Below are 55,788 nucleotides of genomic sequence, written 5' to 3' on the forward strand. Positions count from 1 at the left end.
GTCTGCAGCAGAGAAACGAAATTATGCAGAGCTTTCTTCGTTTCGTCAACCGTTTCAGCAATCTTTTTTTGCTGCAGCCAGCGCGCCAACTTCGCCGCGCCAACCTCCCGGTCGACCCCGCAACCCTTGTCAGTGCTGCCTTGCAGCGCCGCGTTGTGTTGCGAGGGGGCGAATATTAGGCCGGTTTGGCTGACCTTGCAACACCTTTGTCACAGCGCGCAGTTAGGGGATTGCGTGATTATGTCCTAACCCCTTGAGTGATAAAGAAAAACCTCCTAATAGCCAACGCGGTGATCCTTTAATACCCCCGCGCGGCCGTCGGGTATTCCCCTATCAAGTTCTCAGCGATGCTGGAAATTGGGCGGGCGCTTCTCTACGAAAGCGGCCATACCTTCCTTTTGGTCTTCACTGGCAAAGGTGGAATGGAACAGCCTGCGCTCGAAGTGCACGCCTTCGGCCAGCGTGGTCTCGTAGGCGGCGTTGACCGACTCCTTGATCATCATGACCACCGGCAACGAGAACCCGGCGATGGTTTCGGCGGCGGCCAGGACTTCATCCAGCAGCTTGTCCGCCGGCACCACGCGCGACACCAGGCCGGAGCGCTCGGCTTCGGCGGCATCCATCATGCGCGAGGTCAGGCACAGGTCCATCGCCTTGGCCTTTGACACCGCGCGCGGCAGGCGCTGGGTGCCGCCGGCACCGGGCATGGTGCCGAGCTTGACTTCCGGCTGGCCGAACCTGGCCGAGTCCGCCGCGATGATGATGTCGCACATCATCGCCAGCTCGCAGCCTCCGCCCAGCGCATAGCCCGCCACGCCAGCGATCACCGGCTTGCGGATCTTGCGGATGGTTTCCCAGTTGCGGGTGATGTAGTCGCCCTTGTAGACATCCATGAAGGAATACTTGGCCATCATGCCGATATCGGCGCCGGCGGCAAAAGCGCGGTCGCTGCCCGTAATGACGATGGCGCCGATGCCCTCATCCTGGTCGAACGCCGTCAGTGCGGCACTCAGTTCATCCATCAGCGCGTCGTTGAGCGCGTTCAGCGCCTTGGGACGGTTCAGCGTAACCAGACCAACGCGGCCGCGCGTCTCGACCAGGATGTTTTCGTACGGCATGTCTTCTCCTATGTATTGGCAAACAGATGGCAGTGTCGCCACCGGCTGCGGGCTATTCTGCCATCTGTCGTGGCATGGCGGCGTTAGTCCCGGCGTTAGAGCATGTGCGCAAGGAATTCGCGGGTGCGAGCATGGGCAGGCGCGCCAAACACGTCGGCGGGCGTGCCTTCCTCGAGGATCCTGCCTTCGTCCATAAAGACGACGTGGTTGGCCACTTCGCGCGCAAACCCCATCTCGTGCGTGACGACGAGCATGGTCATATGCTCGTCCGCCAGTTGCCGCATGGTGCGCAACACTTCCCCCGTCAGCTCCGGATCGAGCGCCGAGGTCGGTTCGTCGAACAGCATGATGTCGGGCTCCATCGCCAGCGCGCGCGCAATCGCCACGCGCTGCTTCTGGCCACCTGACAAGCGCGCCGGATAGTTGTCCCGTTTGGCCAGCAGGCCGACCTTGCGCAACAGTTCCTCGGCCTTGGGCACCGCCGCGTCGCGCGACAGCCCCTTGACGGTCATGGGCGCCTCGATGATGTTCTGCAGCACCGTCATGTGCGGGAACAGGTTGAACGACTGGAACACCATGCCCATCTTGCGGCAGATGCGGCGAACCTCCGCCTCCGGCACATATTTGGAGGCACCGCCGGCGCCAGCGGCCGCCAGCGACTCCCCTTCGATCTCGATGGTGCCGCGGTCGATCACCTCGAGATGGTTCAGGCAGCGCAGCAAGGTACTCTTGCCGGAGCCCGAGGGCCCGATCACCGCGGTGACATCGCCCTTGCGCAGCGTCAGCGAGACGCCGCGCAGGACATGCAGCGATCCGAACGACTTGAAGATGTCCCGCGCCGAGATCATGGTGCCGGGCGTGCGATCAGAGGTGGCGCCGTTCGGGCTAATCATCATGTTTGGCATTGCGTTTTTCGAGATTCTGGAAGAACCAGGTCAGAATCAGGGTCATCACCAGATAGAAGAGCGCGGCAACCAGGAAAGGCGTAGTTGTGAAATCGCGCTGCACGATGCCGCGCGCGGTACGGAGGATATCGTTGAGGGCCAGCACGTAGATCAGCGACGTGTCCTTGATCAGCGTAATGGTTTCGTTGCTGACCGGCGGCAGCACGCGGCTGACCATCTGCGGCAGCACCACGCGCCGCATGGTCTGGAAGTACGTCATGCCCAGCGCCTTGCTGGCTTCATACTGCCCACGGTCGACGGACTTGATCCCGGCGCGGAAGATTTCCGCGAAGTACGCGGCGTAGTTGAGCGCAAATGCCACCACGGCCGCGGGAAAATCGGGCAGCCTTACGCCGATGACTGGCACGAACGGCAACGCAAAATAGATAAACAGCATCTGCAGCATCAGCGGCGTGCCGCGCATCAGCCAGATGTAGCCATTGACGGCACCGCTCAGCAGCGGCCATGACGAGATGCGCGCCAGCGCCAGCGCAAGCCCCAGCGGCACTGACAGGGCGAGCGTGATGACGAACAGGGTGAGCGTGACTTTCGCACCCTGCGCCAATGGCCCCAGTAGAGATAAGACGTAATCCATGTCGCGCGAACGGAAGGAGAAAGGATTGCAGGCAGCGGGCCGTCGCGCGGCCAGCGCCCGAGTCCGGAAGGAAGCCGGCGCCCTGCCTGAACCGCGCAGGGCGCCGTGTAGCGCCTGGATTACTTGGTGATATCGGTGCCGAACCACTGGGTGGCGATGCGGGCAGCCGTGCCGTCCTGCTTCATCGATGCCAGGGTCTTGTCCAGCTTGCCGAGCAGTTCGGCGTCATCCTTGCGGACGCCAACGCCGTAATCCTCGGTGCCGAAGTTCTCTTCCAGCACGCGGTATTCTCCGGCTCGCTTGCTGATCAGGTAGCGGCCCACCACTTCATCGACCACGATTGCGTCGAGGCGCCCGGCGGACAGGTCCATCAGCGCCGTCACGTTATCGCCGAAGGTCTTGAGCTCCTTCAGGCTGGCGGCGATCTGGCTTTCCTTCTTGATGGCATCCACCGCGCTGCTGCCGTCCTGCGCGCCGACGATGCGGCCGGCCAGGTCCGCCTTGGCCTTCACCGGCGAATTGGTGCCGACGATGACGATCTGGTGGTTGGTCATGTAGGGCGCGGTAAAGCTGATGTTCTTTTTGCGCTCGTCGGTGATGGTCAGGCCGTTCCACAGCACGTCCACGCGCTTGCCATTCAGCTCGGCTTCCTTGGCACTCCAGTCGATCGGCTTGAATTCGACCGCCATGCCCAGGCGGCGGCTGGCCTCTTTCGCCATATCGATATCGAAGCCGACGATCTCGTTATTGGTATCGCGGAAACCCATGGGCGGGAAATTGTCATCCAGGCCGACGATGATCCTGTTGGTGGCGGCGCTGTCCGTGCTGCCGGCGGCCGGCGCCGGTTCGTTCTTGCCGCACGCGGCGAACAACGCCACGGACGAAACCAAAAGGAATGCTGCGAACTTCTTCATAGGGAGATCCAGTGCGGAAAAGGCAAAAAGGAAGGAATCAGTGAAACAGTCTTGCGCGCCGGCGCACGCACGGGCACCAACGATGCTGCAATTGTTGTTGGCAGCGCGATTATAGAGCGACACCGGTTGCAGGCATTGCGTCCGTCATCGCATTTGCGGAGCGGGAGCGCGGGTTAGTACTGATAAAGCACCCCGGCCGGACGCCCTTACGCTGAGCGGGATGGCTCACGCATCCGGCATTTAGTGCTACTATTTTCCGACCGACTGGTCGGTTTATTTTAGTGGCGTCAGCCCCGCGCCCATCCCGAAGAACCAGGCAGGAGACCAACATGCCCCCAATGCCCACGCCCGCTGGCCAGCCGGTCAGTATCGATACCGGCCCCATCCTGCTCCAATGGCAGGGGCCCGTCGCGGTGATCACGCTGAACCGCCCCGACAAGCTCAACAGCTTTACCCGCGAAATGCACAAGGCGCTGCAGCAGGCACTCGACCACGTCGAGGCCGGCGGCGCGCGGGCGCTGCTGCTGACCGGCGCCGGCCGCGGCTTCTGCGCCGGGCAGGACCTGGCCGACCTGGATTTCACGCCCGGCCAGATGACCGACCTGGGCGAACTGATCGACACCTGGTTCAACCCGCTGATCCGCCGGCTGCAGGCGCTGCCGCTGCCGGTGGTGGCGGCGGTCAACGGCACCGCCGCGGGTGCCGGCGCCAACCTGGCGCTGGCCTGCGACATGGTACTGGCCGCCCGCTCGGCCAACTTTATCCAGGCCTTCGTCAAGATCGGGCTGGTGCCGGATTCCGGCGGCACCTGGCTGCTGCCGAAGCGCATCGGCATGGCGCGCGCGCTGGGGCTGGCGATGACCGGCGAGCGCCTGTCCGCCGAAGAGGCCGAGAAGTGGGGCCTGATCTGGGAAGCGATGGACGACCCGCTGCTGCCCGAGCAGGCGCTGGCGCTGGCCACGCACCTCGCCGCGCAGCCCACCCGGGCGCTGGCCGCGATCAAGCGCGCCATGTACGCCAGCGGCACTGCCAGCCTCGATGCCCAGCTCGACCTGGAACGCGACCTGCAGCGCGACCTCGGCGAGTCCGCGGACTATGCAGAGGGCGTCAACGCCTTCCTGGAAAAGCGCGCCGCCCGCTTCACCGGCAAGTAAGCGCCCCTGCGCGCCTGCACGGCGCCGCCCTTCCTCAAGGAGAGAATATTGCACAAGGACCCACAGGCCCTCGCCGAAGCGGCCGCTGCCGCCATGTATGAAGCCGACACCTGCAGCCGCTGGCTCGGGATCACCGTCGAAGCGGTCCGCCCCGGGTACGCCCGGCTGACCATGCCGGTACGCAACGAATTTCTGAACGGGCATGGCATCTGCCATGGCGGCCTGATGTTCACGCTGGCCGATTCGACCTTCGCGTTCGCCTGCAACAGCCATAACATCAATACCGTGGCAGCCGGCTGCAGCATCGAGTTCCTCAAACCCGTGCATGGCGGCGACGTGCTGACCGCCGAAGGGATCGAGCAGACCCTGTCGGGCCGCCACGGTATCTACGACATCCGCGTGACCAATGCCGCCGGCGAGGTGGTGGCGATGTTCCGCGGCAAGTCAGCGCATATCAAGGGCCATGTCGTGCCGCCGGATGCCATCGCCTGAACGCCGCAGTCACCAAGATAACCGCCCCCCGTGCAGGAGACGACATGAGCACGCGCCTGACCGATCTGCCCCTGGACCCGATCGAAACCGCCAGCCGCGCCGAGCTGCAGGCCCTGCAGCTGGAGCGGCTGAAATGGTCGCTCCACCACGCCTACGCCAATTCGCCGGTGTACCGTCGCAAGTTCGACGAGGCCGGCGTCCATCCTGACCAGCTGCAATCGCTGGCCGACCTGGCGCGCTTTCCGTTCACCAGCAAGCAGGACCTGCGCGATCACTACCCCTTCGGCATGTTCGCCGTGCCGCAAGACCGGGTGGCGCGCGTGCATGCCTCGTCCGGCACCACTGGCAAGCCGACGGTGGTCGGCTACACGCTGCAGGACATCGACAACTGGGCCACGGTGATGGCGCGCTCGATCCGCGCTTCGGGCGCAAGGCGCGGCGACAAGGTACATATCAGCTACGGCTACGGCCTCTTCACCGGCGGCCTGGGCGCGCACTACGGTGTCGAGAAAGCCGGCCTGACGGCGATCCCGTTCGGCGGCGGCCAGACCGAGCGCCAGGTCCAGCTGATCCTGGACTTCAAGCCCGAAATCATCATGGTCACGCCCAGCTACATGCTGGCGATCGCCGATGAGTTCGAGCGCCAGGGCATCGATCCGGCCAGCAGCTCGCTGCGCGTGGGCATCTTCGGCGCCGAGCCGTGGACGCCGGAAATGCGGCTGGCGATCGAGAAGCGCATGGGCATTTCCGCGGTCGATATCTATGGGCTGTCCGAGGTGATGGGCCCGGGCGTGGCCAACGAATGCGCGGAGACCAAGGACGGACCGACCATCTGGGAGGACCACTTCTACCCCGAGATCATCGACCCGGATACCGGCGAGGTGCTGCCCGACGGCGAATTCGGCGAGCTGGTCTTTACCTCGCTGACCAAGGAAGCGATGCCGGTTGTGCGCTACCGGACCCGCGACCTGACCCGCTTGCTGCCTGGCACGGCGCGGCCGGCCTTCCGCCGCATGGAGAAGGTTACCGGCCGGACCGACGACATGATGATCGTGCGCGGCGTCAACGTGTTCCCGTCGCAGATCGAGGAACTGATCCTGAAACAGGCGGAACTGGCGCCGCACTACCAGTGCGTGCTGGGCAAGGACGGCCATATGGATACGCTGACGGTACGCGTGGAATGCGCCCATGGCAGCGAGCCGGCGCGCGCGCAGGCCGCGCGCGAGCGGCTGGCGCACGAGATCAAGTCTTATATCGGGGTGACCGCCGCGATCGAGGTGCTGCCGGAGGGCGGCATCGAGCGCTCGGTGGGCAAGGCGAAGCGGATCGTGGACCAGCGGCCGCGCTGAAATCCACCGGTTTGCTCCCCTCGCCCGCTTGCGGGAGAGGGGAGACAACATTCGCAGTCTTAGCTCTGTCGACGGTCAGCTGCGCGGCATCAGCACCCACATCCTGCCGCCCTGCTTCATCCGCCCTGCAGTTTCACCGGCCGCATCGCCAGCGCCCCAGAAGAAGTCCGCGCGTACCCCGCCCTTGATGGCGCTGCCCGTATCCTGCGCGAACATCAGCCGCTGGATCGGCTCGGTCGACAGCGGGCGCGTGGTCGACAGGAACACCGGCACGCCCAGCGGGATGGTGGCGGGATCGACCGCGATCGAGCGCTCGGCGGTCAGCGGCACGCCCAGCGCGCCCACCGGGCCGTCATTGTTCGGCGGCAGCTCGCGGAAGAACACGAAGCGCGGGTTGACGTTGAGCATTTCTTCGACGCGCCCCGGGTTGGCGCGGGCCCACGCCTTGATGCCCTGCATGGTCGCCTGCGCCGGCGTGATCTCGCCGCGATCCAGCAGCCATTTGCCGAACGAGCGGAACGGCTGGTCGTTGGTGCCGCCGAAGCCGACCCGCATCACGGTGCCGTCCGCCATGCGGATCCGGCCCGAGCCCTGGATCTGCAGGAAGGCGGCCTCGACCGCGTCATCCACCCACACCAGCTCGTTGCCGCGCATGGCCGGGTTCTGCAGCAGCTCGGCGCGCCCCGGCAGCGGGCGGTTGCCGAACTGCGCGGGCTTGCGGTACAGCGGCACCTGGTAGCGCCCCTGGCGCGTGCGCGAGCCGTGCAGGATGGGCTCGTAGTAGCCGGTGATCAGGCCACTGTCGGTGCCGTCGCCGTTGACCACCCGGAACGGCTGGAAGTTGGTCTCGAAGTAGGCACGCATGGCGCTGAGGTCGCCGGCGTCGACCATCATGCCGGCAGCGCAGGCGCGGCTCCATTCGGCGCGCTTCTTCAGCGCCTGGCAGCTGGCCTGCAGCGCGGGCCAGGCGGCGCGCACGTCATCCTGGCCCCAGCCGCCGATCTCGTTCCAGCTGGCGGCCTGCAACTGGCCCTTCTGGGTCGATGAAACGGGCGGCGTGGTGCCGGACGGGCCGGTCTCGATGCGCGGCGGCGGACCGCTCATGCAGCCGGCCAGCAGCACGCCGGCGCCGGCCAGTGCCAGCCAGGCCCGGACGCCCGGGCGCGAAGTGAAGCGAGGAAGAGAAATCGAAAGGGAGTCCGCGTATGCCATCTTGCTTGTTGTTCAGTGTCCCGCGACCGGTGCCGGCCCGGCAGGGATCGCGCGGCGCAGTTGCCCTACAATCCCACCGTCATCTGTCTTTGCCACCGCCGCATCCGCCATGAGCAAGTTCTTCGAAGCCCATCCAATGCTGCTGTTCGCCCTCGAGGCCGGCGTGGCATTGTTCCTGCTGATCTTTATCGTGGTCTGGACCATGGGCACGGCCAAGAAGAACCCGCGCCCGAGCCGCGCGCCCGACGACCACCCCTCGCGCCAGCCGCAGCAGTCAACGCAAGGCCAGCAAACGCCGGTGCAGGAACAGGACAGCGCGAAGCGCCCGTAGGTTCCCGGCTGTCCGGCTGTCCGGCTGTCCGGCTGTCCGGTTTGCCGGCCGGACGCGCCGCGCTCAGTGCAGCATGCGCGGCAGCACCAGCGCGAATTCGGGGATGGGCACCTCGAAGCGGTGGCCGTCCTCGGCCACGCAGAAATACTCGCCCTTCATCGACCCGACCGGCGTCGAGATGGTGGCCCAGCTGGTGTACTCGAAATGCTCGCCCGGCTTCAGCAGCGGCTGGTGGCCCACCACGCCCAGGCCGGCGACTTCCTGCGTGCCGTTGTCGCTGTCGGTGATGATCCAGTGGCGCGAGATCAGCTGCGCCGCGACCTCGCCGGTGTTGTGGATGGTGATGGTGTAGGCGAAGGCATGGCGCCCGCGCTCGGGGTCGGACTGGTCCGGCAGGTACTGGGTGCGCACCGACACGGAGAAGGCGTACTCGCTCATCTTGGGCAGGGCCGGCGGCGGGACGGCCGGCAGGGAAATGGGTAGCCGCATTGTGCGGGATGGGCGCGGGACGGGCAAGAGCGCGGGCCGGGCGCCGCCCGGATGCGATCTCGCCGGGCGGGCGTAGAATATCGGTCTTTCGACGCCGCGCCGCCCGCCGTGCGCCCCGGCCGCCCCTGCGGCGCCCCCGGCTCCGGCCTGCCGTAGCGGCGATAACAGCATTCCCTGCATTCACCGCGCGCCATCATGACCCAGCCCACCTTCCGCATCGCCCCGTCCATCCTGTCCGCCGACTTCGCCCGCCTGGGCGAGGAAGTCCGCCGCGTGACCGAGGCCGGCGCCGACTGGATCCACTTCGACGTGATGGACAACCATTACGTGCCCAACCTGACCGTGGGCCCGCTGGTGTGCGAGGCGATCCGCCCCCACGTGACCGCGCCGATCGACGTGCACCTGATGGTGCGCCCGGTGGACCGGATCATCCCGGACTTTGCCAAGGCCGGGGCCAATATCATCACCTTCCACCCGGAAGCCAGCGAACACGTCGACCGCTCGCTCGCGCTGATCCGCGATAACGGCTGCCAGGCCGGCCTGGTGTTCAACCCGGCCACCCCGCTGCACCACCTGGACCACGTGATGGACCGCCTGGACGTAATCCTGCTGATGTCGGTCAACCCGGGCTTCGGCGGCCAGTCGTTCATCCCCGAGACGCTGAACAAGCTGCGCGCCGTGCGCCAGCGCATCGACGCATACACCGCCCGCACCGGCCGCACCATCCTGCTGGAAGTGGACGGCGGCGTGAAGGTCGACAACATCGCCGAGATCGCCGCGGCCGGCGCCGACACCTTTGTGGCGGGCTCGGCCGTATTCGGCAAGCCGGACGCCGACGGCGGCTACCGCGGCATCATCTCGGCGCTGCGCGGCGAACTGGCCAAGGTCGGCCAATGACCGCGGGCGTGGCACTGCGCCGCACCGACTGGAGCGGCATCGAAGGGGTGATCGTTGACCTGGACGGCACCATGGTCGATACGGCGGGCGACTTCCACGCGTCGATCAACGCCATGCTGCTGGCGCTGGGCCGCCAGCACCCCAACCTCGGGCCGGTGGCACCGATGTCCGAGCAGGAGATCGTCAGCTACGTCGGCAAGGGCTCGGAAAACCTGATCCGGCGCGTGCTCGACGCGCGCTTCTCGCCGCTGCACGCCAACAGCCTCTTTGCCGATGCCTACGCGCTGTATGACCGCGAGTACATCCGCATCAATGGCCAGTTCTCGCAGGTCTACCCGGGCGTGCGCGAAGGCCTGGCGGCAATGAAGGCGGCCGGGCTGCGGCTCGCCTGCGTGACCAACAAGCCCTACAGCTTCACCGAGCCGCTGCTGGCCAAGACCGGGCTGGCACAGTATTTCGAGCTGGTCTACGGCGGCGACGCGTTCCAGCTGCGCAAGCCCGACCCGTTCCCGCTGCTCAAGGTGGCGGAGGTGTTCAGGCTGGATCCGTCGGCGATGGCCGCCCTTGGCGACTCGGAAAACGACGCCCAGGCGGCCCGCGCGGCAGGCATGGGCGTGCTGCTGGTGCCCTACGGCTACAACCATGGCAATCCTGTACAAGCCGTCGAAGCCGATGGTATAGTCGACACCATTGCCCACGCCGCAGCGCTGTTCGCGGCACACCGGGCAGGTCATCGCTAGGATCGGTCTCAGGATCGATCGCGACTGAAATCCCTGAACATTCAATGTTTCTCAACCGCAAACGCATCTCTTCTGGCAGTGATCGGCAGGCTTGGCCCTGGCGTCGCTGGCGCGCCTCCCAACAGGCGTAAAGTGCGTTCGCGAGTCTGCTGACGCGCCCTCTACCCGAGGGCGTCGTTACAACCGGCTGAGGGGTCAACCCCGTGCCGGGCATCCCACCCAAACCCGCCAAAAGCCAGCGTAGCTGCGATTCTCTGCTACGTTTAGCTCAAGAACGCGCCGCACGCCCTTCCCCGGCCGTGTGCAGCCTTGTCCGCAACTTGCCTGCACCACGGCCCGCCAGACGGGGCGGGTATCGATTCGCTCCAGCCTGATTGCCGAAATGCGGCGCCGCGCCCAAACTCATCGCGCAGCGACGCCGTACAAAAGGACCGCAAGAGGACCGACATGACCGAACTGGAATTCAAATCGCTGGCCGACCAGGGCTACAACCGCATCCCGCTGATCGCCGAGGCCTTTGCCGACCTGGAAACGCCGCTGTCGCTGTACCTGAAGCTGGCGCAGTCGCAGACGCGCGGGGTCAACACCTTCCTGCTGGAATCGGTGGTCGGCGGCGAGCGCTTCGGGCGCTATTCCTTCATCGGCCTGCATGCCCGCACGCTGCTGCGCGCCTTCGGCAACCGCACCGAGGTGGTGACCGACGGCAAGGTGGTGGAAACCCACGAAGGCAATCCGCTGGACTTCATCGCCGAGTTCGAGAGCCGCTTCAAGGTGGCGCTGCGCCCGGGCCTGCCCCGCTTCTGCGGCGGCCTGGCGGGCTACTTCGGCTACGACGCGGTGCGCTATATCGAGAAGAAGCTCGCCAGCACGCAGAAGCCCGACGACCTGAACCTGCCCGATATCCAGCTGCTGCTGTGTGAAGAGCTGGCCGTGATCGACAACCTGTCGGGCAAGCTCTACCTGATCGTCTACGCCGACCCGACCACGCCGGAAGCCTATCCCCGCGCCCGCCAGCGCCTGCGCGAACTGCGCATGAAGCTGCGCCAGCCGGTGGACGTGCCGGTGACCAGCCCGTCGGTGCAGACCGAGGTCTACCGCGAGTTCGCCAAGGCGGACTACCTGAACGCGGTGCACAAGGCCAAGGAATACATCATGGCCGGCGACATGATGCAGGTGCAGATCGGCCAGCGCCTGATGAAGCCCTACCGCGACTCGCCGCTGTCGCTGTACCGCGCGCTGCGCTCCCTGAATCCGTCGCCGTACATGTATTTCTATAACTTCGGCGATTTCCAGGTGGTGGGCGCGTCGCCGGAAATCCTGGTGCGCCAGGAGGAACGCAAGGTCGGCACAAATGGAGAAAACGGCGGCGACACGCGCAGCGAGCACATCGTCACCATCCGCCCGCTGGCCGGCACCCGCCCGCGCGGCAATACGCCGGACAAGGATGCCCAGCTTGCCACCGAGCTGCTGAACGATCCCAAGGAGATCGCCGAGCACGTGATGCTGATCGACCTGGCGCGCAACGATATCGGCCGCATCGCCGAGACCGGCTCGGTCAAGGTCACCGACAAGATGGTGATCGAGAAGTACTCGCACGTGCAGCATATCGTCAGCTCGGTCGAAGGCACGCTGCGTGAAGGCATGAGCAACCTCGACGTGCTGCGCGCGACCTTCCCGGCCGGCACGCTGTCGGGCGCGCCCAAGGTGCATGCGATGGAAATCATCGACGAGCTGGAGCCGCGCAAGCGCGGCATCTATGGCGGCGCGGTGGGCTACCTGTCGTTCGGCGGCGAGATGGACCTGGCCATTGCCATCCGCACCGGCATCATCAAGGACGGCAATCTCTATGTGCAGGCCGCCGCCGGCATTGTTGCCGATTCGGACCCCGAAGCCGAATGGAGGGAAACCGAAGCCAAGGCGCGCGCCGTGATCCGCGCCGCCGAGCAGGTCCAGGATGGCCTGGACTCCGACATCTGAGAGAACAGGAGACAGACGCCATGCTGCTGATGATCGACAACTATGATTCGTTCACCTACAACCTGGTCCAATATTTTGGCGAACTGGGCGTGGAGGTGCGCACCTACCGCAACGACGAGATCACCATCGAAGAGATCGAGGCGATGAAGCCCGACCATATCTGCGTCTCGCCCGGCCCGTGCAGCCCCAGGGAAGCCGGCATCTCGGTGGCGACGCTGCAGCACTTTGCCGGCAAGGTGCCGATGCTGGGCGTGTGCCTGGGCCACCAGGCCATCGGCGAGGCGTTCGGGGGCAAGGTGATCCGCGCCAAGCAGGTGATGCACGGCAAGGTCAGCACCATCGAGACCACGCAGCAAGGCGTGTTCAGCGGCCTGCCCAGGCATTTCGATGTGACGCGCTATCATTCCCTGGCGATCGAGCGCGAGACCCTGCCCGATTGCCTGGAGATCACCGCCTGGACCCCGGACGGCGAGATCATGGGCGTGCGCCACAAGACGCTCGCCATCGAAGGCGTGCAGTTCCATCCCGAGTCGATCCTGTCCGAGCATGGCCATGCGATGCTGGCCAACTTCGTCAAGGCGCCGCGATGAGACTGCTCGACTCCGCGCCTGCCAGCACCCATCACGCCATCCAGACTGTCAACGAGAACGCCATGATCACGCCGCAAGAAGCCCTGACGCGCTGCATCGAGCACCGCGAAATCTTCCATGACGAGATGCTGCACCTGATGCGGCAGATCATGCAGGGGCAGATCTCGCCGGTGATGGCCGCCGCGATCCTGACCGGCCTGCGCGTCAAGAAGGAAACCATCGGCGAGATCTCCGCCGCCGCGCAGGTGATGCGCGAGTTCGCCAACAAGGTCGCGGTGAAGGATCGCGAGAACTTTGTCGATATCGTCGGCACCGGCGGCGATGGTTCGCATACGTTCAATATCTCGACCGCTTCGATGTTCGTCGCGGCCGCTGCCGGCGCGAAGATTGCCAAGCACGGCAACCGTGGCGTCAGTTCCAAGTCGGGCAGCGCCGACGTGCTGGAGGCGCTGGGCGTCAATATCATGCTGACGCCCGAGCAGGTCGGCCAGTGCATCGAGCAGACGGGTATCGGCTTCATGTTCGCGCCGACGCACCACCCGGCGATGAAGAACGTCGCGCCGATCCGCAAGGAAATGGGCGTGCGCACCATCTTCAATATCCTGGGCCCGCTGACCAACCCGGCCGATGCGCCCAATATCCTGATGGGCGTGTTCCATCCTGATCTGGTCGGCATCCAGGTGCGCGTGATGCAGCGCCTGGGGGCCAAGCACGCCATTGTCGTCTACGGCAAGGACGGCATGGACGAAGTCTCGCTGGGCGCGGCGACGCTGGTCGGCGAGTTGAAGGACGGCGAAGTGCGCGAGTACGAGATCCACCCCGAGGACTTCGGCCTGTCGATGGTCTCCAACCGCGGCCTGAAGGTGGCCGATGCCGCCGAATCGAAGGAGATGCTGCTGGAAGCGCTGTCCAACGTGCCGGGCACGCCGCGCGAGATCGTGTCGCTGAACGCCGGCACCGCGCTGTATGCCGCCAACGTGGCCGACTCGGTCGAGGACGGCATCCGCCGCGCGCGCGAAGCCATCGCCAGCGGCGCGGCGCGCGAGAAGCTCGACCAGTTCGTGCGCGCCACGCAGCAGTTCAAATAAGAGGCGCTGATATGTCCGATATCCTGGAAAAAATCCTGGCCGTGAAGGCCGACGAAGTGGCCGCCGCGCGCAAGAAGCGCGACCTGCCCAGCCTGCGTGCCGAGGCCGAGAGCCTGCGCACCGAGCCCGGCCTGGCGCCGCGCGGTTTCGAGCGCGCGCTGCGCGACAAGATCGCCGCGGGCCATGCCGGCGTGATCGCGGAGGTGAAGAAGGCCTCGCCGTCCAAGGGCGTGCTGCGCGAAAACTTCGTGCCCGAGGCCATCGCCGAGAGCTACGCCACGCACGGCGCGGCCTGCCTGTCGGTGCTGACCGACGTGAACTTCTTCCAGGGCCATGCCGATTTCCTCAAGCGCGCGCGCGGCGCCTGCCCGCTGCCGGCGCTGCGCAAGGACTTCATGGTCGACCTGTACCAGGTCTACGAGGCTCGCACCTGGGGCGCCGACTGCATCCTGCTGATCGTCGCCGCGCTGGACCACGGCCTGATGGCCGAGCTCGAAGCCTGCGCGCTGGAACTCGGCATGGACGTGCTGGTGGAAGTCCATGGCGACGATGAGCTGGATGCCGCGCTGCGGCTGAAGACGCCGCTGCTGGGCGTGAACAACCGCAACCTGCGTACGTTCGAGGTGTCGCTGGACAACACGCTGGACCTGCTGCCGCATATTTCGGCTGACAAGCTGGTGGTGACGGAATCGGGCATCCTCGGGCCGGCGGACGTGAAGCGCATGCGAGATGGCAACGTGCATGCGTTCCTGGTGGGCGAGGCGTTCATGCGGGCGAAGGATCCGGGCCTGGAGCTGGCGCGGTTGTTTGCCTGAGGGTAAAAGCGGATTAAGGCCTACCGCTTGTTTGCTCCCCTCTCCCGCGCGCGGGAGAGGGGACCGGCTTGTGGTGATGGAACCGTGTCGCCATTGCTGACTGCTTAAGCCCATATCGAAATGCCTCAGGAAATCGAACTCAAACTCGCCGTCCCCGACGCCGCCCTTGCCCCGCTGGCCGCCTGGCTCGACGCCAACGGCCAGCCGCGAGGCGAAGCCACGCTGCTCAACGTCTACCTCGACACGCCCGAACACGACCTGGCCCAGATCCGCGCCGCGCTGCGCCTGCGCCGCAAGGGGGCGCAATGGCTGCAGACCCTGAAGACCGCCGGCAGCAGCCAGGGCGGGCTGGCCACGCGCCATGAATGGGAAACCGGCATCGCTGGCGAGGCCATCGAGCTGCAGACCTTCCCCGCTGAGGCGCAAGCCGTGCTCGCGCCACTGGTCGGCAAGCTGGCACCGGTGTTCCGTACCGACTTTATCCGCCGCACCTGGATCGTCACGCAGGACGGCGCGCGTATTGAAGCCGCCCTCGATACCGGCACCATTACCGCACCGGCCAGCGCCGCGCAGGAACGTATCCAGGAACTCGAACTGGAATGGCTCGACGGCGACGCCGCGCACGCGGCCGATGCCCTGCGCGCCTTTGCCGCACGGCTTGCTGCCGTGGCCACGCTGGCGCCGTCCGACCTCAGTAAAGCCGCGCGCGGCTACCGCCTGGCGGGAATCGCCGAAGGCAAGGCGTCATAATCGCGGTTTTTCCCGCCCAGGCATTCCTCACGCATGCAAGCCGATCTCTTCGCCGCCGAAGCGCCCCGCGCGCCCGGCGAGCCTTCCCCCACCGCCAGCCTGCAGGCCCAGGCCGGTGCCCTCCCCGCCGCCTGGCGCGCGCTGCTGGCGCCCTGCATCACCGTGCCGGCATGGCAGGAACTGGCCGCCTTTGTCGATGGCGAACGCGCCGCCGGCAAGCCAGTGTTTCCGCACCACGTCTTCCACGCGCTGCACCTGACGCCGCCGGATGCGGTCAAGGTCGTGATCCTGGGCCAGGATCCATATCACGGCACCGGCACGGTCGGCGGCGTGGAGCTGCCGCAGGCGCACGGCCTGGCCTTTTCGGTACCGGAAGGCATCAAGGTGCCGCCCAGCCTGCGCAACATCTTCAAGGAAATCGCCGCCGAGTTCGGCACGGATGGCACCTTGCCGCGCACCTCGGGCAACCTGGAAGGCTGGGCACGCCAGGGCGTGCTGCTGCTGAACACCGTGCTGACGGTCGAGCAGGGCCAGGCCGCCAGCCACGCGCGGCGCGGCTGGGAGGCGGTCACCGACTGCCTGATCCACGCGCTGGCCGCGAGCCGCCCGAACCTGGTGTTCATGCTGTGGGGCAGCCACGCCCAGGCCAAGAAGCCGCTGCTGGGCGATGGCCATCGCGTGCTCGAAGCGCCGCATCCTTCGCCGCTGTCGGCGCATCGCGGCTTCCTCGGCTGCGGCCACTTCCGCGAAGCCAACCGCTGGCTCGAAGCGCACGGCCGCGCGCCGGTCGACTGGACTGCCGCCTGATCGACTAGATAGTAGGCCGGAACTCGAACCCCGCGAACTCCCCTTCCCCGCGCCCGACCTCGACAAACGTCACTTGCGCCGCAGGCGGGCCCGTTTCCATCCACGCCTGCAGCGCTTCGAGCTGCTTGACCGTGCCGTGCGCCATCACCTCGACGGTGCCGTCGACCCGGTTGCGCACCCAGCCGCCCAGCCCGAGTTCGTCCGCCGCGTCGGCGCAGGCGGCGCGATAGCCCACGCCCTGCACGCGCCCATGCGCGACCAGGCGCCAGGTTGCCTTCTTCATGGCCGTTTCCCTGTAAGCGCACGCCAGGCGTGCGCGTTCTGTCGTCGACACCAAGTAAACTAGACTGCCATGCCGGGCGTTACAAAGGGATGCGCGCCGCCCGGCGTGATCAGCGTGGAGCCGGCGGCATGCGGGCTTTGCCGTTGTCCGCCGGGGCCGCGAACCAGGAGCAGGCCACAAGCCTTCGCCCTTCCAGGTCGACACAGCTCGACACAGCTCGAGAAGCGCCATGATGCCACCCGCCAACCGCCGCGCGGAACAACCTGCCCCTGGCTTCGACAGCCAGCTGCTGCGCGCGCCGCCCAACCGCTTCGACCTGGCGCTGCTGCCGATCATCCTGGCCGTGATCGTGATGATCGCGTTCGCCGCGCAGCAGATGAATGCCCCGTTCCACCCCGACCAGCAGCTGGCGGTGCACCTGGACGTGGCCTACCTGCCCTACTACCTGATGCGCACCAGCATCCGCATGCTGGCGGCGCTGGCGGCGTCACTGCTGTTCTCCCTGGCGTTCGCGGCGCTGGCGTCCAAGAGCCGCACCGCCGAGAAGGTGCTGGTGCCGGCGCTGGACATCCTGCAGTCGATCCCGGTGCTGGGCTTCCTGTCGATCACGGTGACGGGCTTTATCGCGCTCTTCCCCGGCAATATCGCCGGCGTGGAATGCGCGGCGATCTTCGCCATCTTCACCTCGCAGGCGTGGAACATGGCGTTCAGCCTGTACCAGTCGTTCCGCACCATCCCGGGCGACCTGCTCGAGGCCGCGGCCATGTTCCGGCTCTCGCCATGGCAGCGCTTCTGGCGGCTGGAAGTGCCGTTCGCGATGCCGGGACTGCTGTGGAACATGATGATGTCGATGTCGGGCGGCTGGTTCTTCGTGGTCGCGTCCGAGGCGATCTCGGTGTCGGGGCACGATATCCGCCTGCCGGGCATCGGCTCCTACATCGCGCTGGCGATCCAGCAGCAGGACCTGGCCGCGATCGGCTGGGCGATCCTGGCCATGCTGCTCGGCATCCTGCTGTACGACCAGCTGCTGTTCCGCCCGCTGGTGGCATGGGCCGACCGCTTCCGCTTCGAGACGCTGGCGCAGGACAAGCTGCCGCAGTCGTGGCTGCTGGACCTGCTGCGGCGCTCGGCGTGGGTCGGCGCGCTGCTGGCGCATGCGGCGGCGCTGGCCTCGCGCACGCTGGCCTGGGGCGCGCAGCGGCGCTCGCCAGTCGCTGCGCGGCCTGCCGACCCGCGCCGCGCGCAGTGGCTCGGCCGCGCGCGTGACGCGGTGATCGTGCTGGTGGCGCTGGCGGCGCTGGTGCGCATCGGCTACTTCGTGCATAGCGAAGTGGGCTGGGCCGAGGTCGGTCACGTGCTGTGGCTCGGCACCATCACCATGGTGCGCGTGGTGGTGCTGATCGCGCTGGCGGCGCTGGTATGGGTGCCGATCGGCATCCGCATCGGCCTGAACCCCGACCTGGCACGTGTCGCGCAGCCGGTGGCGCAGTTCCTGGCGGCGTTCCCGGCCAACCTGATGTTCCCGCTGGCGGTGATGCTGATCGCTCGCTTCGGCCTGAACCCGGAGATCTGGCTGAGCCCGCTGCTGGTGTTCGGCACGCAGTGGTACATCCTCTTCAACGTGGTGGCGGGCGCTTCGGGCATCCCCACCGAGCTGAAGCTGGCGGCGCGCAACTTCGGCTTGCGCGGCTGGTTGCTGTGGAAGCGCTTCCTGATCCCGGCGGTGTTCCCCAGCCTGCTGACCGGGCTGGTGACGGCCGCCGGCGGTTCTTGGAATGCCAGCATCGTGTCCGAGTACGTGACCTGGGGCGACCGCACCATCGTCGCCACCGGGCTCGGCAGCTATATCGCCGAGACCACCGCGCGCGGCGACTTCCCGCGCATCGCGCTGGGCATCGGCGTGATGGCGTTGTTCGTGGTCGGCTTCAACCGGCTGCTGTGGAACCGACTGTACCAACTCGCGCAAGAGCGCACCCGCCTGTAAGGCAACGATGGCAGAAAACACCCAACCCACCACCGCGGCCGCCGTGATCGAGTTGCGCGGCGTCGGCAAAATCTTCCGCACTGCCAGCCAGAGCGACCGCGCCGTGCTAGAAGGCGTCGACCTGACGCTGCGCGAGGGCGAGATCGTCGCCATGCTGGGCAAGTCCGGCTCGGGCAAGTCGACGCTGCTGCGCATCATGGCTGGGCTGGCCGGCGCCGACCGGGGCGAGGTGCGCTTCCGCGGCGAGCGCCTCGCGGGCACCGCCAAAGGCATCGCCATGGTCTTCCAGTCATTCGCGCTGTTCCCATGGCTGACGGTGCAGCAGAACGTCGAACTGGGCCTCGAAGCGCAAGGCGTGCCCAAGGCCGAGCGCGAGCGCCGCGCCGAGGCCGCGATCGACATGATCGGGCTGGCCGGCTTCAACAGCGCGCTGCCGCGCGAGCTGTCCGGCGGCATGCGCCAGCGCGTGGGCATTGCGCGCGCGCTGGTGACCGAGCCAGACCTGCTGCTGATGGACGAAGCCTTCTCGGCGCTGGATGTGCTGACCGGCGAGACGCTGCGCGACGAGATGCTGGCGCTGTGGGAAAGTGGCCGCGCCAATATCCGCAGCATCCTGATCGTGTCGCACAATATCGAAGAGGCGGTGATGATGGCCGACCGCATCGTGATCCTGTCGAGCGATCCCGGCCGCATTCGCGCCGAGGTGCCGGTCACGCTGCCGCGCCCGCGCAACCGCGACAGCGCGCAGGTGCGCGCGCTGGTCGACGAGATCTACGCGCTGATGACCGCGCCGGCTGCCGAGACGCGGCTGCCCGCGCAGGCCCCCGCGCGCCAGATCGGCTACCGCTTGCCGGACGCCGATATCAGCCAGATGGAAGCCATCCTCGACCTGCTGTGCGAGGCGCCCTTCAACTGCCGCGCCGACCTGCCCCATCTGGCCGACGAAGCCGGCCTGACCGACGATGAGCTGCTGCCCGCGTGCGAGGCGCTGCAGCTGGTACGGCTGGTGTCGATCGAGGCCGGAGACATCACGGCCACCGAAGCGGGCCGCACTTACTATGCCTCGGGGCCGCAGCAGCGCAAGGCGATCTTCGGCCGGCAACTGCTCGCCAACGTCGCGCTGGCCGCGCATATCCGGCGCGAGCTGGTGGCGAGCGAGGCGGGCGAGATCGGCGAGGAACAGGTGCTGAACGCACTGGAGCAGTTCCTGAAGCCGGCCGAAGCCGAGCGCGTGCTGAGCGTGGCGATTGACTGGGGGCGGTATGGGGAGATCTTCGGGTACAGCTATAACAGCGGGATGCTGACGTTGCCGGAGGATGAGATGCCGGTGGGGCACGGGGCTTGAGCATGCCGCCGGTTTGCACACCACGCCAGTGGGAGAGGGGCCGGGGGTGAGGGCGGGCGGTACCACGAAGTGAACGCCAGCCTGCTGCAAGCGCCTGCCCTCACCCCCTGCCCCTCTCCCGCAAGCGGGAGAGGGGAGCAAACCCGCGGAAGCTACCTGCGCTAAGTGCTCTAAGACCGCGCCCGCATCGCGCGGCCAATCGCTCCCGTACGCAGCGCGATCTTCGCCGCGTCCTCGCGCAGCGCGCGCAGCCGGCGCTCCAGCACCGCATTGGCGGGACGACCCGTGGAGCTGGACGTCGGCCCGGCCTGTTCGCTCGACTCGCCCGCCGCGGCGGCCTGCACCAGCGTATCGGTGCGGCGCTTGTCCGCCGAGTCCGCCAGCCGCGCGCGGCGCTCGGCCGCCGCATCCTCCGCGGCTTCGACAGCAGCGGCGGCGTCGCCCATCGCCGGCCCCGCGGCTACCGCCAGCGGTACCTGTACTTCGGCCACGACCGGCGCGCGTTCGCGGCGGATAAAGCCCGCCCCGCGCCCGCCGCCACGCTCGTCGGCATGCAACCGCTCGCTGGCCAGCTGCAGGCTGCTGCGAGCCGCTTCGGTAGCCTGCTCGATCGCCGCCTCGGCAGCGGGAATATCCAGCTCAGCATAGTGCTGCCGCACCTGGATCCGCGCCGCCGCCACGTGCGCCGCCACCAGGTAGTTCTGCACGATAAAGCGGTTCAGGTTGTCGACCGCGCGATGCCGGCTCCTGGGCTCGTCCAGCATGCGCTGGAACGACGAGATCAGCGCCGACAGGTTGTCCATGAACTGCTTGCGCTGCACGCGGTAGGCAAAGTCGTCCTTGGCCCGGCGCAGCAGCAGGTCGCGCGTGGCAGCGATATAGCGGCGGTTGGCCTGCAGCACGTTCTCCACCAGCTTGGGGATGGCGCGGTATTCCCAGCTCGGCAGCACGAAGCTGAACAGCGAGGCGATGATGCCGCCGATCACCGTATCGACCAGCCGCTCTCCCGCCACCGTCGGGCTGCCCGGCATCAGCAGGTTGATCTGGATGAGCACCTGGATGCAGGCCGCGATGGCGGTATAGCGGTACTTGATGGTCACGAACGCTGCGCTGGCCACCAGCGACAGGAACAGCACGCCCAGCAGTATCAGCGGCTCGTCCACCACCTTCAGGATCCCCACTGCCACCACGCAGCCGATCAGCGTGCCGATCACGCGGTCGTTGTAGCGCTGCTTGGTCATGCTGAAGTTGGGCTTCAGGATGACGATGATGGTCAGCAGGATCCAGTAGCTGTGCGACACGTACGGCAGGTGGTTGGTGATCCACAGCCCCAGCGCCACCGCCATCGACATGCGCAGGGCAAAGCGGAACGCCGGCGAGCGCCAGTGCAGGTTGTCGCGCAGCACGCCCAGTTCGTACTTCTGGCGCGTCAGGAACGGCGTCATGTCGCTGCCCGGCAGCACCTTGGCCGGTTCCACCGGCGTGCGCGAGGCCTCGTGCAGCTGGCCGATCAGCGTGACCGCGCCGCGGATCATGTCCAGCGTCTCGGCCAGCGCGGTCATCGCCGCCGGGTTGATGTGGTGGTGGCGCAGCTGCGCGATCTCGGCCTCGACCGCGCGCAGGCCTTCACGGTATTCCACCGTCGCGTAAGAGCCGCGGCCGCGCGTGACCTCGTAGGCGATCTCTTCCACGTCCTTGCACATCAGCACCACCAGCCCGCGCAGGTGGTCGAGCACCGGCGTGCCGCCGAAGGTCTGGCGCAGCAGCGGATAGTCGGTGTTGGTCGACAGCACGTACTCGTACAGGTCGAGCATGCGCAGGTGCACCTGCACCAGCAGCCCGTCGTGCGGCGTGCGGTTGCCGCGCAGCACCAGGTCGCGCGCGGCCTGCTGGCGCTCGGCCACCACGATCTGCTGGCGCACCAGCTGGTTGAACCGGGCCTCGTAGTTGTTGCCAGCATCGTAGAAGCCGGCCTTGATCTCGAGGTAGCCGGCCAGCTCGTACAACGACTCGGCCAGCACCTGCTGCCTGGTGCGGCGCTCGGTCAGCCAGCTCACCAGCATCGCGTAGCCGAGGTAGGCCACCGCGCCGGCGCTGAAGTGCGCCGCATGCACCAGCGCGCGCTCGACCACGAAATCCTCGTTGATCGTGAGCGTCATCACGAACAGCGCCGCGAATTGCAGCGGCAAGGTCTTGTTGCCGTACACCGTCATCATGGCGGCGAGGAACGTCACCAGCACCAGCACGAACGGCATCACGCGCGGGAACGGCGTGGTCAGCGCCACCACCAGTGTCACCGCGCTGCACAGCAGCACGCTCGCCAGCATCTCGTTGAACTTGTGGCTCAGCGGGCTGGGCAGGTCCATCAGGCTGGTGCACAGCGCGCCCATCGACACCACCATCGCGGTGGGCAAGTCGGAGAACTGCAGCGCGATCAGCGTGGCGCCGATCACCCCGGTGGCCGAGCGCAGCCCCCGGTACACGTAGTGCGAATACAGGAAGGTGCGGGGGTCGTGCGCGTATTGCATGCGGCGAAGCGGCGGGGGCCAGGTTGTGGGGATTGCAGCGCTACGTCACTGGCCCAGCCAGCGCGAGCGCGCCGCATGCCGGCCGTCCGCCAGCTTGACCTTGAACTGCGCCGCGGGCTCGCGCGCCAGCGTCACGGGCAGCACCTGCAGCTCGTCGCGGCGGAAGGCGTGCAGGTCGACGCGGTCGCCGGTGCGGTAGCGTCCCAGCAGCTTGTCGATCTGGCCCGGCGCCACGCGCAGGCCGTCGATGGCCACCAGCAGGTCGCCGGCCGACAGGCCCGCGGCCTGCGCCGCGCCGCCGTCCAGCACCTGCGTGACGCGTACCCAGCCGTCGTCGGTCTTGACCTTGATGCCCAGCGCCGCGGTGCGCGACGGCTTCTGTGCCTCGGCCTTGACGCCGATGTCCTTGAACAGCGCCGCCAGCGGCAGTTCGCCCGTGCCTTCGGTCAGCGAGCGCAGCAGCCCGCCCAGCTTCAGGCCGGTCACTTCGTCGAACAGCGCATAGACTTCCGGCTCGGTCACGCCACGCTGCATCGCGCCGGGCGCATAGAAGCCGCGCCCGTAGCGGCGCCACAGCGCGCGCATGACATCGTCGAGCGAGCGCCGTCCGCGCGACCTGGCGCGGATGGTCAGGTCCAGCGCCAGCGCCACCAGCGATCCCTTGGTGTAGTAGCTGACGATGGCGTTGGGCGCGTTCTCGTCCTGGCGGTAGTACTTGGTCCAGGCGTCGAACGAGCTTTCGGCCACGCTCTGCTTGGTGCGGCCGTTGCCGCGCAGCACGCCGTTCCAGGTCTTGCCCAGCATCTCGACGTACTGGGCCTCGGTCACGCAGCCCGAGCGCACCAGCACCAGATCGTCGTAGTAGCTGGTGAAGCCCTCGAACAGCCACAGCAGCGGCGTGTAGGTTTCTTCGGCCAGCCGGTACGGCACGAACGCGGCGGGCTTGATGCGCTTGACGTTCCAGGTGTGGAAATACTCGTGGCTGCACAGGCCCAGGAAAGTGCGATAGCCCTCGCTGGTGTCGCTGTTGTCGCTCATGCCGCGCACCGGCAGGTCATTGCGCGCGCACATCAGCGCGGTGCTGGCGCGGTGCTCGAGGCCGCCGTAGCCGTCGGTGGTGACCATCGTCATGAAGACGTAGCGGCGGTTGCTGTCCAGGAACGGTGCCTCGGCGCTGCGGGGTTCGAACAGGCGGATCTGGGTTTCGCAGATGCGCTTGAGGTCGCGGCACACGCGCTCGAGATCGAGGTTGGGCACGCGGCCGGTGAAGACCACGTCGTGCTGCGCGCCGCAGGCGCGGAAGCTGGCGAGCTGGAAATTGCCCATCTCCACCGGGTGGTCAACCAGTTCGTCGTAGTCCGCGACCTGGTAGCGGCCGAAGCCGTAGCGCTTCGCGCCGTCGCGGCCCGGCGCTTCCGGCATTGCGGTGGCGACACGCCAGCCGCGGTAAGCCTCGCCTTCGGGAGCGTGGATATCGACGGTGCATGGCCGCTCGGCCTGGCCTTCGACGCACAGGAACACCGAGCTGCCGTTGAAGAAGCCATGGGTGGCGTCCAGGTGCGCGGCGCGCACCGACAGGTCCCAGGCATAGACTTCGTAGCTCAGCATCAGCGGGCCGTCCGACAGGCCCACCGGCGCGGCCTGCCAGCTCTGCTTGTCGAGCTTGGTCAGCGGGACTTCGCGTCCGCCGGCATCGGCGCGGATGCGCACGATATGGCGGGCGAAGTCGCGGATCATGTAGCTGCCCGGGATCCACGCGGGCAGCGTGAAGCGCTGGCCGGCGGGATCGGGCTCGCTCACCGTGACGGTGACGGCAAAGAGGTGCGCCTCAGGCGCAAGCGGGGCGATGGCGTAGCGGATCGGCGTCATGGCAGGATTGTAACGTCGGCGCACTGCTGGCCTCGCCGACGCTCATGAAGCAGCCGGTCGCTCCTCAGGAGCGATTGACGTCGACGACCACGCGGCCGCGCATGCCGCCCTCCACGATCCTGCGGCCGGCGTCGATCGCCTCGGCCAGCCCGATCTCGCGCGTGATCGCGTTCAGGCGATCCGGCTCCAGGTCGCTCGCCAGCCGCTGCCACGCGCGCTCGCGCAGCGGCATGGCAGCCATCACGCTGTCGATGCCGTGCAGCGTCACGCCGCGCAGGATGAACGGCGCCACCGATGCCGGGAAGTCCATGCCCTGCGCCAGCCCGCATGCCGTCACCACGCCGCCGTAGCGCACCTGCGCGCAGGCATTGACCAGCGTGTGCGAGCCGACCGAATCCACCGCGGCGGCCCAGCGTTCCTTTTGCAGCGGCTTGCCGGGCACGCCAAGCTCGGTGCGGTCGATGACATCGGCGGCGCCCAGGGCCTTCAGGAAGTCCGCTTCATTGGTCTTGCCTGTCGACGCCACCACCTTGTAGCCCAGCTTGCTCAGCACCGCGATCGCGACCGAGCCCACGCCGCCCGAGGCGCCGGTCACCAGCACCTCGCCATCGCCGGGCCGCACCGGGCCGCTGACGCCGCCGCGCTCCAGCGCCAGCACCGACAGCATCGCGGTGTAGCCGGCGGTGCCGATCGCCATGGCCTGGCGCGTGGTGAAGGCATCGGGCAGGCGCACCAGCCAGTCGCCCTTCAGCCGCGCGCGCTGCGCCAGGCAGCCCCAGTGGGTCTCGCCCACGCCGTAGCCGTTCAGCACCACCTTGTCGCCGGCCTGCCAGCGCGGGCTGGACGATTGCAGCACCGTGCCGGCCCCGTCGATGCCCGCCACCATCGGCCACTTGCGCACCACCGGCGAGCGGCCCGTGATCGCCAGGCCGTCCTTGAAGTTGATGGTGGAGTAGTCCACGGCAACCAACACGTCGCCTTCAGGTGGCAACTGCGCCTCGTCCAGCGTAGCGAGATTGGCCTGGGTGGCGCCGTCGGCCTGGGTCAGCAGCAATGCCTGGAACGTCATGGTGTCTCCTTGCCGCCTGACGGCGGTCGCCTGGGAATGAGGGGAAAGCGGAAAGCAGAACGGCCGGACAAGTCCGGCCGTCGATCGAGCCGGGTCAGGTCCGGCGCGCGCTTATTTCTTGATGCTGGCGAGCTTCTTCTCCAGCGTGGCCACGTCGGCCGCACCCGGAATACGGGTGCCGTCCATGAAGAACACTGCGGGCGTGCCGGTGACATTCATGCTCTGGCCCAGCGCCAGGTTTTCCTGCAGCGGCGTCTGGCAACTGCCGTTTCCGGTCAGCGCCACATGCTTGAGCATCCAGTCCCGCCAGGCCTTGGTGCGGTCGGCCGCGCACCAGACCTGCTTGGCCTTGGTCTCGGAGTCCGGCGACAGCACCGGGTACAGGAAGGTGTACACGGTGATGTTGTCCATCTGCTGGAAGGTCTGCTCGATGCGCTTGCAGTAGCCGCAGTTGGGGTCGGAGAACACCGCGATCTGCCGGCTGCCATCGCCCTTGGTCCACTTGATCGCGCGCGCCAGCGGCAGGTCCGACCACTTGATGCGGTTGATCTCGGCCATCCGCTCCTCGGTCAGATTGGTGCCGGTGCGGGTGTCGATCATCTCGCCGTTGAGGATGTAGCGGCCGGTGCTGTCGGTATAGACCACCTGCCCGCCGATATTGGCTTCGAACAGCCCGGGCACCGGGGTCTTGCTGACGCTTTTCACCTCGGCACGGCCGCCCAGCATCTTCTGCAGCGACTCCCTGATGCGGTCGGTGCCGGGTTCGCCCGCTGCCATGGCATGCATGGCAAAGCCCGCCGCGGCCAGGCCGCCCACGACGGCGGTGACGGCAGCGCTGCGGACAGGGTGGTGGCGCAGGAATTGAAACATGTGGACTCCAGGGGTATTCGGTGATCGTTCGGGGAGCGGTGGCATCAGCCGAGCGCGTGCCCGATCAGGAAACGCTTGAGCAGCGACTGGCCGCCCACCGCACGCATGCCGGTGTTGCGCACCACCCTCGCCACGCCGCCGGGCAGTGAAAACAGCCGGTGCAGCCCGTCGGTGGCCGCGGTCAGCGACAGCAGGTCGGTGGCGCGCGCGCGCTCGTAGCGGCGCAGCAGGCGCAGGTCGCCCTCGCTGCGGAAAGGTTCTTTGTCGGCCATCACGCGGCCAAGTTCCGCGACATCGCGCAGGCCCAGGTTCATGCCCTGCCCCGCCAGCGGGTGCACCACGTGGGCGGCGTCGCCGACCAGCGCCACGTGCGGCTGCACGAACTGGTCGGCGCGCTGCAGCACCAGCGGGAAGCCCTGCGCCGGGGTCACGCAGCGCAGCGTGCCGAACTGGCTGCCGACCGCCCCGGCGGCGCCCTGCATCACGGTGGCGGCAAGCGCCTCGGGCGACAGTGCGAGCAGGTCGCGCGCGTGCGCTTCGTCTGCCGACCAGACCATCGAGACGTGGTTGCCGGGCAGCGGCAGCATCGCCAGCACCTCGCCGTTGGCGGGCTCTTCGTCTGCCATCAGCTTTTCCGGCGCGCCCAGGAACCACTGCCAGGCAGTCTCGTGATGCGGACGCTCGCAGGCAAAGTTGGCGACCACGCCAAGCTGGCGGTACTTGCGCGTGCTGACGCCGATATGGCACTGCTGGCGCAGCCACGAGCGCGCCCCGTCGGCGCCGATCGCCAGCGCCGTGCGCAGCCTGGTGCCGTTGTCCAGCGTCAGGGTAATACCCTCCGGATCGCGCTCGCACACGCTGGCGGTGCCATCGTGCCAGCTCACCTGATGCTGGAAGCCGAGCGCGGTGTCGAGCGCGCGCTCGACATGGCTGGATTCGATGATCCACGCCAGCTGCGGCACCGCGGCGGCGTAGGCGGAGAAATGCAGGTCGCCGTCCAGGCTGGGCGAGGTTTCGGCGGCGCTGACGTCGCCAAAGACACGCATGTCACGCACCGGCTGGATGCGCGCCGGATCCAGCGCCTCCCACACACGCATCCGCTCCAGGAGCGCCTGCGAGCTAGACGAGAACGCATAAATACGGCTGTCCCAGTCCTCCGGCCCTGCCGGCGCGCGGCCGGCGCCGCGGGGCGGCTTCGGCGCCACCAGCGCCACGTCCATGCCCTGCTGGGCCAGCAACAAGGCACAGGACTTGCCGACGATGCCGCCGCCGACGACGGCCACCTGGAAAGCGGAGGAGTTGCGCGCAGCGGTGCGCGCGGACGCGTGGGATCGGGTCATGGCTGGATTATAGCCACGTCACTCCGGAGCCCTTTGGCCGGGATGGGCCGGCGTTCATTATTTCTTCAGGTCATAAGGCTTATGACAAAACAGTTGGTGCATGGCTCCGAGTTCGGAAACGCTCAGCCTATATTGAAACGAAATGTTTCTGACCGGGGACGAACCACCTGAAGGGAGGTGGAGCAATGTTTAAGAAGGCGCTTTGGCTTGCCGCGGCTAGCATCGCGGTTGCAGGGGGATCGGCATTTGGAGGCACGACTGGCCCGCGGGACGTTTATACCGACGGCGCCAAGGTTTCCAAGTTCGATGTGTATTCGGATGGAGCACGGTCAATCGACCGGCGGGATGTATTCCTGGATGGTGCAAGGGCAATCGACAGGCGCGACATGTTTACGGACGGCGCCAGGACCACGGATATGCGGGACCAGTTCACGGACGGCGCATGAACGTCGTGGATCTCGATTGAGCGGAAGCGGCGCTCACGCAACGGCCAGGATGACTTCCTGGCCGTCTTGTTTTTGTATGCGGTGCAAATCGCCCCCGGCTCGCAACCCGCAGTCCCGATAGGGTTACAATTGCCGTTTTTCGTGGCAGACCCCGTACAGCCGTCGAGCGGCGCTCGATGTGATGTGTTTGCCTCGTCCGATGCAGTCCCGCCACTGGCCCCGCCAGACGCCTGTCGCCAGGCCCGCCCGTCGCCGGACCGCATCCCGCAACCCTTGATTTCTAAGACAAGACCATGAGCCTCAAATGCGGCATCGTCGGCCTGCCCAACGTCGGCAAGTCCACGCTGTTCAATGCCCTGACCAAGGCCGGCATCGCCGCCGAAAACTATCCGTTCTGCACGATCGAGCCCAACGTGGGCGTGGTCGAAGTGCCGGACCCGAGGCTCGGCAACCTGGCCGAGATCGTCAAGCCTGAGCGCATCCTGCCCGCCACGGTCGAGTTCGTCGACATCGCCGGACTGGTCGCGGGCGCATCGAAGGGCGAAGGCCTGGGCAACCAGTTCCTGGCCAATATCCGCGAAACCGACGCCATCACCCACGTGGTGCGCTGCTTCGAGGACGATAACGTGATCCACGTGGCCGGCAAGGTCGACCCGCTGTCCGACATCGAGGTCATCAACACCGAGCTGGCGCTGGCCGACCTGGCCACCGTGGAAAAGGCCCTGGCCCGCTACGTCAAGCCGGCCCGCGCCGGCGACAAGGAAGCCCAGCGCCTGGTCGCCGTGCTGGAAAAGGCGCAAGCCGTGCTCGACCAGGCCAAGGCCGTGCGCACCCTCGACCTGGCCCCGGAAGAATGGGACGCCATCCGCCCGTTCTGCCTGATCACCGCCAAGCCGACCATGTACGTCGCCAACGTGCGTGAAGACGGCTTCGAGAATAACCCGCACCTGGACGCCGTGCGCGAGTACGCCAAGCAGACCGATTCCCCGGTGGTCGCCGTCTGCGCCGCCATCGAAGCCGAGATCGCAGACCTGGACGACGCCGACAAGGCCGAATTCCTGGCCGACCTGGGCATGGAAGAACCGGGCCTGGACCGCGTGATCCGCGCCGGCTTCAAGCTGCTGGGCCTGCAGACCTACTTCACCGCCGGCGTGAAGGAAGTGCGCGCCTGGACCATCCATGTCGGCGACACCGCGCCCAAGGCGGCCGGTGTGATTCATACCGATTTCGAACGCGGCTTTATCCGTGCGCAGACCATTTCCTACGACGACTACATCGCGTTCAAGGGCGAGAACGGCGCCAAGGAAGCCGGCAAGATGCGCGCGGAAGGCAAGGAATACGTGGTGAAGGATGGGGATGTGATGAACTTCCTGTTCAACGTCTGAGCCTGCCCCGCCGACAAAAAAACCCGCGATCTCGCGGGTTTTTTTCTCTCTGCCGCAGGGGAACCGCTTGCCCCTTCACAACCTTTCCAATTCCTTCCCCCGCAGCCCCACCAGCAGCGCCTGGCCGTCCGCCCCCACGCGGAATTCCCCATACATGGCCTGGGCGAAGCGCTCACCCTGCCCCTCCTGGAAGAAATACGCATCGGTTGACACCTGCACCTGCGCGCCGCCCCAGCGCGACCGCGCCGCCTGGAAGCGCAGCAGCTGCTCGCCCGCGCCCAGCGGCCCGCCATCATGCAGCCGCACGAAGCTGGCAACGCCCTGCGTGTCGCGCCAGATCACGGCCACGCCGTCGCGCGGCGGGCGCTCCGCCGGCCCCTGCGCCGTGCGGATCTGGTTGCCGATGTCGAAGTTCAGTGCCATGTAGTCGCCCTGCATCAGCGAGCGCGGATCGACCGGCGCGAGCCGCAGCAAGACGGTGTCGCCGCGCGCCAGCAGCGTTTCCTTGCCGGCGATGCCGGCGGCGGCCAGCACCAGCGTCAGTGCCCAGGCGATCACGATCCAGCGCTTCATGCGAACTCCTTGCCGGTGCGGCCGCGCAGCAGCCAGTAACGGCCGGCCAGCAACAGCGCGCCCGCCGCGGCCAGCGTGACGGACTTGGCCAGCAGGGTCCAGTGCAGCGCGCTGTAGTACCAGACAAAGCCGATGGCAATGGCGGCGATGCCCAGCCCCATCCAGGCCATGGAAGCCCGGCGCAGGGCCAGTGCCAGCGCCAGCGCGCCGGCCACCACGGCAGGCGCCGCGGCCATCAGCGCGCCAAAGGCGAGCGTGCCGGCGAGCACTGCCGCCTGCATGGCGGAGCCGACGGCCAGCCGGCGGCATTCGGCCAGGGCGAAGCCAGCCAGCACCAGCGTCAGCAGGGCGCCACCGATCCAGTGCGCGAACGACAGGCGGCCCGCCTCCGGTTCGAACAGCCATGCCATCGGATGGCTCATCCCGGTCACCACCAGCGCCATGGCGAGCGCGGCCAGCAGTGTGGCATCGGCGAGCGGCTCCAGCAGTGCATGCCGCCCCGCCGCGCACGCGCGCGCTTCGGCCAGCGTGAAGCCGGCCACCAGAGCGCAGCCCAGCGGCGCCAGCCAGCCGAGCGACCACGTCAGCGCCAGCCAGTCATCGGTTGCCCCGCGAGGCAGGCCGAAATGCACTGCGCCCGCCAACCCGATCCAGACGCCAAGGCCGGACAACAGCCGGTGCAACCGGTTGGGCACCAGCACCACAAGCGCGCCTTCGAACAGCGCGATGCCGGCCCAGAATCCGGCGGTCTCGGCCACGCGCTTAAAGCCGAGCGAGCCGAGCGCCTCGACCAGCCCATACACCGCCATCCCCTGCCCGCACAGGCTGACCGCCAGCGCGAACTGGCTCGCCGCGATGCCGCCGCCACGCCAGTACAACAACGCGGCCAGCGCAATCATGGCCAGTCCGGTCACGGCCATGGCGACGCCGTTCTCGCGCGCGGCCACGAACACCGTCCCGACCAGGAACATCTGGAAGAACAAGGCCCCAAGCCAGCCGGCCGCGCCCATCAGGCAGCGCACCGCCCACGGTGCGTGGCTGTGCTCCGGGCATTCGCCCTGCACCGCGCCGCGCGCGGCCAGCTCGCGCCAGAGCCGTTGTTCGGTCTGCAAGGTGGTGCTCATGCCTGCTCCAGCTGGGCGCGCAGTTGAGCACGCAGTTGAGCGCGATAAGCGCGCATCAGCCACGCCGCCGCGCCGGCGGCCAAGCCGATGGTGACCAGCCCGAGCAGCAGGAACGCGCCGAAGTCGCCCTTGCCCTCGAACAGCAGCTTGCCGAGGCCGGCCACCACCAGCACGATGCCCGTCAGGCAGGTCAGGCTCAGCACGACGATATCGAAGGCGCGTTGCCGGTACCACCATGTCAGCCCGGCCAGCACGCCCACCGCAATCGCGAACGACGCCGCATCGAAGCGGCTGTCGAACAGGCTGGCCAGTCCCAGCGAACCCGCCTGCACGCACGCCAGCGCCGCCAGCAAGCGGCTGCCGGTCTGTCCCCGGAAGCCCAGCCCGGGCGCGCGGGCGGCCAGCAGGTGCCACAGCGCCAGCTGCAGCAGCACCGCTCCCAGCAGAGCCAGGGTGGCGGTGCGCAGGTAGCGGCTGTCGAACAGCAGTGCGAACAGGCCATCCATGCCGAAACGGATGCTGAAGTAGCGCAGCAGCGCCACGTTGCCGACCACCAGCACCAGCCACCAGTGCGGCGCCGCGCGTGCCGCCAGTGCCCACGGCACCGCCAGCAGCGCCCACAGCGCGAACAGCTGCCAGGCATCGGCGCCGGTCTGGTAGGTCTGCCCGATCACGGCGAGCAGCACCCCGGCCAGCACCTGCGCGCCGCCCAGCGCGGCGCGGCCGGCGGCGTCGGCGGCAGGGCGCAGCCAGGCGAACGCGGCCACCAGCGTGATGGCGGCGGCGAGCAAGCCGAATTTGGAGAACTTGTGCAGGTCTTGCCAGTTGAAGGCAAAGAAGACGATCACGCCGGCGCACAGCAGCGCGGTGCCCAGTGCCATCAGCGCCTGGTCGAGCCAGCGGCGCCAGTCGGCGGCGGCAGGCTCGGTGCTTGCCCAAGGGGCGGCGACCGCTTCGGCAGCCAGGCATCCGCGTGCGCGCCAGTCGGCCAGTGCCCGGCGGATGGCGCGCCGTTCGCCGTTTGCCACGGTGGAGGTGACTTGCATGCTCGCCCTTGCGTGCCCGGATGCGTGGCACTTTAGCAAAGCGGCGCCCGGGCCGCACCCGTCTTGCGGCGCGCCGGCGCTATGCCTGCCGCATGGGCGCCGGTATGCTCTGGCTTTTCGGCTTTCACTCTCTGCCTGCCCCATGACCCTGGGAATCCTTGCCGCTATCCACGATGAAGTCGACGGCCTGGTGGCCGCGATGCGCCATGACGACAGCCGCGCCACAGTGCACACCGTCGGCATGCGCGACTACTATGTCGGCAACCTTTACGGCCAGCCATGCGTGCTGGTGCTGGCGCGCATGGGCAAGGTGGCCGCCTCGGCGACCACGGTCACGCTGATCCGCGAGTTCGGCGCCACCCAGGTGGTCTTTACCGGGCTGGCGGGCGGCGTCGGCGCCGACACCAACGTCGGCGACATCGTCATCGCGGATCGGACGATTCAGCACGACCTCGACGCGCGCCCGTTCTTCGCCCGCCATGAAGTGCCGCTGCTGGATCGCGCCGAGTTCCCGGCCGACCCGGCGCTGACCGAGGAGCTGGAAGGCGCGGCCGCCGATTTCCTGCGGCTCGACCTGGCCGTCGATGTGCCGCCCGAGGTGCTGGCCCGCTTCGGCGTGGCCACGCCGGCGCTGCACAAGGGCATGATCGCCAGCGGCGACCAGTTTATCGGCGCCCCGGCCGCGGTGGCGGAACTGCGCGACCGATTGCCCGGGCTGCTGGCGGTGGAGATGGAAGGCGCCGCGGTGGCGCAGGTGTGCCATGAATACGGCGTCCCGTACGCGGTCATGCGCACGGTTTCGGACCGCGCCGACGATGCCGCCCATGTGGACTTCGCGGCATTCCTGAAGGAAGTGGCCAGCCACTATTCCAACGGGGTACTGCGCCGGCTGCTGGCCGCCCGGGCCGAAGCGGATCCCGTGCGGACCTGACCAGGATCAAGCGGCGCGCAGATTTCCGGGCGCCACGTCAGCCCTGCCTTTACCGTCCGCGCGGCCGGACTGCGCCCCAGGCACCCACCAGGATGGCGGCGCCGGCGATCACCGCCAGCCAGCTGCTGAGTTGACCGTCGACGAACAGGTGCAGCGCGCGGCCGCCGTAGAATGCAGCCGCCGCTCCCGCCGCACCCAGCACCAGCGCGGCCGGCAGGGTCACGACGCGTCCTGCCGGATGCAGCCGGCGCGCCGCCAGTCCAACCAGCAAACCCACGATCAAGGTGCCCAGCATCCGCTTCTCCTGTGTAGCCTGAATCACAACCTCGACTGGCTGCGCCGTAACAATACTGCAAACCGGCGCGCCTGCGACGCATACTGGGTATGCGCCTGCAATCTGTGGTGCCGGCGGTATAATGGCAACCGATCCGGCCACGCTCCGGATCGCACCTGTCCCCAAGAAATGCAACTGCTCGCGATCGGCATCAACCACACGACGGCACCAGTCTCGCTGCGCGAGCGGGTGGCGTTTCCGCTCGAGCAGATCAAACCGGCACTGGGCGCGCTGCGCGAGCACCTGTCCGGCCGCAGCGGCACCGAAGCCGCCATCCTTTCCACCTGCAACCGCACCGAGATCTACTGCGCCACCGACGTCCTGAAGCCGGGGCAAGAGGGTTTCGAGCACACCCTGCGGTGGCTGTCGCAGCACCACAACGTGCCGGCCGGCGAACTGGCCCCGCACCTGTACGCGCTGCCGCAGTCCGAGGCCGTGCGCCATGCCTTCCGCGTGGCCAGTGGGCTGGATTCGATGGTGCTGGGCGAAACCCAGATCCTGGGCCAGCTCAAGGATGCCGTGCGCACCGCCGGCGAGGCCGGCTCGCTGGGGACATACCTGAACCAGCTGTTCCAGCGCACCTTCGCGGTGGCCAAGGAAGTGCGCGGCCAGACCGAGATCGGCGCGCATTCCGTGTCGATGGCCGCGGCCGCGGTGCGGCTGGCGCAACGGATTTTCGAAAGCGTCTCGACCCAGCGCGTGCTCTTTATCGGCGCGGGCGAGATGATCGAGCTGTGCGCGACGCACTTTGCCGCGCAGCAGCCGCGCCAGATCGTGGTGGCCAACCGCACCGTCGAGCGCGGCGAGAAACTGGCCGAGCAGCTGTCCGGCCAGGGCCTGACCGCGCAGGCGATCCGCCTGACCGACCTGGGCGAGCGGCTGCATGAATTCGACATCGTGGTGTCGTGCACCGCCAGCTCGCTGCCGATCATCGGCCTGGGCGCGGTGGAGCGCGCGGTCAAGCGCCGCAAGCACCGCCCGATCATGATGGTCGACCTCGCTGTGCCGCGCGACGTGGAACCGGAAGTCGCGCGCCTGGACGACGTCTTCCTGTACACCGTCGACGACCTTGGCGCGATCGTGCGCGAAGGCAACGCGCTGCGCCAGGCCGCGGTCGCGCAGGCCGAAGCCATTATCGAAAGCCGCGTGCAGAACTTCATGCACTGGCTGGAAACGCGCAGCGTGGTGCCGGTCATCCGCGAGCTGCAGACCAGCGGCGAGGCCATCCGCCAGGCCGAGCTGGAGCGCGCGCGCCGCATGCTGGCCCGCGGCGACGATCCCGAGGCGGTGCTTGAAGCCCTGTCCGGCGCACTGACCCGCAAGTTCCTGCACGGCCCGACCCACGCGCTGAACCACACCCAGGGCGAAGACCGCGAGGCGCTGCTGCGCCTGGTGCCGGGCCTGTTCCGCCACAGCAGCCACTCCGAGCGCTAGCCGCGCTCCCGTCTTGCCGCGCGCCGACCGCGCCGGCACGCCGCCGCCGCAATCCCGGCAGCCCCGGCCCACCGGCCTCCCCCAATTCCCCCGCATCCCGATGAAAGCCAGCATGCTTGCCAAGCTCGACCAACTGGCCGAGCGACTCGATGAAGTCAACGCCCTGCTCGCGCGCGAAGACGCGACTGCCAACATCGACCAGTACCGCAAGCTCAGCCGCGAGCATGCCGAACTGTCGCCGGTGGCCGAGCAGTACGGGCAATACCGCCAGGCGCAGGACGACCTGGGCACCGCGCAGGCGCTGCTGGACGACCCCGAGATGAAGGACTTCGCCGCCGACGAGATCGCCAGCGCGCGCGAGCGGCTGGAGGCGCTGGAACATAGCCTGCAGCGCCTGCTGCTGCCCAAGGATCCCAATGACGACCGCAACCTGCTGCTGGAAATCCGCGCCGGCACCGGCGGCGAGGAAAGCGCGCTGTTCGCCGCCGATCTGCTGCGGATGTACACACGCTACGCCGAGCGCCAGCGCTGGCAGGTCGAGATCATGAGCGAATCCGAATCCGACCTGGGTGGTTTCAAGGAAGTCATCGTGCGGATCGCCGGCGATGCCGCATTTTCGAAGCTGAAGTTCGAATCCGGCGGCCATCGCGTGCAGCGCGTGCCCGCCACCGAGGCGCAGGGGCGCATCCACACTTCCGCCTGCACGGTGGCGGTGATGCCCGAAGCCGACGAGGTCGGCGAGGTCGAGATCAACGCGGCCGACCTGCGCATCGACACATTCCGCGCGTCGGGCGCCGGCGGCCAGCACGTGAACAAGACGGATTCGGCCGTGCGCCTGACCCACCTGCCGACCGGCATCGTGGTCGAGTGCCAGGACGACCGGTCGCAGCACCGCAACAAGGACAAGGCGATGAAGGTGCTGGCCGCGCGCATCAAGGACATGCACGCCCGCGCCGCCCAGGCGAAGGAAGCCAGCACGCGGCGCAACCTGATCGGCTCGGGCGACCGCAGCGACCGCATCCGCACCTACAACTTCCCGCAGGGCCGTGTGACCGACCACCGCATCAACCTGACGCTCTACAAGATCGACATGATCATGGACGGCGACATGGACGAGCTGCTGTCGTCGCTGGCCGCGGAGCACCAGGCGGACCAACTGGCGGCACTCGGCGAAGGCGCAGCTTAAGCGGCTCAAGCGGCTTAAGCTGCGCTCAAGCCCGCTTTTTGCGCGAACTGCGCGTAACGTCCCACAAGACTTTGTATTTCTTGTAAATGCTTGAAACAGCACTGGTAGGGGTAAACGCGCTGTCTATAATCGATTTCGACCGGCAAACGGAGAATGGTGCCGGGTGAGTCTCTCCCAAAAACTTCCCAGGACGAAATCATGAAAAAACTGCTCGCGCTGTTGATGATCACCGCGGCCATGGCCGCTTGCAGCAAGAAGGAAGAAGCTCCCGCAGCTTCCAGCGCTGACAGTGCCATGCAGAGGGCCGCCGAATCCGCCAAGGCCGCCGCCAGCGACGCCGCGGCAGCAGCCAACAGCGCTGCCGACGCCGCCAAGGCTGCCGCCAGCGATGCCGCTTCGAGCGCGTCGGTCGCCGCCGAGAAGGCCAAGGAGGAAGCCGGCAACGCCATGGAAAATGCCAAGCAGGCAGCCAAGGACGCCGTCAATGCCGGCGCCGACAAGGCCAAGGACACCGTCAATAAGTAATCGTCCCGGCGGGGGCTTTCTGCCGCCCGCCTCCGATGGGCGGTACACTTGCCGAAACGCCGGAAGTCCCGCCTCAAAGCCCCGCCAGGCCCTGCGCCGGTGGGGTTTTTTGTGGCCGGCAACAGAACCGTCCCTACCAGATGTCTTCCCCCAACACTGCCGCGCTGCCGGCCACGCCGACGCTGCGTGAAGCCCAGACCCTCGCTGCCATGGTGGGCCTGCCCACGCTGGAAGCGCGCATGCTCCTGACGCACGTGACCGGACTCACCCGCACGCAACTGATCACGCGCGATACCGACACGCTCACACTGCCCCAGCGCGATGCCTTTGCCACGCTGCTGGCGCGGCGGCTCGCTGGCGAGCCGATGGCATACCTGCTGGGCGAGCGCGAATTTTTTGGCCGCAAGTTCCGCGTCACGCCCGATGTGCTGATCCCGCGCCCCGACACCGAGATCGCCGCCGAAGCCTCGCTGGCCCGGCTGGCCGACGTGCCCCGCCCGCTGGTGCTGGACCTGGGCACCGGCTCGGGCATCCTGGCCGTGACGCTGGCGCGCGAACGCACCGATGCGCAGGTCTGGGCCACCGATATCTCGCCCGGCGCGCTGATGGTGGCGCAGGACAACGCCAGCGCCCTTGGCGCCGACCGTATCCACTTCCTGGTATCGGACTGGTACGCCGCGCTGCCGCCCGGACTGCGCTTCCACCTGGTCGTCAGCAACCCGCCTTATATCGCCGCGGGCGACCCGCACCTGGCAGAAGGTGACCTGCGCTTCGAGCCCATCGATGCGCTGACCGACCACCAGGATGGCCTGTCCGACCTGCGCACGATCGTCGACGGCGCGCCGCCGCGGCTGCTACCGGGCGGCTGGCTGCTGATGGAACACGGTTTCGACCAGGCGCAAGCGACGCGCGCGCTGCTGGACGAGGCCGGCTTCACCAACGTCTTCACCGTGCGCGACCTGGCCGGCCAGGAGCGCTGCACCGGCGGACGCTGGTCCGGGGCGCAACCCTGAAGCAAGCCGGCGATTCCGGTAAAATCGCCAGCAGATTCCCGCCACGTGGCTTGCCGCGCGGCATCCCTTGTCCCTTTCCCCCAGGCGGCGCCCCGACGGCGGCGCCATCCAACTGAAAAGCAGACCATGAGCGACGTGCAGCAAAAGATCGACCAGATCGTCAAGGGCAACCCGGTAGTCCTGTTCATGAAGGGCACCGCGCAGTTCCCGATGTGCGGCTTCTCGGGCCGCGCCATCCAGATCCTGAAGGCCTGCGGCGTCGACGCGCCGACCACGGTCAACGTGCTGGACGACGACAGCATCCGCCAGGGCATCAAGGAATACGCCAGCTGGCCGACCATCCCGCAGCTCTACGTGAACGGCGAGTTCATCGGCGGCTCGGACATCATGATGGAGATGTACCAGAACGGCGAACTGCAAACCCTGCTGAAGGGCTGAGTCCGCCATGCCCGCGGGTGCTGCCCCGCCCCCTTCGGCGGGGACCGTACCACCGCGGCGGCTGATCGTCGCAATCACGGGCGCCACCGGCGCCATCTACGGCGTGCGCCTGCTGCAGGTGCTGCGCGCGGCCCCCGCGGTGGAAACCCACCTGCTGATTTCTCCGGCCGGCGTGATGAACCTGCAGCATGAGCTGGACATCGGCCGTGCCGGGGTGGAAGCGCTGGCCAGTGTCGTGCACAACGTGCGCGACATCGGCGCCACTATTGCCAGCGGCTCGTTCCGCGCCCATGCGATGGTGGTGGCGCCCTGCTCCATGCGCACGCTGGCCGCGATCGCGCATGGCCTGTCCGATAACCTGATCACGCGCGCCGCCGACGTCACGCTGAAGGAGCGGCGCAAGCTGGTCCTGATGGTGCGGGAAACGCCGCTGAACCTTGCGCACCTGCGCAACATGACGGCGGTGACGGAAATGGGCGGGATCGTGTTCCCGCCTGTGCCGGGCTTCTACCAGAAGCCGCAAAGCATTGCGGAGCTGGTCGACCATACGGTCGGCCGGGTGCTGGACCTGGTCGACCTGCCCGAGATCGGCCAGACGCTCACGCCCAGCTGGGGCGGGCTCAACGCCCGGCCCGGTGACGCGGCTGGCGGCAACTGAACGCTGTTGCCGGGCTCCCCGCCGTTGCTTCAATCCTGCCTACCTTGCCGCAACCTCCGGCAATCGCGGCCTTTCCGTTGAATTACCAGCGACGATAGCCACGCCCGTAGTAGCCGTAGCCGCCGTAGTAGTACGGCCGCGGCGCGACCACGACCGGTGCGGGGGCTACATAGACCGGCGCGGGACCCACGGCGGGGCCGGCGGGGGTGGGATAGACGGCGCAGCCGCCCAGCAGGGTGACCGAGGCCGCCGCGGCAGCCAGTCCAATCGTCAGCAGTTTCATGGTGTTTTCCTAGGGGACCTCAGGGCCGGGAACGGGCATGTGCCTGCCCTGCTGACGTTATACGGGCAGCTGGCGAAATATGGCGTCAAAAGCGTGTAAGGCTTGTTACCGTTCCCTACGGCGCTCGTGACGCCCCCTTTCAGATCTCGAACCTGATCCCCTGCGCCAGCGGCAATGAATCGCCGTAGTTGATGGTGTTGGTCGCCCGGCGCATATATCCCTTCCACGCATCCGATCCCGACTCGCGTCCGCCGCCGGTCGCCTTCTCGCCGCCGAAGGCGCCGCCGATCTCCGCGCCGCTGGTGCCGATATTGACGTTGGCGATGCCGCAGTCGCTGCCCGCCGACGACAGGAAGCGCTCGGCTTCGCGCATCGACTCGGTGAAGATGCACGACGACAGCCCATGCGCGGCGGCATTGTTCAGTGCGATCGCCTCGTCGAAGCTGGTGTACGGCATCAGGTACAGGATCGGCGCAAAGGTCTCGGTCAGCATGGTGTCGTGCTGCTCGTCGGTCATCACCAGCGCCGGCCGCACGTAGCAGGCGTGCGGGAAACGCCCGGCCAGCAGCCGTTCGCCGCCGGTGACGATATTGCCCTGCGCGCGGCACGCGGCGAGCGCGTTGGCCATGGCGTCTCCCGCGGCGTTGTCGATCAGCGGCCCGATCAGCGTGCCGTCGTCAAGCGGATCGCCAACCGGCAGCCGGTCGAATACAGTGACCAGCCGGCTGGCCATGGTATCCATCAGGTCGGCATGGACGAAGCAGCGGCGCAGCGTGGTGCAACGCTGGCCCGCCGTGCCCGCCGCGGCAAAGGTGATGGCCCGCACCGCCAGCTCGATGTCGGCCGATGGCGCGACGATGGCGGCGTTATTGCCGCCCAGCTCCAGGATGCTGCGCTTGAACTGCCCGGCGCAGGCGATGCCGACCTCGCGGCCCATGCGGGTCGAGCCGGTCGCGCTGACCAGCCGTACCGCGGCATGTTGCACCAGGTGGCTGCCAAGCATGCGTCCGCCCGGCAGCACCGCGGTGATGCCTGCATGCTGCGGCATTGCCGCGGCCAGCACGCGCTCGAGCAGCCCGTGCGCCGCCAGCGCGCACAGCGACGCCTTCTCCGACGGCTTCCACAGTACGCCGTTGCCGCACACCAGCGCCAGCGCCGCGTTCCACGCCCACACCGCCACCGGGAAGTTGAAGGCCGAGATCACGCCGCACAGGCCGTACGGGTGCCAGGTTTCGCGCATGGCATGCTGCGGGCGCTCCGAGGCAATGGTCAGCCCGTGCAGCTGGCGCGACAGGCCCACGGCGAAGTCGCAGATGTCGATCATCTCCTGCACCTCGCCCAGCCCTTCCTGCAGGATCTTGCCGGTTTCCAGCGACACCAGCCGGCCCAGCGCGGGCTTGTGCTCGCGCAGCACCTCGCCGTAGCGCCGCACGATCTCGCCGCGCGCCGGCGCCGGCAGCAGCGCCCAGGTGCTCTGCGCCGCGTGCGCGCGTGCGACCAGCGCATCGGCCTGCGCCGGGGTGCAGGCCGGCACATGGCCGATGGCCTCGCCGTCGACCGGCGAGCGCACCGTCACCGCACCGGCCGGCGTGCCATCCTGCCAGGGCCGCGGCAGTCCCAGCGAATCCCAGCAGGCTGCGAACTCTTGCGCTTTCATACGAGGGTCTCCTGCAGCGGATGCTGCGTGTAATTGCGGCCGAAGCGGTTCTTGAGGAAGGCGTCGAGCGGCATCGCCTCCTGGCGCACGAAGCCGGCCTGCGGCAGCGCGCCGGTGGCCACCATGTCCAGCGCGGTGCAGATGCCCGCCGCGGTGGTCAGCTGGATCGCGTTGACGTGCCCGTCCTTGTTGTCGACCCCGCCGATGCGCGCCGAGAACGAAGCCTGCGTCAGCGGTCCGCGCCCGCGTTCGCCGCCGGCCGGGTAGCCGGTGGCGGTGGCGAACACGATCACCACGTCCTGCTCGGTCACCGGGATGGCGCGGTCGAAGATCTCGCGCAGCCAGTCGCGGCGCTCGCGCAGGCGCAGGTCGTTGAGCAGCAGCTTCATCAGCGCGCAGTGGCCGGGGTAGCGGATGGACTTGTAGTCGACGTGGCGCGCGCGCCCGGCCAGCGTCTCGGGCAGCGTGCCAAGCCCGCCAGATGTATTAAAGGCTTCGTACTCGATACCGTCCAGCGCGAAGCTTTCCAGCCCTTCCAGCGCCGGCAGTTCGACGCGGCGGCCGTCGACGATGGCTTCGCACGGGTTGCAATACTCGTTGATCAGTCCCTCGGTGCTCCAGGTGAGGTTGTACTTGAGCGCGTTGCTGGGATAGCGCGGCAGCGCGCCGACCCGCATCTGCAGGTCCAGCAGCTCGCCGCCGCCGCGCAGGAAGCGCCGCGCCAGGTCGTGCCCGACCACGCCGATAAAGCCGGGCGCCAGCCCGCACTGCGGCATCAGCACCGAGCGCGCGTTCTGCGCCAGCTGGCGGATCGCATGGGTGGCGGCCACGTCCTCGGTCAGGTCGAAGTAATGCACGCCCAGGCGCGCCGCGACCGAAGCCACGGCGATGGCGGCGTGGAATGGCAGCGCGTTGAGCACCGCGTCGGCGCCGGCCAGCAGCGCGGCGCAGGTGCCCGGTTCGGTGGGATCGCCGGCGCGCGCCAGCACGCCACGCGGCAGGCCGTCGAGGCGGCGCGCGTCATGGTCGACCACGCTGACGCGGTAGTCGCCGCTGTCATGGAGCATGGCGGCAATGGTGCGCCCGATCTTGCCCGCGCCCAGCACCGTCACGTGCAGCGGACGGTTCGCCTTGGGCAGGTCCGGTGGGCCCTGCCGGCCCAGGTTAGAGGGTTGCATGGTGTCTCCGTCCACAAGAAAGGTTGTCCCGTGACTGGAGTATGGATAGCAGCTGCGACGGAATGAAGGCGCAAGAATGACGAAAACCCGCCATAATCGAACGAAACGACGCACCTGACCGACGTTATGACTGAACTCGACGTAACCGACCGCCACCTGCTCTCGTTGCTGCAGGCCAATGCCCGCGAAAGCGCCACCAACCTCGCACGGCAGCTGGGAATCGCCCGCACTACCGTGGTCGCCCGCATCGCCCGGCTGGAGCGCAGCGGCGTGATCGCCGGCTATGGAGTGCGCCTGGGGCAAAAAATGGAAGACAACGTGATCCTGGCCTATTGCGGGCTGTCGGTGCAGCCCAAGGCCGCGCCGGCGATCCTGCGCGCGCTGCAGCGGTTGCCCGAGATCGAAGAGGTCAACTCGGTCAGCGGGCCGGTCGATTACCTGGTGGCGATCCGCTGCGACACGCACGACCGGCTGGATCGGCTGCTGGACGAGATCGGCATGCTCGATGGCGTCAACCACACCACCACCTCGATCGTGCTGGCGCGCAAGCTCGACCGCCGGCGCGCTGCCGGCTGAAGCGGTATGCTCGCAGACCGAACAAGCCAAAGCGGAGATATCCAATGAGCAATCCGATCCGTGTCGCCGTGGGCGGCGTGACCGGCTGGGCCGGCGGTGAACTGGCGCGCGGCGTGGCGCACGCCGCCGACATGACGCTGGTGGCGGGGCTGTCGCGCGGCGCCGCGGGGCAGCCGCTGGCGCAGCTAACCGGCCATGCCGACACGCCGGGCGTGGCTGCCTCCAGCATCGAGGCGCTCGGGCAGACGCCCTATGACGTCTATGTCGAGTACACCAAGCCGGTCGTCGCCAAGCACAACATCCTGCAGGCGCTGGCGCACGGCGCGCACGTGGTAGTGGGCACCTCGGGGCTGACCGACGAGGACTATGCCGAGATCGACGCGGCCGCGCGCAAAGCCGAGCGCGGCGTGCTGGCCTGCGGCAATTTCGCCATTACCGTGGTGCTGCTGCAGAAGTTTGCCGAGATGGCGGCGCGCCACCTGGAGCATTGGGAGATCATCGACTACGCCAAGGCCGGCAAGGTCGACGTGCCGTCCGGCACGGTGCGCGAGCTGGCGTACCGGCTCGGCCAGGTCAGGACCGCCGCGCAGGCAGTGCCGGTGGACCAGGTCAACGGCCCGAAGGAAACGCGCGGCGCCACCATGTCGGGCACGCAGGTGCATGCGGTGCGGCTGCCGGGCTACCAGCTCGGCGTCGAGGTGATCTTCGGCGCAGACGGCCAGCGCCTGCACCTCAAGCACGAGGCCGGCGACGGCTCCAAGCCCTATGTCGCCGGCGCGCTGCTGGCGATCCGCAAGGTCCACACCGTGCGCGGCGTGGTGCGGGGGCTGGACAAGGTGATGGAAGGACTGTGACGGCCGCAGGCCGTCACAGCTTCGCCCTGCTTACCAGCTGCCGGGGTTGACCGGCTTGGCAGGCGGCTTGGCGGCCGCCTTTTCTGTCTTTTCAGGCTTCTCGGCCTTGCCCTTCGCCGCCGGCGCCGACGCGGGGTTCAACTTGCCGTCCACCTCGGCATCCTTTTCCGCCATCAGGGCGCGCGCCTGGGGTAGCAGCATCTCGATGGTGCCGGTGGCCGGGTCTTCCGGCATCGCGTACAGCTCCACGGTCAGCGGCCTCTTCATCCAGCCGGCATGGATCGTCTTGACGGTCTTGCCGGCCTTGTCGCGCATCTCTTCCTGCTCCTGGCGGAACGGCTTGCCATACAGCGCGTTGATGCTGTCGACGGCGGCCTGCTGCGAATTGGCGCCGGCGGTCGGAACCACCAGGCCGACCAGCGCATTGCGGTCGACAAAGGCCACCACGTGCGGGCCATCCATGAAGCCGGGGCGCTTGTCGCGCGGCACGCCAACCTGGCGCACCAGGCCGTCGCCCTTCAGTTCCACGCAGAACGCGGTTACATCGCGGCCGTCGGGCGAGCGCTTGTCGGCGCAATCGGGCAGCGCAGGCAGCGGGTTGCCGATCTCGAGCATGCCCAGCAGCGGCGCCAGCGCGCTGTTGTCCGCCTTGGCGGACGGTGCTGGTGCTGGTGCTGGTGCTGGTGCTGGTGCTGGTGCTGGTGCTGGTGCTGGTGCTGGTGCTGGTGCTGGTGCGGGTGCGGCAGGCTTGGCGGCGGGGGCGGCAATGGCGCTGGCGGCGCCCATCAGGCCGGCGAGCGCCAGCCCGGCAACGGGGAATTTCAAAGTCTGACTCCTGGAAAACGGCTCCGGGTTGGAGCGCGCCCCCGCCGGGATGTTCCTGGGGACGGGTGCGGCGCCGGTCACGCATGGCAACAGGGCAGCGGCATGAGTGCCGCGCAAGCCACCGGACGCCCGCGGATCGAGGGCGAACGCTAGCTTAACCGATCGCTCCGGCGGCTCCTGCACATGCAGCAGCATCGAATGGCGGCGGCTTCAGGCCGGCCCCTTGCGCACCAGCACCAACGCCAGCGCCTCGCGCCGGAACCCATGGCTCACCTGGTGGTAGAACGGGTGCGGCGAGAACTGCCGCGAAATAAACGACGCCAGCAGCGACGCCGCCAGCAGGAACACGGTCAGGTCCTGCGTGCGCGTCATCTCCATCACGATCACGCTGGCGGTGACGGGCGCCTGCGTGGCCGCGGCGAGGAACGCCGCCATCGATACCAGCGCAAGCACGCGCGGCTCCGCCATGCCGGTGACGAACTGCGCCACGTTCTCGCCGATGCCCGCGCCGATGGCCAGCGCCGGCGTGAAAATCCCGCCCGGGATGCCGGCAAAGTACGACACCACCGTCGCCACCAGCTTGGCGACGCCGAACCACAGCGTCGCATGCGATTCGCCGTTGATCAGCGCCGAGGCCTGCTCGTAGCCGGTGCCGAAGGTGGCACCCGCGGTGGCCACGCCAAGCACCGCCACCACCAGCCCGCAGCCGAACGCTACCCACACCGGATGCTGCATCGGCCAGGCGCGCCAGCGTGCCGGCAGCAGGCCGGGCACGCCGCCCGCCAATGCCTTGGCGAAGAAGCCGCCCAGCACGCCATTGAGCAGCGCGCAAACCAGCACCGGCCCCCAGGCGTTGCTCAGTACCAGCATCGGCACCTTGACGACGAAATACGGGTTGTTGCCCAGCACCGCCAACGATAGGAAGCCGGCGGTCAGTACGCCCGACAGCACCAGCCGGTCCCAACGCACCGCGGTACTGCGCCCCAGCTCCTCGATGGCGAAAACCACGCCTGCCAGCGGCGTGTTGAACGCGGCCGCCAGCCCGCCGGCCGCGCCCGCGGCGATCAGCGCGTTGGGATGGAAGCCGATGCGCAAGCGCAGTTTCTGCTGGCACCAACGGCCCCACGCCAGCATGGCCGCGGCGCCGACCTGCACCGACGGCCCCTCGCGGCCCACCGACGCGCCGGCGAGCAACGCCAGCGTGGTCAGCAACACCTTCCACATCGATTGCCGCAACGACACCAGCGCCGTCTGCGCCGGGCCATTCGGCGGCAGCTTGAACGCCGCGATCACCTGCGGGATGCCGCTGCCGCGCGCCTGCGGCGCGAAGCGGATCGTCAGCCAGCGCAGCGCGGCCAGGCCGAACGGCAGCATCACGAAGGCCAGCCACGGCGTGGCCTGGGTCAGCTGGTGGTTCCAGCGCAGCGCCACCTCGGCGATCCACGCGAACACCAGCGAAAACAGGCCGACGAAGCCGGCGCCGAACATGAATACCGTGTAGCGCAGCGTGGTGCGCGAGATGCGGCCGGCCTGGCGCGATTTGCGCCGGGCTGCGAGGCGGGCGCGGCGGGTGAGTTCGTCGATCAGGCGGGGATCGGGGGGCGGTGCGGCGGGATCCTGAGCGTCCGGATGCTGCGCCGGTTCTGTGGGCGATGGATCGGCGGTATCGGCATTCTTGGGTTCGGTGGACTCGCGCTCGGTCATGACACGGGGCGTTGCTGGGACATTCGGCGCGGTGCGGGGGTGCGCCAGGAATCAGCGAGAACTATACGCCCATCGTTGCGACGTGGGCCCAAGGGTGGCCGGTGATCGTCGGGCATGAGCGCTTGAGCAAACTACCGCCCGGCCGCGAAGGCTCGCCTCTCCCGCACGCGGGAGAGGCGAGCAAGCCGAGCGCTTGCCAGCGCATGCATCCCTAATCCAGCGAAATATTATTCGCCTTGATCACCTTCCCCCAATGCTCCCGGTCCGCCTCGATGTACCGGTCGATCTCCGCCTGCGTGCGCGGCGGCTGCACGATCAGGCCGAGCCCGCTGAAGGTTGCACGGAACTGCGGATCCTTCAGCACGTGCGATGCCGCAGCCTGCAATTTGGCCACCGCCTCGGGGGGCGTCTGTGCGGGCACCGCCAGCCCGAACCACGTCGCGGCCTGGAAATTGGGATAGCCGCTCTCGGCCACGGTCGGCACGTTGGGCAGCACCTCCAGCCGGGTGCGGCCGGTGACCGCCAGCGCCTTGAGCTTGCCGGCCTTGATATGCGGCAGCGAGGTGCTGACCACGTCGACCATCAGCTGCACGTCATTGGCCAGCAGCGCCGCCAGCGCCGGCGCGCTGCCGTTGTAGGGCACGTGGGTAACGTTGATGCCGAGCTCGGTCTTCAGCATCTCGGTGGCCAGCTGCAGCGCATTGCCCAACCCCACCGACGCATAGTTGAGCTTGCCGCCGGACGATTTGGCGTAGGCCGCGAACTCCTTGATGCTGGTGGCCGGCACCTGGGTATTGGTCACCACCACCAGCGGCGCCTCGGCGCCGATCGTGAAGATCTTGAAGTCCTTGGGCGGATCGTAGGTGATCTTCTTGTACAGCATCGGATTGAGCACCATGCTGCCGTTGGTTGCCAGCACCATGGTGTAGCCGTCGGCGGGCGCACGTGCCACGCTGTTGGTGCCGATCATGGTGGCGGCACCGGGGCGGTTCTCGACCACCACGGTCTGGCCGAGCTGGCGCGACATGCCGTCGGCCAGCGCGCGTCCGAACTGGTCGGTCGAGCCGCCCGGCGTGTACGGCACCACCAGCTTGAGCGGCCGGTCCGGATAGGCGGCCAGCGCGGCGCCGCCCCACAGTGCCAGCGCGCATCCGGCGCCGGCTGCCATCGCGGCGAGCCAGGTGCGCCGTCCGCTGTTGTCCTTGTGCATCGCGTCTCCTCCTGTGGTTATCTTTGTGTTGCCGCGCCGCCCGGTACGCTTAAACGCGCCGCTGACGGCCTTCCCAGTATCGGTCACGCAGCCGGCGCTTGGCGAGCTTGCCGGTCTCGTCGCGCGGCAGCTGCGGCTCGATCACGATGCTGCGCGGCACCTTGAAGCCCGACAGCCGCTGGCGCAGCCATTCGATCACGTCGGCCTCGCGGATTTCCGCGCCCGGCATCGGCTGCACCAGGCCCAGCAGGCGCTCGCCGTACTCGTCATCGGGGACGCCGAACACCACGCAGTCGGCCACGCCGGGATAGCGCACCAGCTCGTGCTCGATCTCGGCCGGGTAGATGTTGACGCCGCCGGAGATCACCATGTCCGAGGCGCGGTCGCAGATGAACAGGTAGCCGTCGGCATCGACGTAGCCCATGTCGCCCAGCGTCACCAGCCCGCCACGGTCGATGGCGCTGCGCGCGGCGTCGTTGTTGCGGTAACTGAAGTCGGGATAGGCGGGCTGGCGCACGTAGACCAGGCCGACTTCACCCGGCGCGCACTCGCGGCCGTCTTCGTCCAGGATGCGCAGCTGCGCGTCGTCGACAGGCTTGCCGGCGGTGCCCGGGCGCGCGGCGGCGTCGGCCGGCGTGGCCACGGTGATCATGCCGGCCTCGCTGGAGGCATAGGTCTCGTAGATGATGGGGCCGAACCAGTCGAGCATGGCGCGCTTGACCTCCGGCGCGCACGGCGAGCCGGTCGAGGCGACGAAGCGCAGCGACGACACGTCGTACTTCGCGCGCACCTCGGGCGGCAGCTTGAGCAGGCGCACGTACATGATAGGCACCAGGTAGATCACGTCGATGCGGTGTTTCTCGATCAGCGCCAGCACCTGCTCGGCATCGAAGCGCGGCGTGATCACCAGCCGCTCCGCCATCTGCAGCGCGTTCTGGATAAACGAGCTTGGCGCGCTGTGATACAGCGGCGCCGACATCAGCGCGCGGCAGCCCGGCTCGAGACCGTAGGTCTGCCGCACCAGCGAACGGGCGCGCGCCTGCTGCGCTTCCAGCTGGTCCAGCGGGACCGGAGCGCGCACCACGCCCTTGGGCCGGCCGGTGGTGCCGGAGGTGTAGGCCATGTGGCCGCGCGGCGCCACGCGCGGGCCGTCATACGCCGGCTGCTGTGCCAGCCAGCCCTCATACTCGATCGCGCCCTCGGCGCCACCGCCGACCGACAGCACCGTCATGCCGGCGGGCACGGCCTCATGCACCGCGGGCAGCAGGTCGGACTGGACCAGCAACGCCTTGGCGCCGCTGTCGGCCAGCAGGAAGCGCACCTCCTCGGCGGTGAAGTGCCAGTTGATCGGGCAGTAGTAGCAGCCGGCGGTGCGGCAGGCATTAACCACGTCGGCGTAGGCGGGATCGTTGCGCAGCAGCACCGCCACCACGTCGCCCTGCTGCACGCCCAGCCGGCGCAGGCCGCCGGCGAGTTGCGCGCCGCGCGCCACCAGTTCGTCGGCGCTGCGGTGCATGTCTTCAAACCAGAGGTCCGTGGCCATCCGTTGTCTCCTTTTTTCGCTGAGCTGACTGACAGCTTGCCACTGTATCGGCGCGGTCCTGCATCGACAATCACGCGCAGCGGAATCACAATGTTGCGCCAGACTCGACAATCCCACAGGCAATCCCGGATGGACCTCAACCTGATCCAGGCCTTCGTCGACATCGTCGATGCCGGCAACCTTGCCGAAGCGGGCCGGCGGCGCGGCGTCACGCGCTCGCAGGTCAGCCGCCAGCTGCGCGAGCTCGAGCACCAGGCCGGCGCCCAACTGCTGCGCCGGACCACGCGGCGGCTGGAACTGACCGAGCCCGGCCATGCGCTGTACCAGCATGGCGTGCGCATCCTGCAGGAGGTGACTTCGGCACAAGCGGAAATCGACAGCCTGGGCAAGACCCTGCGCGGCCATGTGCGCGTGAGCGTGCCGACCGGGCTGGGCGATGCCTATATCGCGCCATTGCTGCTGCGCTTTGCCAAGCTGCATCCCGGGATCACGCTGCGGGTGTTCTTTGCCAACCGCGTCAACGACCTGATCGCGGCGGAGATCGATGTGGCGCTGAAGGTCACCTCTGCGCCGCCGCTGGACCATGTGGCGCGGGAAATCTGCGATATCCGCTGGCAACTGTATGCATCGCCGGAATACCTTGCGACCATGCCGCCGGTGCGGGTGCCACCCGATCTGGCCGGGTGCAGCTTCCTTTGCCCGCCCTATACGCCGCGCCAGTTCGCGCTGTCGCTGTACCGCGAGGGTCAGCGCGTCGACGTGGCGCTGACGCCGACGCTGCAATCCGAGCACTTCCTGTTCCTGGCACGCGCGGTGACGGAGGGGCACGGCATCGGCCTGCTGCCGGTCTATATCGGCTGGGAGGAAGTGCGCGCTGGCAAACTTGTGCCGGTGCTGCCGGACTGGCGGCCCGAGGGCCTGGGCAACCGGCTCTTCATCATCACCACCCCCAATCTGCATCCGTCGATGGCCACGCGCGCGCTGATCGAATTCATGCGCGACGAACTGGGCAAGCTGGAGGTCTTCGCCGCGCCCTGACCGCGCGGCCGGTGATCGAACAGAATCACGCGTTGGCGGCACTGTCCGGGTCCGCAGACTTGCATTCTGCAAGCTATGCTTCAGGGAACTTGCAAAATGCAAGCATGCTGACCACCGCGAGGCGGAGACATCCATGCCCCCAACCGATTTCACTTCGATGCCCTGCCCGGTCGCCCGCTCGATGGCGGTGCTGGGCGAGCGCTGGGCCATCCTGGTGCTGCGCGAGGCCTTCTACGGCAGCACGCGCTTCGATGAGTTCGAACGCAACCTGGGCATCGCCCCCAATATCCTCAGCGCCCGGCTCAAGACGCTGGTAGCGCACGGCCTGCTCGCCCGCGTCACGCCAGAGGGCGGCGGCCGCCATGTCTACCAGCTGACCGGCAAGGGCCGTGACTTCTTCCCGGCCTATGTCGCGCTCAAGGCCTGGGCCGACCGCTGGATGACCGATGAGAAGGGTCCGCTGACGCTGCTGCAGGACCGCCGCACCGGCCAGGAAATCGCCGAACCCGCGCTGGCACGCGCCGACGGCACGCCGATCACGCTGGACGACGTGCGCGTGCTGCCCGGCCCGGGCGCCGGCCGCTTCCTGCGGCGCCGCTTCGGCGAACCCGACACCATCGGCCACGTGGCGGAGCACGAACATGAGTGAAACCCATGCCTTGCCCGCCGGCAGCGTACCGGCCGAGACAGTCCCCGCCAGCGAACTCGCCCGCCGCATCGGCCGCCTGGCCGGTCCGACCGCGCTGATCGCGGTGCTGCAGGCCGTGGGCCAGCTGATCGAAACCTGGCTGGCCGCGCGCCAGGGCACCGCCGCCCTGGCGGGCTGGGCGGTGGTGCTGCCGTTTGCGCTGCTGCTGCAGCAGATGTCGGCCGGCGCCATGGGCGGCGGCGTGGTCGCGGCGATCGCGCGGGCGCTGGGTGCCAACAGGCGCGACGAGGCCTCGGCACTGGTGATGCATGCGCTGCTGATTGCGGTCACGGCCGGGCTGGCCTTTGCCGTGGTGCTGGCCGGCTTTCCGCGGGGCGTGCTCGGCGCCGTCGCCGGCGCCACCGCTGCCGAAGCTGCTGCCACCTATGCGATCTGGCTGTTCGGCGCGGGCGCGATCCCGGCGTGGCTGGCCAATACGCTGGCCTCGGTACTGCGCGGCGGCGGCCGCCATGCGCTGGCGGCGCGCGTGCTGGCGCTGATGTGGGTGGCCTTCCCGGTGCTGGCGTGGCTGCTGTCCGAACCCGCCGGCATGGGGCTGGCCGGCATCGGCGCGGCGCTGGCCGCGGTCTCGTGGGGCGCGGCCCTGGCGATGGCAATCGTGGTCGCGCGCGGTGGCGCGGGCTTCGTGCCGGTGCTGCGGGTGCAGCCGTCGTGGGCGCTGTTCTCGCGGATCCTGTCCGTGGGGCTGGTGGCGTGCGCGCTGGCGTCGGTGGCCAACCTGACCACCATCCTCGTCACCGCGCAGCTGCGCCACCATGGCACCGCGGCGGTGGCGGCCTACGGCATCTCGGCGCGGCTGGAATTCCTGATGATCCCGCTGGCGTTCGGCGTGGGCTCGGCGCTGACGGCGCTGGTCGGGCGCGCGGTCGGTGCCGGCGACTGGCATACGGCGCGCCGCACCGCATGGGTTGGCGCCTTCCTCGCGCTGGCGATCGCGGGCACGTCCGGCGCAGCGGTGGGACTGGCGCCGATGCGCTTTGCGAGCCTGTTCAGCAGCGATGCCGAGGTGATCGCCATCGCCGCGCGCGCACTGTCGTGGGTGGGACCGGCGTTCGGCGGCTTCGGCCTGGGGATGGCGCTTTACTTCGCCTCGATGGGCGCCGGCCGCATGCGCTGGCCGGTGGCGGCCGGGCTGTGCCGGATCGCGCTGGCCGCGGGCGGCGGCTGGGTGCTGGCCAATGTGTTCGGCATGGGCCTGGACGGGCATTTCCTGGGCGTGGCGCTGGGGATCACCGCCTATGGCGTGGTGACGGCGATGGGCGTCAGGCAAGGGGAGTGGTCGGCGCGGTGAGGGCGAAAGCGCCGAGAGGAAGAACTCTTGCGGCGCCAGCCAGCAAGCTTGCGCCGCTACCGCGCCAGCACCTTCGCATCCCCCTGCATCCCCGCCTCGCGCACGGCCTGCGGCACCGACGGCCAGCCGCCGCCCAGCGACTTGTACAGCGCCGCGGTGCTGGTCAGCACGTCGACCTGGCCCTGGATCGCCGCCAGTTGCGCGTCGAACAGCTTCTCGCGCGCATTGGTGACCTCCAGGTAGCTCGAATACCCGCCCTCATACCGGGCAAAGGCCTGGTCCGCATAGATGAACAGGCTCTGTTCCTGCCGGCGCAGGCTGCCCAGCCGCGTGCGGGTCTCGACGCCATTGGCTAGCGCGCTGTTCACATCCGCCAGCGCGGCGAGCACCGTGCCCTGGTACGCAAACATGGCCTGGTCGCGCTGCGCGGACGCAGTCTGCACCTGCCCGCGAATGGCGCCGCCCTGGAAGATCGGCTGGGTCAGCCCCGCGCCGAAGGCCCACACCCGCGACGCGCTGTCCCACAGCGCGCCCGGCGACGCCGCCACGGCGCCGAACAGGCCGCCCAGGTTGACCGCCGGCAGGTAGAGTGCCTGCGCCGCGCCCAGCTGCGCATTGGCGGCGATGGCGGCCTGCTCGGCCTGCAGCACATCGGGCCGGCGCGAGAGCAACGCGGCCGGCAGGTCCGCGCCAACCGGCGGCGCCTGCAGCTCGTTGATCGGCTTGCCACGCTCGATCGGGCCCGCCGGCCGGCCCAGCAGCACCGACAGCGCGTTCTCGGTCTGCGCGATGGCGGCACGCAGCGGCGGGATCGAGCCCTCGGCCACGTAGTAGTCGTTCTCGGCCTGCGCCATTTCCAGCTGCGAGATCACGCCGCCTTCGTAGCGCTGGCGGAAGATGTCCAGCCCGCTCGCGCGCGATGCCAGCGTCTGCTGCGCGACGTCGAGCTGCGCATCGAGCCCGCGCAGCGTGGCATACCCCTGCACCACCGAAGCCGCCAGCGCCAGCACCACGCCGCGGCGCGCATACTCGGCATTCCACAGGCTGGCCTCGGCCGCCTCGGCCTGCCGGCGGATGCGGCCCCACAGGTCGATCTCCCAGTTGGCGTTGGCCAGCAGCTGGTAGGTATTGCCGGTGCCGCCGCCGAACTGCGTGCTGTTCAGGCTGCCGATGCTTTGACGCGCGGCCGACGCGGAAAGATTGAGCTGCGGGAAAAAGCCGGCGCGCGCCACCATCAGCTGGCCCCGGAATTCGTCGATGCGCGCGGCGGCGATCCGGACATCGTAGTTGCCGGCCAGCGCCGCATCCACCAGCGCGTTCAGCACCGGGTCGCTGAACTGGTTCCACCAGTCGCTGTCGGCGGCGATCGCCAGCGCGCCGGTGTCGAGGCGGTACTGCGCCACCTCCGGCGTCTCCGGGCGCTGGTAGTTGGGGCCGATCGCACAGCCGCCCAGTGTTGCCGCGACGCTGGCCGCCAGCATCCACGCACGTGGGCTCATAGCGTTTCTCCGGCGGGCGGGGTGGTGGGTGGCGTGGCGGGCGGCTGCGGCGCATCGCCCGCCTTTTCCGCCTTCTTGGGCTTGCCCTCGGACAGGCGCTCCAGCCCCCAGAAGAACATCGGGATAAAGAACAGCGCGATTACCGTCGCCCCGAGCATGCCACCGATCACGCCCGTGCCAAGCGACTGCCGGCTGGCCGCCGAGGCGCCGCTGGCGATGGCCAGCGGCACGCAGCCCAGGATAAACGCCAGCGAGGTCATGATGATCGGCCGCAGGCGCAACTTGGACGCATGGATGGCGGCATCGTACGCGCTCAGCCCTTCCTTCTCGCGCATTTCCACCGCGAACTCGAAGATCAGGATCGCGTTCTTCGCCGCCAGCGCGATCAGCACGGTCAGGCCGATCTGGAAGTAAACGTCGTTCTCCATGCCGCGCATCAGGATGCCGAGCAGCGCGCCGAACAGCGCGAACGGCACGGCCAGCAGCACGCCGAGCGGCAGCGACCACTTCTCGTACTGCGCCGCCAGGATCAGGAACACCATCAGCAAGGCAAAGGCGAAGACGTAGACCGCGGTGGAGCCGGCGGTCTTTTCTTCGTAGGCCTGGCCGCTCCAGGCGTAGGCGTAGCCCGGCCCCAGCACCTCCTGCGCTACCTCCTCCATGGCCTTGATGGCTTCCCCGGAACTGTAGCCGGGCGCGGAATCGCCCATGACCTTGGCGGCCGGGAAGTTGTTGAAGCGCGTGACGATGTCGGCCCCCGGCACATACCTGGTGGTGGTCACCGCCTTGATCGGCACCATTTCGCCGTTGTGGTTGCGCACGTAGACCTTGTCGAGGTCTTCCGGCCGCGAGCGAAACTCGGGCTCGGCCTGCAGGATTACCTGGAACAAGCGGCTGTTCTTCGGGAACTGGCTCACGTAGAGCGAGCCGAACATGGTCTGCAGCGCAGAATAGACGTTCTCGACCGGCACGCCCTGGGTTTCGGAGCGCTCCCGGTCGACTTCGACCAGGAACTGGCGCGAGCGCGAATTGATCGTGGAGTTCACGCCGCTCAGCTCCGGCCGATGGCGGGCCTTGGCGATGAACTCATGGACCTTTTGCTCCAACTGCTGGTAAGTCCCGTCTGCCGTGCTCTGCAGCCAGAACTCGAAGCCGCCGGTGGTGCCAAGGCCCGGGATCGACGGCGGATTCAGCGGGATCACGACGCCGTCCTGGTAGCGGGAGAACTCCTGGCGGGCCTTCTGCATCAGTTCGGTCGCCGTCTGGCCGGCACCCCGCTCATGGAAGCCCTTGAGCGTGACGAACAGCGTGCCGGCGTTGGCCTTGTTCTGGGAATCGATCAGGCTGTAGCCATCGACCGACGCCACCGACGAGACGCCGGGCTGCTTGGCGAACCATGTCTCCGCGCGGCCAGATAATGTCTGGGTACGGTCCAGGCTGGCCGCGTCCGGCATCACCACCGCGCCGAACAGGTAACCCTGGTCCTCCACCGGCAGGAACGAGGTCGGGATGCGCATGAACATGACCACGCTGACCGCTACCATCGCCAGGATGATGGCAATCGACATCACCGTGCGCCGGATCACGATCTGCAGCGACTTGTCATAGCCGGCCACGAGCCGGTCGAAGGAATTGTTGAACCAGGTGAAGAAGCGGTTCTTCTTGTGCTCGCCGGGCTTGAGCAGGATCGCCGCCATCGCCGGCGACAACGTCAGCGCCACCACGCCGGACAGCACCACCGACACCGCGATGGTGATGGCGAACTGCTTGTACAGCTGCCCGGTGATGCCCGACAGGAACGCCACCGGGATGAACACCGCCAGCAGCACCAGCACGATCGCGACCACCGGGCCGCTGACCTCGTCCATCGCCTTCTTGGCCGCCTCCTTGGGCGGCAGGTTGAACTCCGTCATGTTGCGCTCGACGTTCTCGATCACCACGATCGCGTCGTCGACCACGATGCCGATGGCCAGCACCATGCCGAACAAGGTCAGCATGTTGACCGAGAAGCCGAACGCGCTCATGCCGACGAAGGCGCCGATGATCGACACGGGCACGGCCAGGATCGGCACCAGCGTGGCACGCAGGCTCTGCAGGAACAGGAACACCACCAGGATCACCAGGATCACCGCGTCGCGCAGCGTGTGCACCACCTCGTCGATCGACTCCTGCACGAACTCCGTGGTGTCGAGCGCGACCTCGTATTCCAGCCCCGGCGGGAAGCTCTTCTTCAGCTCCGCCAGCGTGGAGCGCACCTGCTTGGCAACATCCAGCGCATTGGCCCCCGGCTGCTGGTACACCGCCAGCAGCGTGGCGGTCTTGCCGTTGTAGCGGCTGCGCAGCGAGTAGTCCTTGGAGCCGAGCTCGGCGCGGCCGATGTCCTTCAGGCGCACCAGCGCGGCGTCGCCGGACTGCGCGCGCAGGATCATGTTTTCAAACTCGGCGGGCTCGGTCATGCGGCCCTTGGTGGCGATCGGAAAGGTCTGCTGCACCGGCCCGGTGGTCGGCGACTGGCCGATGCGCCCCGCGGAAAACTGCTGGTTCTGGTTGGCGACCGCGTTCTTGACGTCCTCGGTGGTGATGCCCAGCGAAGCCATGCGGTCCGGCCGCAGCCAGATGCGCATGGCGTAGTCCGGGCTGCCGAAGATCGATGACTGGTTGGCGCCGGGGATGCGCTTGAGCGCATCCAGCACGTAGATGTTGGCGTAGTTGCCGACGAAGGTCTGGTTGTAGCTGTTGTCCGGCGAGTAGATGGCGATCACCATCATGAACGCCGAC

The 55,788-nt window shown here is 68.0% G+C and carries 52 protein-coding genes (1 of these 52 only partly in view); 27 read left to right on the forward strand and 25 right to left on the reverse strand.

Annotation, left to right across the window (positions count from 1 at the left end):
• Positions 1–341 precede the first annotated feature (341 nt).
• The 4 genes from J8I34_RS24815 to J8I34_RS24830 form a co-directional block, all read right to left on the reverse strand.
• A complete protein-coding gene (locus J8I34_RS24815) occupies positions 342–1,118 on the reverse strand; it encodes an enoyl-CoA hydratase (protein WP_209807204.1) in 777 nt (258 codons plus the stop codon).
• Positions 1,119–1,213: 95 nt separating this feature from the next.
• Positions 1,214–1,966, reverse strand: a complete 753-nt coding sequence (locus tag J8I34_RS24820; protein ID WP_209807229.1) for an amino acid ABC transporter ATP-binding protein — start codon at positions 1,964–1,966, stop codon at positions 1,214–1,216.
• A 37-nt stretch (positions 1,967–2,003) separates the two neighbouring features.
• Positions 2,004–2,657, reverse strand: a complete 654-nt coding sequence (locus tag J8I34_RS24825) for an amino acid ABC transporter permease (RefSeq protein ID WP_209807205.1) — start codon at positions 2,655–2,657, stop codon at positions 2,004–2,006.
• 119 nt (positions 2,658–2,776) lie between these two features.
• Positions 2,777–3,571 (reverse strand): amino acid ABC transporter substrate-binding protein, encoded by a 795-nt coding sequence (locus J8I34_RS24830; RefSeq protein WP_029048314.1) that lies wholly within the window; start codon positions 3,569–3,571, stop codon positions 2,777–2,779.
• A 329-nt stretch (positions 3,572–3,900) separates the two neighbouring features.
• Here J8I34_RS24830 and paaG point away from each other — a divergent pair, with 329 nt between their 5' ends.
• Genes paaG through paaK form a run of 3 tightly spaced genes read left to right on the forward strand, consistent with a single transcriptional unit; the run spans position 3,901 to position 6,566 of the window.
• Positions 3,901–4,725: a 2-(1,2-epoxy-1,2-dihydrophenyl)acetyl-CoA isomerase PaaG gene (paaG, locus tag J8I34_RS24835; protein WP_245176115.1), complete on the forward strand. Its 825-nt coding sequence runs from the start codon at positions 3,901–3,903 to the stop codon at positions 4,723–4,725.
• Between the two features lie 48 nt (positions 4,726–4,773).
• A complete protein-coding gene (paaI, locus tag J8I34_RS24840) occupies positions 4,774–5,217 on the forward strand; it encodes a hydroxyphenylacetyl-CoA thioesterase PaaI (RefSeq protein WP_029048316.1) in 444 nt (147 codons plus the stop codon).
• 44 nt (positions 5,218–5,261) lie between these two features.
• Positions 5,262–6,566 carry a phenylacetate--CoA ligase PaaK gene (gene paaK, locus J8I34_RS24845; protein WP_029048317.1) on the forward strand — a complete coding sequence of 435 codons (1,305 nt, stop codon included), beginning with the start codon at positions 5,262–5,264 and terminating at the stop codon, positions 6,564–6,566.
• Between the two features lie 75 nt (positions 6,567–6,641).
• Here the strand turns inward: paaK and mltA are convergent, their stop codons facing one another.
• Entirely contained in the window at positions 6,642–7,778 is a 1,137-nt protein-coding gene (gene mltA / locus J8I34_RS24850; protein WP_209807206.1) for a murein transglycosylase A, read from the reverse strand.
• A gap of 109 nt (positions 7,779–7,887) precedes the next feature.
• On the opposite strand from mltA, the gene J8I34_RS24855 reads away from it, so the two are divergent.
• The gene (locus J8I34_RS24855; protein ID WP_209807207.1) at positions 7,888–8,109 is read left to right on the forward strand and encodes a hypothetical protein; all 222 of its coding nucleotides are present in this window, start codon (positions 7,888–7,890) and stop codon (positions 8,107–8,109) included.
• Between the two features lie 63 nt (positions 8,110–8,172).
• On the opposite strand, the gene apaG is transcribed toward J8I34_RS24855, so the two are convergent.
• On the reverse strand, positions 8,173–8,547 hold the full coding sequence (gene apaG, locus J8I34_RS24860; RefSeq protein WP_012353991.1) for a Co2+/Mg2+ efflux facilitator ApaG/CorD: 375 nt from the start codon (positions 8,545–8,547) through the stop codon (positions 8,173–8,175).
• A gap of 246 nt (positions 8,548–8,793) precedes the next feature.
• Between apaG and rpe the strand changes: the two genes are divergently transcribed.
• The 8 genes from rpe (at position 8,794) to J8I34_RS24900 (ending at position 16,262) form a co-directional block, all read left to right on the forward strand.
• A complete protein-coding gene (gene rpe / locus J8I34_RS24865) occupies positions 8,794–9,495 on the forward strand; it encodes a ribulose-phosphate 3-epimerase (protein ID WP_209776225.1) in 702 nt (233 codons plus the stop codon).
• Positions 9,492–10,235 carry a phosphoglycolate phosphatase gene (gene gph, locus J8I34_RS24870; protein WP_209807208.1) on the forward strand — a complete coding sequence of 248 codons (744 nt, stop codon included), beginning with the start codon at positions 9,492–9,494 and terminating at the stop codon, positions 10,233–10,235. Before rpe ends, gph begins: the two co-directional genes overlap by 4 nt.
• Before the next feature lie 447 nt (positions 10,236–10,682).
• Positions 10,683–12,212, forward strand: coding sequence for an anthranilate synthase component I (trpE, locus tag J8I34_RS24875; RefSeq protein WP_029048322.1), 1,530 nt, complete (start codon positions 10,683–10,685; stop codon positions 12,210–12,212).
• Between the two features lie 20 nt (positions 12,213–12,232).
• Positions 12,233–12,802, forward strand: a complete 570-nt coding sequence (locus J8I34_RS24880) for an aminodeoxychorismate/anthranilate synthase component II (RefSeq protein ID WP_029048323.1) — start codon at positions 12,233–12,235, stop codon at positions 12,800–12,802.
• A gap of 62 nt (positions 12,803–12,864) precedes the next feature.
• Complete coding sequence (gene trpD / locus J8I34_RS24885; RefSeq protein WP_156914413.1) at positions 12,865–13,890, forward strand: anthranilate phosphoribosyltransferase; 1,026 nt, start codon at positions 12,865–12,867, stop codon at positions 13,888–13,890.
• An 11-nt stretch (positions 13,891–13,901) separates the two neighbouring features.
• Positions 13,902–14,705 carry an indole-3-glycerol phosphate synthase TrpC gene (gene trpC / locus J8I34_RS24890; protein ID WP_029048325.1) on the forward strand — a complete coding sequence of 268 codons (804 nt, stop codon included), beginning with the start codon at positions 13,902–13,904 and terminating at the stop codon, positions 14,703–14,705.
• 120 nt (positions 14,706–14,825) lie between these two features.
• The gene (locus J8I34_RS24895; RefSeq protein WP_209776220.1) at positions 14,826–15,455 is read left to right on the forward strand and encodes a CYTH domain-containing protein; all 630 of its coding nucleotides are present in this window, start codon (positions 14,826–14,828) and stop codon (positions 15,453–15,455) included.
• A gap of 33 nt (positions 15,456–15,488) precedes the next feature.
• Positions 15,489–16,262 (forward strand): uracil-DNA glycosylase, encoded by a 774-nt coding sequence (locus J8I34_RS24900; RefSeq protein WP_209807209.1) that lies wholly within the window; start codon positions 15,489–15,491, stop codon positions 16,260–16,262.
• 4 nt (positions 16,263–16,266) lie between these two features.
• On the opposite strand, the gene J8I34_RS24905 is transcribed toward J8I34_RS24900, so the two are convergent.
• Positions 16,267–16,545, reverse strand: coding sequence for an acylphosphatase (locus tag J8I34_RS24905; RefSeq protein ID WP_029048328.1), 279 nt, complete (start codon positions 16,543–16,545; stop codon positions 16,267–16,269).
• A gap of 229 nt (positions 16,546–16,774) precedes the next feature.
• Between J8I34_RS24905 and J8I34_RS24910 the strand changes: the two genes are divergently transcribed.
• Complete coding sequence (locus J8I34_RS24910; protein ID WP_209807210.1) at positions 16,775–18,529, forward strand: ABC transporter permease; 1,755 nt, start codon at positions 16,775–16,777, stop codon at positions 18,527–18,529.
• A gap of 7 nt (positions 18,530–18,536) precedes the next feature.
• Positions 18,537–19,874, forward strand: coding sequence for an ABC transporter ATP-binding protein (locus J8I34_RS24915; protein ID WP_209807211.1), 1,338 nt, complete (start codon positions 18,537–18,539; stop codon positions 19,872–19,874).
• Positions 19,875–20,044: 170 nt separating this feature from the next.
• On the opposite strand, the gene J8I34_RS24920 is transcribed toward J8I34_RS24915, so the two are convergent.
• The 5 genes from J8I34_RS24920 to J8I34_RS24940 form a co-directional block, all read right to left on the reverse strand.
• Positions 20,045–22,402, reverse strand: a complete 2,358-nt coding sequence (locus tag J8I34_RS24920; RefSeq protein WP_209776209.1) for an FUSC family protein — start codon at positions 22,400–22,402, stop codon at positions 20,045–20,047.
• Positions 22,403–22,447: 45 nt separating this feature from the next.
• Positions 22,448–24,271, reverse strand: a complete 1,824-nt coding sequence (locus tag J8I34_RS24925; RefSeq protein WP_209807212.1) for a M61 family metallopeptidase — start codon at positions 24,269–24,271, stop codon at positions 22,448–22,450.
• A 64-nt stretch (positions 24,272–24,335) separates the two neighbouring features.
• Positions 24,336–25,340 carry an acrylyl-CoA reductase (NADPH) gene (gene acuI, locus J8I34_RS24930; RefSeq protein WP_209807213.1) on the reverse strand — a complete coding sequence of 335 codons (1,005 nt, stop codon included), beginning with the start codon at positions 25,338–25,340 and terminating at the stop codon, positions 24,336–24,338.
• A 111-nt stretch (positions 25,341–25,451) separates the two neighbouring features.
• Positions 25,452–26,210, reverse strand: a complete 759-nt coding sequence (locus J8I34_RS24935) for a DsbC family protein (RefSeq protein ID WP_209807214.1) — start codon at positions 26,208–26,210, stop codon at positions 25,452–25,454.
• Positions 26,211–26,254: 44 nt separating this feature from the next.
• Positions 26,255–27,550 (reverse strand): UbiH/UbiF family hydroxylase, encoded by a 1,296-nt coding sequence (locus J8I34_RS24940; protein ID WP_209807215.1) that lies wholly within the window; start codon positions 27,548–27,550, stop codon positions 26,255–26,257.
• A 739-nt stretch (positions 27,551–28,289) separates the two neighbouring features.
• On the opposite strand from J8I34_RS24940, the gene ychF reads away from it, so the two are divergent.
• Positions 28,290–29,381: a redox-regulated ATPase YchF gene (gene ychF, locus J8I34_RS24945; RefSeq protein WP_029048337.1), complete on the forward strand. Its 1,092-nt coding sequence runs from the start codon at positions 28,290–28,292 to the stop codon at positions 29,379–29,381.
• Between the two features lie 75 nt (positions 29,382–29,456).
• Here the strand turns inward: ychF and J8I34_RS24950 are convergent, their stop codons facing one another.
• Genes J8I34_RS24950 through J8I34_RS24960 form a run of 3 tightly spaced genes read right to left on the reverse strand, consistent with a single transcriptional unit; the run spans position 29,457 to position 32,124 of the window.
• A complete protein-coding gene (locus tag J8I34_RS24950; protein WP_209807216.1) occupies positions 29,457–29,954 on the reverse strand; it encodes a GDYXXLXY domain-containing protein in 498 nt (165 codons plus the stop codon).
• Positions 29,951–31,078: a DUF4401 domain-containing protein gene (locus J8I34_RS24955; protein WP_029048339.1), complete on the reverse strand. Its 1,128-nt coding sequence runs from the start codon at positions 31,076–31,078 to the stop codon at positions 29,951–29,953. The genes J8I34_RS24950 and J8I34_RS24955 overlap by 4 nt, the downstream gene beginning before the upstream one ends.
• Complete coding sequence (locus J8I34_RS24960; RefSeq protein WP_209807217.1) at positions 31,075–32,124, reverse strand: DUF2157 domain-containing protein; 1,050 nt, start codon at positions 32,122–32,124, stop codon at positions 31,075–31,077. The genes J8I34_RS24955 and J8I34_RS24960 overlap by 4 nt, the downstream gene beginning before the upstream one ends.
• A 142-nt stretch (positions 32,125–32,266) precedes the next feature.
• Here J8I34_RS24960 and J8I34_RS24965 point away from each other — a divergent pair, with 142 nt between their 5' ends.
• Complete coding sequence (locus tag J8I34_RS24965; RefSeq protein ID WP_209807218.1) at positions 32,267–33,055, forward strand: 5'-methylthioadenosine/adenosylhomocysteine nucleosidase; 789 nt, start codon at positions 32,267–32,269, stop codon at positions 33,053–33,055.
• A 49-nt stretch (positions 33,056–33,104) separates the two neighbouring features.
• Here the strand turns inward: J8I34_RS24965 and J8I34_RS24970 are convergent, their stop codons facing one another.
• On the reverse strand, positions 33,105–33,350 hold the full coding sequence (locus tag J8I34_RS24970; RefSeq protein WP_133093506.1) for a hypothetical protein: 246 nt from the start codon (positions 33,348–33,350) through the stop codon (positions 33,105–33,107).
• A 168-nt stretch (positions 33,351–33,518) separates the two neighbouring features.
• Here J8I34_RS24970 and hemA point away from each other — a divergent pair, with 168 nt between their 5' ends.
• The 6 genes from hemA to J8I34_RS25000 all read left to right on the forward strand — a co-directional run bounded on the left by hemA (position 33,519) and on the right by J8I34_RS25000 (position 38,643).
• On the forward strand, positions 33,519–34,823 hold the full coding sequence (hemA, locus tag J8I34_RS24975) for a glutamyl-tRNA reductase (protein ID WP_029048343.1): 1,305 nt from the start codon (positions 33,519–33,521) through the stop codon (positions 34,821–34,823).
• Between the two features lie 100 nt (positions 34,824–34,923).
• Positions 34,924–36,009 (forward strand): peptide chain release factor 1, encoded by a 1,086-nt coding sequence (gene prfA, locus J8I34_RS24980; protein WP_209807219.1) that lies wholly within the window; start codon positions 34,924–34,926, stop codon positions 36,007–36,009.
• A gap of 198 nt (positions 36,010–36,207) precedes the next feature.
• Complete coding sequence (locus J8I34_RS24985) at positions 36,208–36,534, forward strand: hypothetical protein (RefSeq protein ID WP_029048345.1); 327 nt, start codon at positions 36,208–36,210, stop codon at positions 36,532–36,534.
• A gap of 140 nt (positions 36,535–36,674) precedes the next feature.
• Positions 36,675–37,547, forward strand: coding sequence for a peptide chain release factor N(5)-glutamine methyltransferase (gene prmC, locus J8I34_RS24990; protein ID WP_245176116.1), 873 nt, complete (start codon positions 36,675–36,677; stop codon positions 37,545–37,547).
• Positions 37,548–37,673: 126 nt separating this feature from the next.
• Positions 37,674–37,985 (forward strand): Grx4 family monothiol glutaredoxin, encoded by a 312-nt coding sequence (grxD, locus tag J8I34_RS24995; protein WP_029048347.1) that lies wholly within the window; start codon positions 37,674–37,676, stop codon positions 37,983–37,985.
• 7 nt (positions 37,986–37,992) lie between these two features.
• Positions 37,993–38,643 (forward strand): UbiX family flavin prenyltransferase, encoded by a 651-nt coding sequence (locus J8I34_RS25000; RefSeq protein ID WP_209807221.1) that lies wholly within the window; start codon positions 37,993–37,995, stop codon positions 38,641–38,643.
• A gap of 82 nt (positions 38,644–38,725) precedes the next feature.
• Here the strand turns inward: J8I34_RS25000 and J8I34_RS25005 are convergent, their stop codons facing one another.
• From J8I34_RS25005 to J8I34_RS25015, 3 genes are all read right to left on the reverse strand, one after another.
• Positions 38,726–38,920 carry a hypothetical protein gene (locus tag J8I34_RS25005; protein ID WP_029048349.1) on the reverse strand — a complete coding sequence of 65 codons (195 nt, stop codon included), beginning with the start codon at positions 38,918–38,920 and terminating at the stop codon, positions 38,726–38,728.
• A 145-nt stretch (positions 38,921–39,065) separates the two neighbouring features.
• On the reverse strand, positions 39,066–40,583 hold the full coding sequence (gene amaB, locus J8I34_RS25010; RefSeq protein ID WP_029048350.1) for an L-piperidine-6-carboxylate dehydrogenase: 1,518 nt from the start codon (positions 40,581–40,583) through the stop codon (positions 39,066–39,068).
• Complete coding sequence (locus J8I34_RS25015) at positions 40,580–41,761, reverse strand: saccharopine dehydrogenase family protein (RefSeq protein ID WP_029048351.1); 1,182 nt, start codon at positions 41,759–41,761, stop codon at positions 40,580–40,582. The genes amaB and J8I34_RS25015 overlap by 4 nt, the downstream gene beginning before the upstream one ends.
• A 126-nt stretch (positions 41,762–41,887) precedes the next feature.
• On the opposite strand from J8I34_RS25015, the gene J8I34_RS25020 reads away from it, so the two are divergent.
• A complete protein-coding gene (locus J8I34_RS25020; RefSeq protein WP_209807222.1) occupies positions 41,888–42,337 on the forward strand; it encodes an Lrp/AsnC family transcriptional regulator in 450 nt (149 codons plus the stop codon).
• Positions 42,338–42,381: 44 nt separating this feature from the next.
• Positions 42,382–43,191 (forward strand): 4-hydroxy-tetrahydrodipicolinate reductase, encoded by an 810-nt coding sequence (dapB, locus tag J8I34_RS25025; protein ID WP_029048353.1) that lies wholly within the window; start codon positions 42,382–42,384, stop codon positions 43,189–43,191.
• 30 nt (positions 43,192–43,221) lie between these two features.
• Here the strand turns inward: dapB and J8I34_RS25030 are convergent, their stop codons facing one another.
• The 4 genes from J8I34_RS25030 to J8I34_RS25045 form a co-directional block, all read right to left on the reverse strand.
• Positions 43,222–44,016, reverse strand: coding sequence for a hypothetical protein (locus J8I34_RS25030; RefSeq protein ID WP_209807223.1), 795 nt, complete (start codon positions 44,014–44,016; stop codon positions 43,222–43,224).
• Positions 44,017–44,226: 210 nt separating this feature from the next.
• Complete coding sequence (locus tag J8I34_RS25035; RefSeq protein ID WP_209807224.1) at positions 44,227–45,720, reverse strand: chloride channel protein; 1,494 nt, start codon at positions 45,718–45,720, stop codon at positions 44,227–44,229.
• Between the two features lie 211 nt (positions 45,721–45,931).
• Entirely contained in the window at positions 45,932–46,930 is a 999-nt protein-coding gene (locus J8I34_RS25040) for a Bug family tripartite tricarboxylate transporter substrate binding protein (RefSeq protein WP_029048356.1), read from the reverse strand.
• A 49-nt stretch (positions 46,931–46,979) separates the two neighbouring features.
• A complete protein-coding gene (locus J8I34_RS25045; protein WP_029048357.1) occupies positions 46,980–48,473 on the reverse strand; it encodes an acyl-CoA synthetase in 1,494 nt (497 codons plus the stop codon).
• A 129-nt stretch (positions 48,474–48,602) separates the two neighbouring features.
• Here J8I34_RS25045 and J8I34_RS25050 point away from each other — a divergent pair, with 129 nt between their 5' ends.
• The 3 genes from J8I34_RS25050 (at position 48,603) to J8I34_RS25060 (ending at position 51,511) form a co-directional block, all read left to right on the forward strand.
• The gene (locus J8I34_RS25050) at positions 48,603–49,511 is read left to right on the forward strand and encodes a LysR family transcriptional regulator (protein WP_209807225.1); all 909 of its coding nucleotides are present in this window, start codon (positions 48,603–48,605) and stop codon (positions 49,509–49,511) included.
• A 133-nt stretch (positions 49,512–49,644) separates the two neighbouring features.
• The gene (locus J8I34_RS25055; RefSeq protein ID WP_029048359.1) at positions 49,645–50,160 is read left to right on the forward strand and encodes a winged helix-turn-helix transcriptional regulator; all 516 of its coding nucleotides are present in this window, start codon (positions 49,645–49,647) and stop codon (positions 50,158–50,160) included.
• Positions 50,153–51,511 (forward strand): MATE family efflux transporter, encoded by a 1,359-nt coding sequence (locus J8I34_RS25060; protein ID WP_209776168.1) that lies wholly within the window; start codon positions 50,153–50,155, stop codon positions 51,509–51,511. The genes J8I34_RS25055 and J8I34_RS25060 overlap by 8 nt, the downstream gene beginning before the upstream one ends.
• Before the next feature lie 56 nt (positions 51,512–51,567).
• Here the strand turns inward: J8I34_RS25060 and J8I34_RS25065 are convergent, their stop codons facing one another.
• Entirely contained in the window at positions 51,568–53,010 is a 1,443-nt protein-coding gene (locus J8I34_RS25065; protein ID WP_209807226.1) for an efflux transporter outer membrane subunit, read from the reverse strand.
• Positions 53,007–55,788, reverse strand: the 3' portion of a protein-coding gene (locus J8I34_RS25070) for an efflux RND transporter permease subunit (RefSeq protein ID WP_029048362.1). The gene runs 404 nt beyond the window's last position; the window shows 2,782 of its 3,186 coding nt (coding positions 405–3,186); its start codon lies beyond the right edge, outside the window — the gene reads right to left on this strand; its stop codon occupies positions 53,007–53,009. The genes J8I34_RS25065 and J8I34_RS25070 overlap by 4 nt, the downstream gene beginning before the upstream one ends.

The organism is Cupriavidus phytohabitans (genome assembly GCF_017815025.1).
Taxonomy (GTDB): domain Bacteria; phylum Pseudomonadota; class Gammaproteobacteria; order Burkholderiales; family Burkholderiaceae; genus Cupriavidus.

What these genes read in the sequence shown, in the direction of transcription:
- J8I34_RS24815 (WP_209807204.1), bottom strand. Translation starts at nt 1,118, where the DNA reads ATGCCGTACGAAAACATCCTGGTCGAGACGCGCGGCCGCGTTGGTCTG.
- J8I34_RS24820 (WP_209807229.1), bottom strand. Translation starts at nt 1,966, where the DNA reads ATGATCTCGGCGCGGGACATCTTCAAGTCGTTCGGATCGCTGCATGTC.
- J8I34_RS24825 (WP_209807205.1), bottom strand. Translation starts at nt 2,657, where the DNA reads ATGGATTACGTCTTATCTCTACTGGGGCCATTGGCGCAGGGTGCGAAA.
- J8I34_RS24830 (WP_029048314.1), bottom strand. Translation starts at nt 3,571, where the DNA reads ATGAAGAAGTTCGCAGCATTCCTTTTGGTTTCGTCCGTGGCGTTGTTC.
- paaG (WP_245176115.1), top strand. Translation starts at nt 3,901, where the DNA reads ATGCCCCCAATGCCCACGCCCGCTGGCCAGCCGGTCAGTATCGATACC.
- paaK (WP_029048317.1), top strand. Translation starts at nt 5,262, where the DNA reads ATGAGCACGCGCCTGACCGATCTGCCCCTGGACCCGATCGAAACCGCC.
- mltA (WP_209807206.1), bottom strand. Translation starts at nt 7,778, where the DNA reads ATGGCATACGCGGACTCCCTTTCGATTTCTCTTCCTCGCTTCACTTCG.
- J8I34_RS24855 (WP_209807207.1), top strand. Translation starts at nt 7,888, where the DNA reads ATGAGCAAGTTCTTCGAAGCCCATCCAATGCTGCTGTTCGCCCTCGAG.
- apaG (WP_012353991.1), bottom strand. Translation starts at nt 8,547, where the DNA reads ATGAGCGAGTACGCCTTCTCCGTGTCGGTGCGCACCCAGTACCTGCCG.
- rpe (WP_209776225.1), top strand. Translation starts at nt 8,794, where the DNA reads ATGACCCAGCCCACCTTCCGCATCGCCCCGTCCATCCTGTCCGCCGAC.
- gph (WP_209807208.1), top strand. Translation starts at nt 9,492, where the DNA reads ATGACCGCGGGCGTGGCACTGCGCCGCACCGACTGGAGCGGCATCGAA.
- trpE (WP_029048322.1), top strand. Translation starts at nt 10,683, where the DNA reads ATGACCGAACTGGAATTCAAATCGCTGGCCGACCAGGGCTACAACCGC.
- J8I34_RS24880 (WP_029048323.1), top strand. Translation starts at nt 12,233, where the DNA reads ATGCTGCTGATGATCGACAACTATGATTCGTTCACCTACAACCTGGTC.
- trpD (WP_156914413.1), top strand. Translation starts at nt 12,865, where the DNA reads ATGATCACGCCGCAAGAAGCCCTGACGCGCTGCATCGAGCACCGCGAA.
- trpC (WP_029048325.1), top strand. Translation starts at nt 13,902, where the DNA reads ATGTCCGATATCCTGGAAAAAATCCTGGCCGTGAAGGCCGACGAAGTG.
- J8I34_RS24895 (WP_209776220.1), top strand. Translation starts at nt 14,826, where the DNA reads ATGCCTCAGGAAATCGAACTCAAACTCGCCGTCCCCGACGCCGCCCTT.
- J8I34_RS24900 (WP_209807209.1), top strand. Translation starts at nt 15,489, where the DNA reads ATGCAAGCCGATCTCTTCGCCGCCGAAGCGCCCCGCGCGCCCGGCGAG.
- J8I34_RS24905 (WP_029048328.1), bottom strand. Translation starts at nt 16,545, where the DNA reads ATGAAGAAGGCAACCTGGCGCCTGGTCGCGCATGGGCGCGTGCAGGGC.
- J8I34_RS24910 (WP_209807210.1), top strand. Translation starts at nt 16,775, where the DNA reads ATGATGCCACCCGCCAACCGCCGCGCGGAACAACCTGCCCCTGGCTTC.
- J8I34_RS24915 (WP_209807211.1), top strand. Translation starts at nt 18,537, where the DNA reads ATGGCAGAAAACACCCAACCCACCACCGCGGCCGCCGTGATCGAGTTG.
- J8I34_RS24920 (WP_209776209.1), bottom strand. Translation starts at nt 22,402, where the DNA reads ATGCAATACGCGCACGACCCCCGCACCTTCCTGTATTCGCACTACGTG.
- J8I34_RS24925 (WP_209807212.1), bottom strand. Translation starts at nt 24,271, where the DNA reads ATGACGCCGATCCGCTACGCCATCGCCCCGCTTGCGCCTGAGGCGCAC.
- acuI (WP_209807213.1), bottom strand. Translation starts at nt 25,340, where the DNA reads ATGACGTTCCAGGCATTGCTGCTGACCCAGGCCGACGGCGCCACCCAG.
- J8I34_RS24935 (WP_209807214.1), bottom strand. Translation starts at nt 26,210, where the DNA reads ATGTTTCAATTCCTGCGCCACCACCCTGTCCGCAGCGCTGCCGTCACC.
- J8I34_RS24940 (WP_209807215.1), bottom strand. Translation starts at nt 27,550, where the DNA reads ATGACCCGATCCCACGCGTCCGCGCGCACCGCTGCGCGCAACTCCTCC.
- ychF (WP_029048337.1), top strand. Translation starts at nt 28,290, where the DNA reads ATGAGCCTCAAATGCGGCATCGTCGGCCTGCCCAACGTCGGCAAGTCC.
- J8I34_RS24950 (WP_209807216.1), bottom strand. Translation starts at nt 29,954, where the DNA reads ATGAAGCGCTGGATCGTGATCGCCTGGGCACTGACGCTGGTGCTGGCC.
- J8I34_RS24955 (WP_029048339.1), bottom strand. Translation starts at nt 31,078, where the DNA reads ATGAGCACCACCTTGCAGACCGAACAACGGCTCTGGCGCGAGCTGGCC.
- J8I34_RS24960 (WP_209807217.1), bottom strand. Translation starts at nt 32,124, where the DNA reads ATGCAAGTCACCTCCACCGTGGCAAACGGCGAACGGCGCGCCATCCGC.
- J8I34_RS24965 (WP_209807218.1), top strand. Translation starts at nt 32,267, where the DNA reads ATGACCCTGGGAATCCTTGCCGCTATCCACGATGAAGTCGACGGCCTG.
- J8I34_RS24970 (WP_133093506.1), bottom strand. Translation starts at nt 33,350, where the DNA reads ATGCTGGGCACCTTGATCGTGGGTTTGCTGGTTGGACTGGCGGCGCGC.
- hemA (WP_029048343.1), top strand. Translation starts at nt 33,519, where the DNA reads ATGCAACTGCTCGCGATCGGCATCAACCACACGACGGCACCAGTCTCG.
- prfA (WP_209807219.1), top strand. Translation starts at nt 34,924, where the DNA reads ATGAAAGCCAGCATGCTTGCCAAGCTCGACCAACTGGCCGAGCGACTC.
- J8I34_RS24985 (WP_029048345.1), top strand. Translation starts at nt 36,208, where the DNA reads ATGAAAAAACTGCTCGCGCTGTTGATGATCACCGCGGCCATGGCCGCT.
- prmC (WP_245176116.1), top strand. Translation starts at nt 36,675, where the DNA reads ATGTCTTCCCCCAACACTGCCGCGCTGCCGGCCACGCCGACGCTGCGT.
- grxD (WP_029048347.1), top strand. Translation starts at nt 37,674, where the DNA reads ATGAGCGACGTGCAGCAAAAGATCGACCAGATCGTCAAGGGCAACCCG.
- J8I34_RS25000 (WP_209807221.1), top strand. Translation starts at nt 37,993, where the DNA reads ATGCCCGCGGGTGCTGCCCCGCCCCCTTCGGCGGGGACCGTACCACCG.
- amaB (WP_029048350.1), bottom strand. Translation starts at nt 40,583, where the DNA reads ATGAAAGCGCAAGAGTTCGCAGCCTGCTGGGATTCGCTGGGACTGCCG.
- J8I34_RS25015 (WP_029048351.1), bottom strand. Translation starts at nt 41,761, where the DNA reads ATGCAACCCTCTAACCTGGGCCGGCAGGGCCCACCGGACCTGCCCAAG.
- J8I34_RS25020 (WP_209807222.1), top strand. Translation starts at nt 41,888, where the DNA reads ATGACTGAACTCGACGTAACCGACCGCCACCTGCTCTCGTTGCTGCAG.
- dapB (WP_029048353.1), top strand. Translation starts at nt 42,382, where the DNA reads ATGAGCAATCCGATCCGTGTCGCCGTGGGCGGCGTGACCGGCTGGGCC.
- J8I34_RS25035 (WP_209807224.1), bottom strand. Translation starts at nt 45,720, where the DNA reads ATGACCGAGCGCGAGTCCACCGAACCCAAGAATGCCGATACCGCCGAT.
- J8I34_RS25040 (WP_029048356.1), bottom strand. Translation starts at nt 46,930, where the DNA reads ATGCACAAGGACAACAGCGGACGGCGCACCTGGCTCGCCGCGATGGCA.
- J8I34_RS25045 (WP_029048357.1), bottom strand. Translation starts at nt 48,473, where the DNA reads ATGGCCACGGACCTCTGGTTTGAAGACATGCACCGCAGCGCCGACGAA.
- J8I34_RS25050 (WP_209807225.1), top strand. Translation starts at nt 48,603, where the DNA reads ATGGACCTCAACCTGATCCAGGCCTTCGTCGACATCGTCGATGCCGGC.
- J8I34_RS25055 (WP_029048359.1), top strand. Translation starts at nt 49,645, where the DNA reads ATGCCCCCAACCGATTTCACTTCGATGCCCTGCCCGGTCGCCCGCTCG.
- J8I34_RS25060 (WP_209776168.1), top strand. Translation starts at nt 50,153, where the DNA reads ATGAGTGAAACCCATGCCTTGCCCGCCGGCAGCGTACCGGCCGAGACA.
- J8I34_RS25065 (WP_209807226.1), bottom strand. Translation starts at nt 53,010, where the DNA reads ATGAGCCCACGTGCGTGGATGCTGGCGGCCAGCGTCGCGGCAACACTG.